General features: G+C 39.7%; 50 protein-coding genes and 1 tRNA gene (1 of these 51 running past the window's edge). 9 read left to right on the top strand and 42 right to left on the bottom strand.

Annotated features, from left to right (window positions below; all coding sequences use genetic code 11):
* From HMPREF1117_RS11855 to HMPREF1117_RS02650, 3 genes are all read right to left on the bottom strand, one after another.
* The coding region annotated (locus HMPREF1117_RS11855) for an accessory Sec-dependent serine-rich glycoprotein adhesin (RefSeq protein ID WP_000466196.1) crosses the window boundary (this coding region is incomplete at its 3' end): on the bottom strand, positions 1-4,217 show 4,217 of its 4,299 nt. 82 nt of the annotated region lie to the left of the window's left edge.
* 824 nt (positions 4,218-5,041) lie between these two features.
* Complete coding sequence (locus tag HMPREF1117_RS02655; protein ID WP_001025434.1) at positions 5,042-6,586, bottom strand: peptide chain release factor 3; 1,545 nt, start codon at positions 6,584-6,586, stop codon at positions 5,042-5,044.
* 147 nt (positions 6,587-6,733) lie between these two features.
* Positions 6,734-7,420 carry a YwaF family protein gene (locus HMPREF1117_RS02650; RefSeq protein WP_000886763.1) on the bottom strand — a complete coding sequence of 229 codons (687 nt, stop codon included), beginning with the start codon at positions 7,418-7,420 and terminating at the stop codon, positions 6,734-6,736.
* Positions 7,421-7,585: 165 nt separating this feature from the next.
* Here HMPREF1117_RS02650 and gatC point away from each other — a divergent pair, with 165 nt between their 5' ends.
* From gatC to gatB, 3 genes are read left to right on the top strand one after another with little or no spacing between them, the layout of a single operon-like run.
* Positions 7,586-7,888 carry an Asp-tRNA(Asn)/Glu-tRNA(Gln) amidotransferase subunit GatC gene (gene gatC, locus HMPREF1117_RS02645; RefSeq protein WP_000705429.1) on the top strand — a complete coding sequence of 101 codons (303 nt, stop codon included), beginning with the start codon at positions 7,586-7,588 and terminating at the stop codon, positions 7,886-7,888.
* Positions 7,888-9,354, top strand: coding sequence for an Asp-tRNA(Asn)/Glu-tRNA(Gln) amidotransferase subunit GatA (gene gatA, locus HMPREF1117_RS02640; RefSeq protein ID WP_000143704.1), 1,467 nt, complete (start codon positions 7,888-7,890; stop codon positions 9,352-9,354). Before gatC ends, gatA begins: the two co-directional genes overlap by 1 nt.
* Complete coding sequence (gene gatB / locus HMPREF1117_RS02635) at positions 9,354-10,796, top strand: Asp-tRNA(Asn)/Glu-tRNA(Gln) amidotransferase subunit GatB (protein ID WP_001008655.1); 1,443 nt, start codon at positions 9,354-9,356, stop codon at positions 10,794-10,796. Before gatA ends, gatB begins: the two co-directional genes overlap by 1 nt.
* A gap of 161 nt (positions 10,797-10,957) precedes the next feature.
* Here the strand turns inward: gatB and HMPREF1117_RS02630 are convergent, their stop codons facing one another.
* The 5 genes from HMPREF1117_RS02630 to HMPREF1117_RS02610 all read right to left on the bottom strand — a co-directional run bounded on the left by HMPREF1117_RS02630 (position 10,958) and on the right by HMPREF1117_RS02610 (position 17,454).
* A complete protein-coding gene (locus tag HMPREF1117_RS02630) occupies positions 10,958-11,884 on the bottom strand; it encodes an ATP-binding cassette domain-containing protein (protein ID WP_001291305.1) in 927 nt (308 codons plus the stop codon).
* A gap of 10 nt (positions 11,885-11,894) precedes the next feature.
* A complete protein-coding gene (locus HMPREF1117_RS02625) occupies positions 11,895-12,962 on the bottom strand; it encodes an ABC transporter ATP-binding protein (protein ID WP_000159545.1) in 1,068 nt (355 codons plus the stop codon).
* A gap of 8 nt (positions 12,963-12,970) precedes the next feature.
* Positions 12,971-13,897: an oligopeptide ABC transporter permease OppC gene (oppC, locus tag HMPREF1117_RS02620; protein WP_000103705.1), complete on the bottom strand. Its 927-nt coding sequence runs from the start codon at positions 13,895-13,897 to the stop codon at positions 12,971-12,973.
* Positions 13,897-15,393, bottom strand: a complete 1,497-nt coding sequence (locus tag HMPREF1117_RS02615) for an ABC transporter permease (RefSeq protein WP_000759911.1) — start codon at positions 15,391-15,393, stop codon at positions 13,897-13,899. The genes oppC and HMPREF1117_RS02615 overlap by 1 nt, the downstream gene beginning before the upstream one ends.
* A 66-nt stretch (positions 15,394-15,459) precedes the next feature.
* Positions 15,460-17,454 (bottom strand): peptide ABC transporter substrate-binding protein, encoded by a 1,995-nt coding sequence (locus HMPREF1117_RS02610; RefSeq protein WP_000749586.1) that lies wholly within the window; start codon positions 17,452-17,454, stop codon positions 15,460-15,462.
* 156 nt (positions 17,455-17,610) lie between these two features.
* On the opposite strand from HMPREF1117_RS02610, the gene HMPREF1117_RS02605 reads away from it, so the two are divergent.
* A tRNA-Cys gene (locus tag HMPREF1117_RS02605) sits at positions 17,611-17,681 on the top strand.
* Positions 17,682-17,896: 215 nt separating this feature from the next.
* Here HMPREF1117_RS02605 and HMPREF1117_RS02600 read toward each other — a convergent pair.
* The 12 genes from HMPREF1117_RS02600 to HMPREF1117_RS02545 all read right to left on the bottom strand — a co-directional run bounded on the left by HMPREF1117_RS02600 (position 17,897) and on the right by HMPREF1117_RS02545 (position 27,786).
* The gene (locus HMPREF1117_RS02600; RefSeq protein ID WP_000390017.1) at positions 17,897-19,228 is read right to left on the bottom strand and encodes a hemolysin family protein; all 1,332 of its coding nucleotides are present in this window, start codon (positions 19,226-19,228) and stop codon (positions 17,897-17,899) included.
* Positions 19,229-19,358: 130 nt separating this feature from the next.
* Positions 19,359-20,183 (bottom strand): DNA/RNA non-specific endonuclease, encoded by an 825-nt coding sequence (locus HMPREF1117_RS02595; RefSeq protein WP_000358997.1) that lies wholly within the window; start codon positions 20,181-20,183, stop codon positions 19,359-19,361.
* A 38-nt stretch (positions 20,184-20,221) separates the two neighbouring features.
* The gene (locus HMPREF1117_RS02590; RefSeq protein WP_001039245.1) at positions 20,222-20,410 is read right to left on the bottom strand and encodes a DNA-directed RNA polymerase subunit beta; all 189 of its coding nucleotides are present in this window, start codon (positions 20,408-20,410) and stop codon (positions 20,222-20,224) included.
* On the bottom strand, positions 20,403-21,686 hold the full coding sequence (gene murA, locus HMPREF1117_RS02585) for a UDP-N-acetylglucosamine 1-carboxyvinyltransferase (RefSeq protein WP_000411898.1): 1,284 nt from the start codon (positions 21,684-21,686) through the stop codon (positions 20,403-20,405). The genes HMPREF1117_RS02590 and murA overlap by 8 nt, the downstream gene beginning before the upstream one ends.
* A 23-nt stretch (positions 21,687-21,709) precedes the next feature.
* Complete coding sequence (locus HMPREF1117_RS02580) at positions 21,710-22,741, bottom strand: acyltransferase family protein (RefSeq protein ID WP_000355826.1); 1,032 nt, start codon at positions 22,739-22,741, stop codon at positions 21,710-21,712.
* Positions 22,742-22,812: 71 nt separating this feature from the next.
* Positions 22,813-23,043, bottom strand: coding sequence for a DUF1146 family protein (locus HMPREF1117_RS02575; RefSeq protein WP_081480237.1), 231 nt, complete (start codon positions 23,041-23,043; stop codon positions 22,813-22,815).
* A gap of 57 nt (positions 23,044-23,100) precedes the next feature.
* Positions 23,101-24,138 (bottom strand): SepM family pheromone-processing serine protease, encoded by a 1,038-nt coding sequence (locus tag HMPREF1117_RS02570; RefSeq protein ID WP_000742532.1) that lies wholly within the window; start codon positions 24,136-24,138, stop codon positions 23,101-23,103.
* Positions 24,122-24,610 carry a pantetheine-phosphate adenylyltransferase gene (gene coaD, locus HMPREF1117_RS02565; RefSeq protein ID WP_001280721.1) on the bottom strand — a complete coding sequence of 163 codons (489 nt, stop codon included), beginning with the start codon at positions 24,608-24,610 and terminating at the stop codon, positions 24,122-24,124. Before coaD ends, HMPREF1117_RS02570 begins: the two co-directional genes overlap by 17 nt.
* Positions 24,600-25,139, bottom strand: coding sequence for a 16S rRNA (guanine(966)-N(2))-methyltransferase RsmD (gene rsmD / locus HMPREF1117_RS02560; protein ID WP_025171559.1), 540 nt, complete (start codon positions 25,137-25,139; stop codon positions 24,600-24,602). Before rsmD ends, coaD begins: the two co-directional genes overlap by 11 nt.
* A 64-nt stretch (positions 25,140-25,203) precedes the next feature.
* Positions 25,204-26,196 (bottom strand): aspartate--ammonia ligase, encoded by a 993-nt coding sequence (gene asnA, locus HMPREF1117_RS02555; protein ID WP_000748006.1) that lies wholly within the window; start codon positions 26,194-26,196, stop codon positions 25,204-25,206.
* 110 nt (positions 26,197-26,306) lie between these two features.
* Positions 26,307-26,990, bottom strand: coding sequence for a Bax inhibitor-1/YccA family protein (locus HMPREF1117_RS02550; RefSeq protein WP_001016902.1), 684 nt, complete (start codon positions 26,988-26,990; stop codon positions 26,307-26,309).
* A 55-nt stretch (positions 26,991-27,045) separates the two neighbouring features.
* Positions 27,046-27,786, bottom strand: coding sequence for a TrmH family RNA methyltransferase (locus HMPREF1117_RS02545; protein ID WP_007556217.1), 741 nt, complete (start codon positions 27,784-27,786; stop codon positions 27,046-27,048).
* Positions 27,787-27,819: 33 nt separating this feature from the next.
* Here HMPREF1117_RS02545 and HMPREF1117_RS02540 point away from each other — a divergent pair, with 33 nt between their 5' ends.
* Both HMPREF1117_RS02540 and yidC read left to right on the top strand, forming a co-directional pair.
* Positions 27,820-28,098 (top strand): acylphosphatase, encoded by a 279-nt coding sequence (locus tag HMPREF1117_RS02540; RefSeq protein WP_001174615.1) that lies wholly within the window; start codon positions 27,820-27,822, stop codon positions 28,096-28,098.
* Between the two features lie 78 nt (positions 28,099-28,176).
* On the top strand, positions 28,177-29,103 hold the full coding sequence (gene yidC, locus HMPREF1117_RS02535; protein WP_000849065.1) for a membrane protein insertase YidC: 927 nt from the start codon (positions 28,177-28,179) through the stop codon (positions 29,101-29,103).
* 174 nt (positions 29,104-29,277) lie between these two features.
* On the opposite strand, the gene HMPREF1117_RS02530 is transcribed toward yidC, so the two are convergent.
* From HMPREF1117_RS02530 to HMPREF1117_RS02445, 18 genes are all read right to left on the bottom strand, one after another.
* On the bottom strand, positions 29,278-30,366 hold the full coding sequence (locus HMPREF1117_RS02530; protein WP_000532634.1) for a sensor histidine kinase: 1,089 nt from the start codon (positions 30,364-30,366) through the stop codon (positions 29,278-29,280).
* Positions 30,336-31,022, bottom strand: coding sequence for a response regulator transcription factor (locus HMPREF1117_RS02525; protein ID WP_000323579.1), 687 nt, complete (start codon positions 31,020-31,022; stop codon positions 30,336-30,338). Before HMPREF1117_RS02525 ends, HMPREF1117_RS02530 begins: the two co-directional genes overlap by 31 nt.
* Before the next feature lie 61 nt (positions 31,023-31,083).
* Entirely contained in the window at positions 31,084-31,803 is a 720-nt protein-coding gene (locus HMPREF1117_RS02520) for a hypothetical protein (protein ID WP_007556194.1), read from the bottom strand.
* A gap of 1 nt (position 31,804) precedes the next feature.
* On the bottom strand, positions 31,805-32,590 hold the full coding sequence (locus HMPREF1117_RS02515; protein WP_001185218.1) for an ABC transporter permease: 786 nt from the start codon (positions 32,588-32,590) through the stop codon (positions 31,805-31,807).
* 1 nt (position 32,591) lies between these two features.
* The gene (locus tag HMPREF1117_RS02510; RefSeq protein ID WP_000438098.1) at positions 32,592-33,302 is read right to left on the bottom strand and encodes an ABC transporter ATP-binding protein; all 711 of its coding nucleotides are present in this window, start codon (positions 33,300-33,302) and stop codon (positions 32,592-32,594) included.
* 167 nt (positions 33,303-33,469) lie between these two features.
* A complete protein-coding gene (gene pflA / locus HMPREF1117_RS02505) occupies positions 33,470-34,264 on the bottom strand; it encodes a pyruvate formate-lyase-activating protein (RefSeq protein ID WP_001288291.1) in 795 nt (264 codons plus the stop codon).
* A 125-nt stretch (positions 34,265-34,389) separates the two neighbouring features.
* The gene (locus HMPREF1117_RS02500; RefSeq protein WP_000856508.1) at positions 34,390-35,640 is read right to left on the bottom strand and encodes a diaminopimelate decarboxylase; all 1,251 of its coding nucleotides are present in this window, start codon (positions 35,638-35,640) and stop codon (positions 34,390-34,392) included.
* A 65-nt stretch (positions 35,641-35,705) separates the two neighbouring features.
* A complete protein-coding gene (gene purR, locus HMPREF1117_RS02495; RefSeq protein WP_025171558.1) occupies positions 35,706-36,533 on the bottom strand; it encodes a pur operon repressor in 828 nt (275 codons plus the stop codon).
* 105 nt (positions 36,534-36,638) lie between these two features.
* Positions 36,639-37,580 carry a 3'-5' exoribonuclease YhaM family protein gene (locus tag HMPREF1117_RS02490; protein ID WP_000703173.1) on the bottom strand — a complete coding sequence of 314 codons (942 nt, stop codon included), beginning with the start codon at positions 37,578-37,580 and terminating at the stop codon, positions 36,639-36,641.
* Positions 37,570-38,826 (bottom strand): DNA recombination protein RmuC, encoded by a 1,257-nt coding sequence (gene rmuC, locus HMPREF1117_RS02485; protein WP_000449147.1) that lies wholly within the window; start codon positions 38,824-38,826, stop codon positions 37,570-37,572. Before rmuC ends, HMPREF1117_RS02490 begins: the two co-directional genes overlap by 11 nt.
* 1 nt (position 38,827) lies before the next feature.
* Positions 38,828-39,490 carry a thiamine diphosphokinase gene (locus tag HMPREF1117_RS02480; protein ID WP_000006140.1) on the bottom strand — a complete coding sequence of 221 codons (663 nt, stop codon included), beginning with the start codon at positions 39,488-39,490 and terminating at the stop codon, positions 38,828-38,830.
* Entirely contained in the window at positions 39,453-40,109 is a 657-nt protein-coding gene (gene rpe / locus HMPREF1117_RS02475) for a ribulose-phosphate 3-epimerase (protein ID WP_000084980.1), read from the bottom strand. The genes HMPREF1117_RS02480 and rpe overlap by 38 nt, the downstream gene beginning before the upstream one ends.
* 10 nt (positions 40,110-40,119) lie before the next feature.
* Complete coding sequence (gene rsgA, locus HMPREF1117_RS02470; protein ID WP_001161997.1) at positions 40,120-40,998, bottom strand: ribosome small subunit-dependent GTPase A; 879 nt, start codon at positions 40,996-40,998, stop codon at positions 40,120-40,122.
* Between the two features lies 1 nt (position 40,999).
* The gene (gene rsmA, locus HMPREF1117_RS02465; protein WP_001216828.1) at positions 41,000-41,872 is read right to left on the bottom strand and encodes a 16S rRNA (adenine(1518)-N(6)/adenine(1519)-N(6))-dimethyltransferase RsmA; all 873 of its coding nucleotides are present in this window, start codon (positions 41,870-41,872) and stop codon (positions 41,000-41,002) included.
* Between the two features lie 12 nt (positions 41,873-41,884).
* Positions 41,885-42,181 carry a hypothetical protein gene (locus HMPREF1117_RS02460; protein WP_000702742.1) on the bottom strand — a complete coding sequence of 99 codons (297 nt, stop codon included), beginning with the start codon at positions 42,179-42,181 and terminating at the stop codon, positions 41,885-41,887.
* Positions 42,182-42,183: 2 nt separating this feature from the next.
* Complete coding sequence (locus HMPREF1117_RS02455) at positions 42,184-43,596, bottom strand: SseB family protein (protein WP_000510795.1); 1,413 nt, start codon at positions 43,594-43,596, stop codon at positions 42,184-42,186.
* A gap of 132 nt (positions 43,597-43,728) precedes the next feature.
* A complete protein-coding gene (gene rnmV / locus HMPREF1117_RS02450; RefSeq protein WP_000660001.1) occupies positions 43,729-44,295 on the bottom strand; it encodes a ribonuclease M5 in 567 nt (188 codons plus the stop codon).
* A 2-nt stretch (positions 44,296-44,297) separates the two neighbouring features.
* A complete protein-coding gene (locus HMPREF1117_RS02445; RefSeq protein WP_025171557.1) occupies positions 44,298-45,068 on the bottom strand; it encodes a TatD family hydrolase in 771 nt (256 codons plus the stop codon).
* Between the two features lie 158 nt (positions 45,069-45,226).
* Here HMPREF1117_RS02445 and HMPREF1117_RS02440 point away from each other — a divergent pair, with 158 nt between their 5' ends.
* Entirely contained in the window at positions 45,227-47,071 is a 1,845-nt protein-coding gene (locus tag HMPREF1117_RS02440) for an APC family permease (protein ID WP_000494447.1), read from the top strand.
* 106 nt (positions 47,072-47,177) lie between these two features.
* Here the strand turns inward: HMPREF1117_RS02440 and HMPREF1117_RS02435 are convergent, their stop codons facing one another.
* Both HMPREF1117_RS02435 and rpmH read right to left on the bottom strand, forming a co-directional pair.
* Positions 47,178-49,142 (bottom strand): peptide ABC transporter substrate-binding protein, encoded by a 1,965-nt coding sequence (locus tag HMPREF1117_RS02435; RefSeq protein WP_000748902.1) that lies wholly within the window; start codon positions 49,140-49,142, stop codon positions 47,178-47,180.
* 136 nt (positions 49,143-49,278) lie between these two features.
* Positions 49,279-49,413 (bottom strand): 50S ribosomal protein L34, encoded by a 135-nt coding sequence (rpmH, locus tag HMPREF1117_RS02430; protein WP_000831905.1) that lies wholly within the window; start codon positions 49,411-49,413, stop codon positions 49,279-49,281.
* Between the two features lie 286 nt (positions 49,414-49,699).
* Between rpmH and HMPREF1117_RS02425 the strand changes: the two genes are divergently transcribed.
* Positions 49,700-51,331 (top strand): Na/Pi cotransporter family protein, encoded by a 1,632-nt coding sequence (locus tag HMPREF1117_RS02425; RefSeq protein ID WP_000026651.1) that lies wholly within the window; start codon positions 49,700-49,702, stop codon positions 51,329-51,331.
* 215 nt (positions 51,332-51,546) lie between these two features.
* On the opposite strand, the gene HMPREF1117_RS02420 is transcribed toward HMPREF1117_RS02425, so the two are convergent.
* A complete protein-coding gene (locus HMPREF1117_RS02420; RefSeq protein ID WP_000414673.1) occupies positions 51,547-51,843 on the bottom strand; it encodes a hypothetical protein in 297 nt (98 codons plus the stop codon).
* A 21-nt stretch (positions 51,844-51,864) separates the two neighbouring features.
* The gene (pepA, locus tag HMPREF1117_RS02415; RefSeq protein WP_000209160.1) at positions 51,865-52,929 is read right to left on the bottom strand and encodes a glutamyl aminopeptidase; all 1,065 of its coding nucleotides are present in this window, start codon (positions 52,927-52,929) and stop codon (positions 51,865-51,867) included.
* 320 nt (positions 52,930-53,249) lie between these two features.
* Between pepA and HMPREF1117_RS11430 the strand changes: the two genes are divergently transcribed.
* On the top strand, positions 53,250-57,671 hold a 4,422-nt coding region (locus tag HMPREF1117_RS11430; protein ID WP_000411099.1), incomplete at its 3' end, for an SIALI-17 repeat-containing surface protein.

The raw sequence follows: 57,671 nt of genomic DNA, 5'->3' as shown, positions 1-57,671 counted from the left end.
GATGCTGAGGCCGACGCGCTTGTTGATGCAGACTGGCTCGCACGTGTGCTTGCTGAAGCTGACGCCGATGTGCTTGCTGATTGACTGGCACTTGTCGATGCCGATGCCGACGCGCTTGTGCTTGCTGACACTGATGCACGGTAATCTGAATCTGATATATTTGGCGTTACCGTATTTACCGTTCCATCTTTATAAGTGATGGTCACTGTTCCATTTTCTGCAATAGAATAACTGCTGATACGGTTGGCAGTCTCTGGATTTGCTGCTTTCACAGCCGCCAAGATTTTATCTTTCTCACGCTGGTTCAGAGCGTTAGGATGTTCAACTTGGAAAACTTCTGACGGCTTAACACCAGGGAATCTTTCATTCAATTTACCTTGAGCAACAACTACTGTCGGAGTGCGTGCTTCGTTATCAGACAAGTCTACAACTTTGGTCCCAAGATTCCATTTATTTGTATCAGCATATTTCTGATTAGGATTATAAGTCGCTGTATACTCTAAAGTAGCTGGAGCATTCGTCGGTGTATTCTTGAATCCTGGCGCACCATCATTCGAAGAATATCCATTTTGGAATATTCTAGTTTTATCAGAAATACCATCATAAAGCTTCAGTTCTTTGATTTTGCCACTATTATCTGAACCTTTTAAGACAACTTTAACTTCATCTCCTGCAAAAATCTCGTATCCACTCGTACCAGGACGGACATTATTTTTCGGAGAAAGTTTTTCCCACTTACCATTATTCTTGACATAGATTTCAAATTCAGGATTTGGATTTACATTTTCTTTAGTAATGGTCTTAGTAGTTGTGGCAGAAGTAAGGGTCTCTGTTCTTCCAGAAGTCGTTACAACTTTCTCTTGTTTAACCGTTACATTTCCTGTAGGTAAGAGTCCATTATTGGCATCCGTAACGCCTTTCAAATCAGACGGTTCAAATGTCAGACTTGTTCCTGTTGCTTGTTTTTTAACTGTTTGACCTGCAATCGTTAAAGTGACGGTTGCTCCTGGAGTTACGTTATTTACCACAATCGAACGATTTGGCAAACCACCTTTTTCAGTAACTGAATCAGATGCAATTTCAGGCGCTTGTGGATTTACTTTCACAGTAACAGGGACATTCTGTTTAACTCTGACACCTGTTGAATCTGCAGGCAGTTCTACTTCTACTTCCTTAGTAAAGACTCCTACCTCAGTGAGTGACGGAGCGCCACCAACCCAATTGAAATTAGTATTTGCCGCGTTAAAAGTTGGACTTCCCGATACTTTTGTAACTGCTTCTTTAGGATTTGCTACAGCTTGTTTATAAGCCGGATCATCTGTCTTATTTTCAGTAAAGACATAAGAACGATTTGATTCAAACTTATAGACATCATGAACAACATCAACTGTATGACTTAGTTTATTAGAGTCATTTTCCCCCATACGACCTACCGGATAGGTAAAGGTCACTTGGTAGGTATTTCTTCCTGCCTCATTTGTATTGATAGGTGAGTCAGAAACTACTTGACCATTTTTACTCCAAGCTTGGTTTGCACCACTTGGATATCCAGCAGTTCCCTCTTTATCAACATAATTATGCCAAACTGTTCCCTTATGAGGTGGTGTTCCTTGAATATCATTTACTGGACCTTTAGGCTTAATTGTCGCCAGAACTTCATAATCTACAGTAACATCTTCGCTGCCACCATTAGGATATTCGATATGGGCAATAGCTTGTTTAGAGCCTGTCTCTGACGTACTAATTCCTGCCCCTTGTTTCCAAGTGATATTTGTTCCAGTAGGGAATTCTTTACCGTTAGCACGCTGGATAAAGTTACTTGCAGTTTCCAAGTCGCTCGCCTGTTCACCAATATAGGTATAAACTTTAGGAACTTTGGCAATTGGATTGTATTTTTCTAAGGTAGCATTGATAGTACTTGTGGTACCATCACGATAGGTCACTGTGATCGTACCATTTGTTGAGACTTCTATTTTAGCTCTAGTGCCTGGGAAGGTTAAAACGGTACCATTTGCGTCCGAAGTTACTTGTGGGGTTATTCCTCTTTTAGCAAGGTCTTGATTAGATAGTAAATTACGGTTATTTGCTGGATTATTAATAAAGTTATTATAAACTTCTGCAATTTCTTGCGGTGTTAAATGCTCCAAATCCTTAACTTGAACAACATCTCCACTTTGAACATCATGACGCTCGTTGAATCCCTTGATAGTATAGGTAAGAGTAGCCTCAGAGGATTTATTTCCCCAATCAACTGCACCAATACTATAGCTATAGGTTTTTCCTACTTCAGCGGATGCCTCACCGTTACCTACAGTACCCGATATACCCGTTCCAATATCTTTAATTTCCTTTGTTTGATTTAACCATGGGCTTCCAGTACTAGGAACGTAAGGATTATATCTCGGATTAGGTCGATTTATTTCTTGACCCATCAATTGTCCGCCATAAGTGACTCCAGGAATAGCATCCTGCTTGATAATTCCATATTGGCGGATACTAGCTCCATTTTTTAAAATAGGAAGATTATGAACGAAATAATCATCATTATAAACATCAAAATGAGTTCCATTATTATTCTGGATAATTGGACCTGATTTACTCACAGAAGGTGGGGGTGTCGGTTTTGATGCAGTATACCCTGTTGCAACACTTCCATGTTGTACAGTTGAAGCATTCCCTGGGGTATTTTTCCCGATTGGGGCTGAGCTGACCTGCACCTGCATATCAGCCTCTGCAGTCGGCACATTGTTATCGTATTTAACTCTGACTTCAATCCTACCACTTAAGTTTCTATTTTGTCCATGTCTGTAATTATAAACAATTTCGGAACCCTGAGTGTAGGTTTTCTCCATAGAGTTGCCATTAAATGTTGCACTTTGGACATGACCTCCTCGGCCGACATTTATCTTAACACCAACATTGTGCAAAGCACTACTCGCCTGAACATTCATGGTGTACGTTGCGATACCAGTAGCCTTATCAAAAGTAGCACCTGGACTACTTACCTCCATACGCCCGTCATTCTGAGAAGGAGCCCAACTTGCACGAAGGGAAGCATCGCGCAACATGGCTTGACCATTACGGGCATCACGCGCACCTGATTGCGCTCTCAAAACAGCATTGACAATAGAATTACGAGCTTGAGTCGCTTTTTGCACCACTGCTGTCAAATCACTAGTTGGATCAGCCAAGGCTTTTTCAATGTCAGTTACCGCAGAGTTGACCTTAGTGATAGCAGAGTCAGTATTTGGTAACCCAACAGCTTTAGCTAGATACTCACCCATCTCAGCTGAAAGTTTTGTCAACTTCTTACGATTTTCATCATTTTGTTTAGCAGAAACTTCGGAAGTCGCAATAGCTCCAGCGGTCACACCGACTAAGCTGGTTACATCAGATCCTGATGTAACCAAATTCGACTCAATGCCAGCAGGTTTTAAAATAGAAAAATCAAGTTTACTTGCTTGTGATTCCTTAAAGTCAGATGATTTCTTCTCAGTTTGAGAGTTGGCAGTTGTTTCTTCATTCGAAACACTAGTAGAGTTTGATGTACTACTTGTTTGACTAGCAGAGTTTTTCTTATCCGATGAATTACTTAGAGAATTCGTAGATGAATGACTAGTTGATGAGCTACCCGATACACTGGTACTTGCTGAAGTTGAAGCGCTAGTACTTGCTGAAGCCGATGCGCTAGTGCTTGCTGAGGCCGATGCGCTAGTGCTTGCTGAAGCCGATGCGCTGGTACTTGCTGAAGTGCTTAGAGAGGTGCTAGTTGAAGAACTAATAGAAATAGAGTCTGAGACTGAAGCACTTTCACTCACAGAACGAGATAAGCTACTAGAGTTTTCAGAATTGCTAGTAGATGTCGTACCCAAAACTACCGTATCATTGGTAACCAACAAATCTGGATTTTCTAGAGTCTTCTCAACAGCTACCGTATCATTGGCAAAAACCTTTGTTTGAGTTGCGGCAGTTCCACCTAAAACAGCCCCCGTGGCAGCAAGTCCCTTTATAATATCTAGACCTGTAATAGAAGGATTGACCTTATCTTCTACTACTTCCGTCATAACTTGGCTAGTATCAACCCCACCTCGTAAGACTCTAAACAAACCAAAAAGAGAGGTTGAAGCACGCAACCAGTGTTTTCCTGATTTAATTAATTTGAACCGAGTCACACGGTCTGTCTCTCTATATTCCCCATTCTGACGTCTAAAAAACATGTTTTACCCTTTCGTTACATACCAAAAGTGGACAATCCACCTTATTTTAATCATACTCTTACAGTATACCCCAAGTGCAAACGCTAGTCAAGACATTTGATATATTTTTCATATAATATTATCGTTCAAATATTTTGAAACATCGACCATTTATAAGCTCTCTATCAATATCTAATAGCTAGGTATAAAAAGTCTCAAAAAACTTTTTAAAATATATATAACTAAATTTATTTTAGTTGTAAAAAGTATATAACATTCGGATTTTCAATATATTATATAAACAAAATATAAAAAATTGACTATTCATGTTTCATTGATTATTCATAATCTAATGCAAAAATACTATCTAGGTAGATCTTATGACAATAGATTTTCATAAAAAATCGTTCGAAATAAATCGATTCTCCTCTGCCACTCCTATCAAAAATGCCCACGATTAGGTGATAATCGTAGACATTCTATTGATCTTTTTCTAGATAGCTAGGCTATTTTTCAATTTATTCAGTTAGTAAGGCAGTTAGCTAGGCTACTTCCTTTCTGTTACGACGGAAAAATCCACGAATCTATAATATTCGTGGACTTTTCCTAGTGAAGCGTTTAGGTAAACCGATTTTTACACCACGACACGGAGTTTGGCAAACCGATTCCATTTGCCAAACGTAGTTAGTAAGGCAGTTAGCTAGACTGCTCACTACCAGTTACGACGTAAAGTTTTACGAATCGATATTATTCGTAAAACTTTACTAGTGGAGCGCCTAGCCAAGTTCCATAGAAACTTGGCGTTAGTTACTTAGATTGTTACACAATCAAGTAACTTTGGCGATCTACATCTTCTCTTCCAACTCTACGTCTGGATACTTGTCCGCAAACCAGCGAAGGGCAAAGTCATTTTCAAAGAGGAAGACTGGTTGGTCAAAGCGGTCTTTGGCCAAGATATTTCGACTCGACGACATGCGTTCATCTAAGTCCTCTGGCTTAATCCAACGAACGGTCTTTTTACCCATTGGGCTCATGACAACTTCTGCATTGTACTCACCTTCCATACGGTGCTTAAAGACTTCAAACTGAAGTTGACCGACTGCTCCTAGCATGTACTCACCTGTTTGGTAATTCTTGTAAAGCTGGATGGCTCCTTCTTGTACCAATTGCTCAATTCCCTTGTGGAAGGATTTCTGCTTCATGACATTCTTAGCAGATACTTTCATGAAAATCTCAGGCGTAAAGGTTGGTAGGGGTTCGAATTCAAACTTGTTTTTTCCAACTGTCAAAGTGTCCCCAACCTGATAAGTACCTGTATCGTAAACCCCGATAATATCTCCAGCTACTGCATTGGTCACATTCTCACGACTCTCTGCCATAAACTGGGTAACATTAGACAGTTTAGCACCCTTACCAGTACGAGGCAGGTTGACACTCATACCGCGCTCAAATTCGCCTGATACGATACGGACAAAGGCGATACGGTCACGGTGACGAGGATCCATGTTGGCTTGGATTTTAAAGACAAATCCTGAGAAATCCTTGTCATAAGGATCCACAATTTCACCGTCTGTTTTCTTGTGACCATGTGGTTCTGGAGCAAACTTAAGGAAGGTTTCAAGGAAGGTCTGCACACCAAAGTTTGTAAGGGCTGACCCAAAGAAGACAGGTGTCAAATCACCTGCAAGGATTGCTTCCTCTGAAAACTCATTTCCAGCTTCATTTAAAAGTTCAATATCATCCTTGACTTGCTCGTAGAAAGGATTGCTTCCAAAAAGCTTATCTCCATCTTCTAAGCTAGCAAAACGCTCATCCCCTTTATAGAGTTCCAAGCGTTGGTTATAAAGGTCATATAAACCCTCAAAAGCTTTCCCCATCCCGATAGGCCAGTTCATAGGATAGCTAGCAATACCCAAGACTTCTTCCAACTCTTGCAAGAGGTCTAGTGGTTCACGACCGTCACGGTCAAGCTTGTTCATAAAGGTAAAGACTGGAATACCACGGTGTTTCACAACCTCAAACAATTTCTTGGTTTGGGCCTCAATACCTTTGGCAGAGTCCACGACCATAACAGCAGCATCTACCGCCATCAAGGTACGATAGGTATCTTCTGAGAAGTCCTCGTGCCCTGGGGTATCTAGGATATTGACTCGTTTGCCGTCGTAGTCAAATTGCATAACAGATGAAGTAACCGAAATCCCACGTTGCTTCTCGATATCCATCCAGTCGGACTTGGCAAAAGTTCCTGTTTTCTTCCCTTTTACCGTACCGGCCTCACGAATTTCTCCCCCAAAGTAGAGCAACTGCTCAGTGATGGTCGTTTTACCCGCGTCCGGGTGGGAGATGATAGCAAAGGTACGACGTTTCTTAATTTCTTCTTGAATATTCATAAGTTCTCTTTCTTTTAAATCTATTTTTATCTGTTTTAATAGCTGAGAATGATTTTTACATTGGATTTTACCATTCCTTTCAACACTCCATTATATCGAAAATCTATAAGTTTTTCAATCCAACATCCAAGGAAACATCAGACAAGATTACAGACTCAGCTCACTCTTCATTCGCCATCTTTTCTTGAACACTATATCAAAGAGAAGCAAGGCTAAAGAAAGTATAACTGAAACAAGAAAATACTTAATCCATAATGGTGCAGTAGGAATAAAAGGAGTCTTATTTAATAAACCGTAATTCCCACCTGTTACCTGATTAACCCCAACAAGGAAGAGGTTTAAAATAAAGGTGTAGACGATTATTTTATACTTTTTCAATAAGGTTTTATCATAGTGATTCATCAGATAAACCAAGGAATTGATCAAAAGAGCATAGTGCCCAATTAAGAAGGAAAAGCTAGTAATATGCGGAAAATCGTAGGGATCAAAAACGGGATAAAGTAAGGCAAATACTGCACCGCTAGCTCCTAAAAGAGCAAAATACTGCTTGCTTTTCCATTTGTCAGGCAAGAAAACAACCGCGAACATAGCCAACCGGCAATGATAGAAAGGAAGACTGTTTGAAAACGGAATTTGAAAACCAATATACCAGCTATAGAGGGCCAATAGTTGAAGAATCTGAATCCCCTTAAAAAGCTTCACAAATCGTGGATTTTTATAATATGTCAGCGAACTGTAAATAGACAACACTAAGCTGAGAACCATAACCCCATACCAAAAAAAGGATATGGGAGGTGGAGTTGTCTGCGTTCTGGTAATCAATTGATCTAACATTTTTCTATTCTAAATCCTATTCTTTCAACTATCTAGTTTAACCATTATAGCGAATTAGCAACGATTTTTCAATTTCTATTTCTTTTCAGTTTGGCTCCCTTATTTATAGGAAAATATGGTAAAATAGAACAGACTAAAAATCATCATTTCACGAAAGGATGCAAGATGAAAATTACGCAAGAAGAGGTAACACACGTTGCCAATCTCTCAAAATTAAGATTCTCTGAAGAAGAAACTGCTGCCTTTGCGACTACCTTGTCTAAGATTGTTGACATGGTTGAATTGCTGGGCGAAGTTGACACAACTGGTGTCTCACCAACGACTACTATGGCTGACCGCAAGACTGTACTCCGCCCTGATGTGGCAGAAGAAGGAACTGACCGTGATCGCTTGTTTAAAAACGTACCTGAAAAAGACAACTACTATATCAAGGTACCAGCTATCCTAGACGATGGAGGAGATGCCTAATGACTTTTAATAACAAAACTATTGAAGACTTGCACAATCTCCTTGTTTCTAAGGAAATTTCTGCGACTGAATTAACCCAAGCAACACTTGAAGATATCAAATCTCGCGAGACAGCTATCAACGCTTTTGTTACCATCGCTGAGGAGAAGGCTCTTGCTCAAGCCAAAGTCATTGATGAGGCAGGGATTGACGCTGATAATATCCTTTCAGGAATCCCACTTGCAGTTAAGGATAACATTTCTACAGATGGTATCCTCACAACTGCAGCCTCAAAAATGCTCTACAACTATGAGCCAATCTTTGATGCAACAGCCGTTGCTAATGCCAAAGCCAAGGGTATGATTGTCGTCGGAAAGACCAACATGGACGAATTTGCCATGGGTGGTTCAGGTGAAACTTCACACTACGGAGCAACTAAAAACGCTTGGGACCACAGCAAGGTTCCTGGTGGCTCGTCTAGTGGTTCTGCCGCAGCTGTAGCGTCAGGCCAAGTCCGCTTGTCACTTGGTTCTGATACTGGTGGCTCTATCCGCCAACCTGCTGCCTTCAATGGGATTGTTGGTCTCAAACCAACCTACGGAACAGTTTCACGTTTCGGTCTCATTGCCTTTGGTAGTTCATTAGACCAGATTGGACCTTTTGCACCAACGGTTAAGGAAAATGCCCTCTTACTCAATGCGATTGCCAGCGAAGATGCCAAAGACTCTACTTCTGCTCCCGTCCGCATTGCCGACTTTACTTCAAAAATCGGACAAGACATCAAGGGCATGAAAATCGCTTTGCCTAAGGAATACCTTGGAGAAGGGATTGATCCAGAGGTTAAAGAAACTATCCTTAATGCCGCTAAACACTTTGAAAAACTGGGTGCTAAAGTTGAAGAAGTCAGCCTTCCTCACTCTAAATACGGTGTTGCCGTTTACTACATCATCGCTTCATCTGAAGCTTCATCAAACTTGCAACGCTTTGATGGTATCCGTTACGGCTACCGCGCAGAGGATGCGACCAACCTTGATGAAATCTATGTAAACAGCCGTAGCCAAGGTTTCGGTGAAGAAGTGAAACGCCGTATCATGCTTGGTACTTTCAGCCTTTCATCAGGTTACTACGATGCCTACTACAAGAAGGCTGGACAAGTCCGTACCCTCATCATCCAAGATTTCGAAAAAGTCTTTGCAGACTATGATTTGATCTTAGGTCCAACTGCTCCAAGTGTAGCCTATGACTTAGATTCACTCAGCCATGATCCAGTTGCAATGTACCTGGCTGACCTTTTGACAATCCCTGTCAACTTAGCTGGACTTCCAGGAATTTCTATCCCTGCTGGATTTGTTCAAGGTCTTCCAGTAGGATTGCAATTAATCGGTCCTAAGTACTCTGAGGAAACCATTTACCAAGCTGCTGCTGCCTTTGAAGCAACAACAGATTACCACAAACAACAACCCGTGATTTTTGGAGGTGACAACTAATGAACTTTGAAACAGTCATCGGACTTGAAGTCCACGTAGAGCTCAACACCAATTCAAAAATCTTCTCACCTACTTCTGCCCACTTTGGAAACGACCAAAATGCCAACACTAACGTGATTGACTGGTCTTTCCCAGGAGTTCTACCAGTTCTCAATAAAGGGGTGGTCGATGCTGGTATCAAAGCTGCTCTTGCCCTAAACATGGACATCCACAAAAAAATGCACTTCGACCGCAAGAACTACTTCTACCCTGATAACCCAAAGGCATACCAAATTTCTCAGTTTGATGAACCAATCGGCTATAATGGTTGGATTGAAGTAGAGCTAGAGGACGGTACGACCAAGAAAATCGGTATCGAACGTGCTCACTTGGAAGAAGATGCAGGTAAGAACACCCATGGTACAGATGGTTACTCTTATGTTGACCTCAACCGTCAAGGTGTGCCATTGATTGAGATTGTATCTGAAGCGGACATGCGTTCACCAGAAGAAGCCTATGCTTATCTAACAGCCCTCAAGGAAGTCATCCAGTACGCTGGTATTTCTGACGTTAAGATGGAAGAAGGTTCTATGCGTGTGGATGCCAATATCTCTCTTCGTCCTTATGGTCAAGAGAAATTCGGTACCAAGACTGAGTTGAAAAACCTCAACTCCTTCTCAAATGTCCGTAAAGGGCTTGAATACGAAGTTCAACGTCAAGCTGAAATCCTACGCTCAGGTGGTCAAATCCGCCAGGAAACACGCCGTTATGATGAAGCCAACAAGGCAACCATCCTCATGCGTGTCAAGGAAGGTGCTGCAGACTACCGCTACTTCCCAGAGCCAGACTTACCCCTCTTTGAAATTTCAGACGAGTGGATTGAGGAAATGCGAACAGAGTTGCCAGAGTTTCCGAAAGAACGCCGTGCTCGCTATGTATCTGACCTTGGCTTGTCAGACTACGATGCCAGCCAGTTAACTGCAAATAAAGTCACTTCTGACTTCTTTGAGAAAGCTGTTGCCCTAGGCGGTGATGCCAAACAAGTTTCTAACTGGCTCCAAGGGGAAGTCGCTCAATTCTTGAATGCTGAAGGTAAGACACTTGAACAAATCGAATTGACACCAGAAAACTTGGTTGAAATGATTGCTATTATCGAAGATGGCACTATCTCTTCTAAAATCGCTAAGAAAGTCTTTGTCCACCTGGCTAAAAATGGTGGCGGCGCGCGTGAATACGTAGAAAAAGCAGGTATGGTTCAAATCTCAGATCCAGCTGTCTTGATTCCAATCATTCACCAGGTCTTTGCGGATAACGAAGCTGCTGTTGCCGACTTCAAGTCAGGCAAACGTAACGCAGACAAGGCTTTCACAGGATTCCTTATGAAAGCAACCAAAGGCCAAGCCAACCCACAAGTGGCCCTTAAACTACTTGCACAGGAATTAGCTAAATTAAAAGAAAACTAAACAGTACTATAAAAACCATCTAAAGTCCTATTCTCAAGGGCTGCATTAGATGGTTTTTTCTACTTTTCAAATTATGAGTTTCCTATCAACTATAGTTGCCAAAGGTCAAAAAAAGGTTTATAATTCCCAGAAAAATTTTCTTGGAAATTATAAAACCATAATTAGCGTATATCTTGTTTATAGCGATTCAATTCTGCTTGGTTAGCCCACACATAGTGACCTGGACGGATTTCTACCATAGATGGTTTATCAGTTTCATAGTCATGTTGACCTGGATCATAAACTTTTAAGACTTTCTTACGTTCCAAAATCGGATCTGGAATTGGTACTGCTGAAAGTAAGGCTTGTGTGTATGGGTGAATTGGATTATTGAACAATTCTTCCGTTTCTGCAACTTCCACAATCACACCCTTGTAGATAACCGCAATACGATCTGAGATGAAGCGAACCACAGACAAATCATGGGCGATGAAGAGATAAGTCAAACCAAGTTCTTTTTGGAATTTCTTAAGCAAGTTTAAAACTTGAGCACGAACAGAAACGTCCAAGGCTGAAATCGGTTCGTCTGCAATAACAAAATCTGGTTGCATAACTAAAGCACGGGCAATACCAATACGTTGACGTTGCCCACCTGAGAACTCATGTGGATAACGTGTCAAATGCTCAGCCAAAAGCCCAACTTCACGAATAATATTTTGTACTTTTTCTTTCCGTTCTTCTTCATCCTTAAAGAGATGGTGATTATAAAGACCTTCAGAAATAATATAATCAACAGTCGCACGTTCATTCAAACTCGCAGCAGGGTCTTGGAAAATCATCTGGATACGACGAATCAACTCAGAAGCTTGTTCACGAGACTTCTTCCCATTGATTTTTTGACCTTCAAAAATGATATCCCCATTACTAGTATCATTTAAACCAATAATAGCCCGGCCAATGGTTGTTTTTCCACTTCCAGACTCTCCAACAAGCGAGAAAGTTTCTCCCTTGTTAATAAAGAAGTTGGCATTTTTTACGGCAACAAACTTTTTACTTCCCTCACCGAAGGAAATTTCTAAATCTTTAATTTCTACTAATTTTTCAGACATTTCCTTCCTCCTAACCTTCCAGATGGGCAAATCCCATTTTATCACGAATTTTTTCATGAAGATTTGCGATGACAGCTGGTTTTTCTACTTTTGGAGCATCCTCGTGAAGAAGCCATGTTTTTGCCCAATGAGTTTCTGAAACTGAGAATTGAGGTGCTTTTTGCTCAAAATCAATCTGCATTGCATAATTAGAACGCAAGGCAAAGGCATCCCCTTTTAACTCAGTATATAGTGATGGAGGTGTTCCTGGGATAGAATACAATTCTCCTGAATCATCAGCAAGTTGAGGTAAACTAGACAAGAGGCTCCAAGTATAAGGGTGGCGAGGGTCATAGAAGACTTCCTCAACCGTTCCATACTCAACAATTTCTCCAGCATACATTACGGCTACCTTATCAGCAATACTTGCAACTACACCAAGGTCATGGGTAATGAAAATAGTTGTAAAATGGTACTCATTTTGCAAAGATTTCAACAAATCAATGATCTGTGCTTGGATAGTCACGTCCAAGGCCGTTGTTGGCTCATCACAGATCAAAACATCAGGACGACAGGCAAGGGCAATAGCAATAACGATACGTTGACGCATACCTCCAGAATATTGGAAGGGATATTCATCAAAACGTCTTTCCGCTTCTGGAATGCCAACCTTATTCATGTAATCTATCGCCAATTCTTTTGCTTCCTTGGCTGTTTTACCTTGGTGTTTTACAATAACTTCTGTAATCTGACTACCAATTGTTTTAATTGGGTCCAAACTAGTCATTGGGTCCTGGAAGATAGTCGCAATCTTAGCACCACGAATTTGTTCCCAATCTTTGTGAGAAGATAAAGCTGTCAAATCTTGACCACGGTAGTCAATACTTCCTTGGGCAATACGACCATTTTCTTCAAGCATACCTGTGAAAGTCTTTGTCAAAACAGATTTACCTGATCCTGACTCCCCAACCAATGCCAAAACTTCACCTTCAAGCAACTCGAGAGAAACTCCGCGAATAGCTGTTAAAATTTTGTCACGAACGTCAAATTCCACGACAATATCGCGAGCAGTCAAAATTACATTTTTTTCTTTTGTCATTTCTACTCCTATCTATGTGTACGTGGATCACTAGCATCCGCTAGGTTTTGACCAACTACGAAAAGGGACAAGGATACCAAAACAAGGGTTGTTAAAGGAATCCAGAATAAGTAAGCATTGGTTGTAACGTTTTGTGAATAATCAGAAATCAAACGACCCAAACTTGGCACTGTAATCGGTAATCCAAGACCGAAGAAAGACAAGAAGGCTTCGTATGAGATAAAGCTTGGAAGCATTTGTGTCATGGTTGTCACAATAACAGATACCAATTGTGGCATGATATTCTTGGCAACAATCTTCAAGGTCGGTGTTCCCAAAGTACGTGACGCCAAGTTGTATTCCAAGTCACGGTAACGAAGGATTTGCACACGAATCATGAAGGCAATCCCAATCCATGTTGTTACACTCATGGCAAAAATCAAATTCCAGAATCCAGCACCGATTGAGTAAGTCAAGACAATGACAATCAAAAGAGAGGGAATGTTTGAGATGACGTTATAAACTTCCATCATCACACGGTCAACTGATTTTGAAATTCCCCAAATACCACCGACAAAAACACCGATAACCAAGTTAATTACTGTCGCAATCACAGAAATAAGGATAGAGTTACGAGCTCCGAACCAAACACCGTCAAAGAGTGATTTACCGTTACTGTCTGTACCGAACCAATGCTCTGCATTTGGTTTGATATAACGAGCACTAAAGTCATTTACCTTGCTGACGTCATTAAAATCAAACTTAGAAAACATTGGGTAAATGAAGCTCATCAAAATGATGGCTACCAAGATTCCCAACATAACTACAGTTGATTTTTTCTTCATAAATTGTCTAAATACTGAACCCCAGTAAGAATAGGCTGGAGCATCAATAGTTTCAGAGGCAAAATCGTCACGTTTTACGAACTGAAATTTACTTTTATCAATTGTAGACATTATTTGCCTCCTTTCTCAGTCAATTTAATACGTGGGTCAATCATGGTCATCCAAATATCTCCTAAAAGAAGAGAGAAGATAGAGATACATGTAAAGATGAAGACCAAACCAACAACCATAGAGTTGTTTGATGCTTTGACAGAGTCAATCAACATTTTACCCATACCTGGGAAGGCGAAGACTGTTTCCGTCAATGTAGCACCACCGATAACCCCGATAACGGCACCAGGGATACCTGATACCAACGGTACCATAGCATTTTTAAAGATGTGTTTGTTTGAAATTTCTTTTTCAGACAAACCTTTTGCACGAGCAAAACGAACAAAGTCCTGTGATTGCAAGTCAATCATATAACGACGAATCCAGATTGCTGTTCCAGGAGCACCTAGTAAACCAAGGATAACTGCTGGCAAGACATATGAACGCCAATCTCCCGCACCCAAGATAGGGAATGAATCTGGTAAACCAATAGAAGAACCTGCCAAGCGAACAATGTAAACCAAGGCAATGGTTGGAAGAGCCATCAAGAAGGTCAAAGCCCCTGTTGAGAAACTATCAATCCAAGTGTTCTTGAAACGAGCCATAGCTGAACCAAGTGGTACTGCAATTGCGTAGGAAATAATCAAACCAATCAAGCCGACAACTGCAGAGCTAGCAATCATAGATGGATATTGGTAGTTACTCTCAGTTGCAGTATATGGGTCATCTTTTCCATAGTTGGCAACTTCACGTGAATCAGCCTGACTAGGTGATTTATAGGTTCTAGAATAAATGTTTACAGAAGATGTTTTCTTACCTGTTGGAAATTGAACTTGTGATGTCTTAGTCTGACCTTGGCCTTGTGTAATAACCTGTAATACAGGGCTATTTGCATAAGTTGGATAAGAATCACCCAAGTTCACATTCACAAAGTTTTGGTGGACAAATGGGAATTGACTGTTAAAATACAAAAGGTATTTATGTTTGGTTCCTGAACCAACAAGCGACCATCCTACAGCAGGATCATTCTCAAAACGAAGGTAACGTTTCAAATCTGGATTTTCAGGGTCTTGAATTTTATTTGTATGATCAATCTCAATCAAATTAGCATAGAACTTGAAAACACGCTCAAAAATTGGGATTTCACGAGTAGCATAGAATTGACCACTTTCCGAGAATACTCCCAAGGTCCATCCATGACCAATTTGTTTGATGTATTTTTCGTAGATAGCCTTGTTGCTTTCGTTAGCTTCAACTGTTACAGAAGAATCCATACTACTAGCTTTTTCCTGCAATTCTTTGGTGTCGTAATACTCAATATATCCCATACGCTCATAAACCGTATTTTCATAATTATCACGTTTATCAGCAGTTGTTGCAATCTTGTTATAGTTGGTATCCTGCTTGAAAATTAACTTTCTAGGAACCAATGTATAGATAATCGTGTAAGTCAAGGTTGTTACTAAGAAGATAGAAACCAATGACCGCAGAACACGCATAAAAATATATTTTTTCATATCATTTCCTTTAAAAATCCCAAAAGAACCTTCTCCTCATGGAGAGAAAGTTCTATTGAAAATTATTTACTTCACATGTGTCGCCAATTCTTTTTGAGCTTTCTCGTTTGACTCAGTCTTTTCTTTCAACCATTTTTCACGAGCTTTTTCATACTCTTCTTTGGTAATTGCTTTTTCACCAACTTCAGTGTACTTCAAGTATCCTGAATTTTCACCTTTAAGACCGGCTACTGAATATGAAGAGCTAAATGGTAGAACTTTTGAAACATATGAAACGGCTGTTTCTTTTGGAGAAGCCATTACTGGAATTGTCAAAGCATTATCAGTCAACCAAGCTTGTGCCACCGCGTATTTTTCATAACGTTTTTGAACATCTTGGTTTTCGCTGTTTGCGTCATCGAGTAATTTTCCATAGTCAGCTAAACCAAGTTTGCTTACTACTGATGCATCTGTGTTTTGGTCAATACCAAGGTAAAGGCGAGTGCTTCCTCCCTTAAGGACGAATTGATCCAAGAAAGTAGAAGGATCTTGATAGTCAGGGTTCCATCCTAGCAAGGTATGGATATCCCAGTCTTGTTCTTTAGCTGTTGGAGCGCTAAATGAAATTGGTAAAACTTCTGCTTGAGTCATTTGTTGTAAGTCTACAACAACATTATCTGAACCCAATACTTTTTCAATTGATTGTTTCAATGATTGAACACGGTTTACAACCGCTGTTGATTCTTGGATAACCAAGGCATCCAAGTGAATTGGGAATTCAACACCTTCAGCTTGTAGGCTTGATTTTGCTTTAGCAAAGACTTCTTTCGCTTTTTCTTCATTGTAAAGTCCATTTTGAGAATCTGCTAGAGACACGTTTGACCAAGTAGAAGAATTTGTCTTAGCCAAGCTATCTTGTACCAATTCACCAAATGTTTTCTTACCAACTTGAAGATTATATGGTGCAAATGTATTACGGATGGCTACTGCAGCTCCATCAGTACCATTTGTTTGAGCTGAGTAAGAATTGCGATCGACCGCAAAGTTCAAGGCTTGACGAAATTCCTTGTTTAGCAATGCTTTCTGAGTAGATGTCTTTTGGGCATCACTTGTTTTGGCAGTGTGGTTATAGGTTGTACGGCCATAATTCAAGCTGACAGTTGCAACACCCGCTCCTGGTTCATTAAAGTAAATGTTATCTTTGAAGTCAGCTGCATATTTTTCATATGTAGAACTTGTAGGGAAGATACGAGCCTTGCTATATTGACCATCAGCAAAACCTTTAGCAATCACATCTTGGTCCTTACCATCCCAGAAAGTGAACTTAACGTTCTCAATTTTTACATTTTCTTTGTCCCAGTAAGCATCATTTTTAGCCATCTCGATAGATGATTTTGGAGTTACAGATTTTAAGACAAATGGACCGTTATAAAGAATAGAGTTAGCATCGGTTGGGGCACCAAAACCTTCCCCTTTTGAAGTTAAGAATTCTTCATTAACCGGCATCAAAACACCACTAGTGGTCTTGTCATTCCAGAAAGTTTCTGGCTGGTTCAAGGTATATTCTAGTGTTTGATCATCAAGTGCTTTTACTCCAACGGTTGAAAAATCGCTTGTTTCACCCTTGATATAGGCTTCTAATCCCTTAATAGAAGAGCTAACGATTGAAAGTCCTTTTGATTTTCCATCTACGGCGTGTTTCAAACCAGTAACGAAGTCTTTAGCAGTTACAGGAGCGTATTCTTCTCCCTCTGCTGTCACCCATTTGGCATCCTTACGGATTTTATAGGTATAAGTCAAACCATCTTTTGAAACTGTCCATGATTCAGCAATAGAAGGAACCAGGTTACCATATTTATCATTAGCCAACAATCCATCAACTGCATTTGTTGTAATAAAAGATGTTGAGTCAACATTACTAACAACATAGTCTAATGTTTCTGGATCTGTTTGATAAACATATTGATAATCTTTTGCGAGTTTAGCATTATTTGAAGATGTATTTGAACTTGAGCACGCAACGAGTACTCCTGATGCTAACAAAACGGCTCCTGATACAGCAAGCACTTGACTTTTTTTCATTTCTTAACTCCTCTTATAAAGTATAGATCATCATTAATTATATCATAGATTTCAAAAAAAGTAAACGAATTTTCAGAATATTTAGGCTTATTCCCACAAAAATTAAAAAAAGCTATTGACTGAATTTCATTTTCAAGGTATAATAGTAAAAGTTATGGCGGTATAGCCAAGTGGTAAGGCACGGCTCTGCAAAAGCTTGATCGTCGGTTCAAATCCGTCTACCGCCTTTTTAAAAGCAATTTATAGGAATTTATCCGAAAAGAAAGCCCAATTTTACGGGTTTTTTTGTTTTTATCTGTGGTTTAATAACTACAAATAAGAAAAAGTTATGGGGCGAGTTAGAGATCTGTATAGTCCATAACAAGGAGTTGTCAATCAATCATTTTAAAACTGATTATAAAACTAAAAAAGCCTTGTCGTACATTGCGACAAAAGCCTCCATTTAGTCTATTTCTTCTTCTAATTCAAGTTCAGTGATTTGTACTTTTACCTTGGTAACACGTCCATTCTTCACCTTATCATTTGTTAGATTCAACTGCTTATTTTTACTAAGCAACTCATAACTCAATTTTTCGTTACTTGGTATTGTTCCAACGCCTGTTAAGTAAAAACCTGCAATTGTATCAACGTCGTCACTATCTAGTTCGACATCAAAATAATCATTAAAGTCATTTAAGGTCATTGTCCCTTGGACGATGTAAGTATTCTCACCTATCGTATGAACATAGACTTCAGCTCGGTCCGTTTCGTCATCTATTTCACCAACGATTTCCTCTAGAAGATCTTCTAGTGTCACCAATCCAGCCATTCCTCCGTACTCATCAAGAAGGATTGCCATTTGTCTCTGACTATTACGAAGCTCTTTTAACAAATCATCTACAAAGATCGTTTCAGGAACAAAGAGGGGGTCTTGTAAAATTCTTTTCCAGACAATGTTGTCAAACCCATCATCATAGGCCGCCTTAAGAAGACTCTTAGTATGAATTAATCCAATGACATTGTCCTTATCACCATCATAAACTGGAATACGAGAAAAATTTTGTTTCAAAATACTTTGAATAATGGTTTGAGTATCATCTTGAATATCCACCATAAAAGCATCTGTACGTGGGACCATCACTTCTCTAGCCATGAGTTCATCAAGTGAAAAAATCCCCTGCAACATCTCAATTTCATCTGCATCTAGTGTTTCTTCACTGTTTGTCAGCATGTACTCAATTTCATCCCGAGTCATCTTTTCATCAGCATCGTCAAATGTCATCGGTGTTAATCGACTCAAGAGATTCGTTGATGCAGATAGAAGCCAGACAAAAGGACTAACAATTTTACCTAGAGCAATGATGACCGGTGCTGTACGAATAGCCAAAGCATCTTTTAAATTTAAAGCAATTCTCTTTGGATACAATTCTCCAAAAACGATGGAAATATAGGTCAAAAATGCTAGTGATAGAAAACTTGCGATAGCATAGGCTGTTTCGCTATTGCCGATCCAAAATGCAATTTCCCGTCCAAGTGTTTCTGCTAAACTAGCCCCTGACAAGATGGTAATCAACGTAATCCCTACTTGAATAGTGGATAAAAAATGATTTGGATTTTCCAGCACTTTAAGTAAGCGGATATAGCGTTTATCCCCTTCTTCTGCTTTTTGTTCAACACGTGATCGGTTTAGAGAAACCATCGCCATTTCTGTAGCTGAGAAAAAAGCATTGAGTAGGGTCAAGATAAACAATAATACAAATTGTAGCAACAAATTCTGACTGCTTGGGTCTTCCATGGTTCTTCTCCTAAAATAGTAACTTATTTTCCATTATATCACAAAAAATCTGAGGATACTCATTATTTATTTTATTGAACAAAAAAGCCCTCTATCATTAGCTGACAGGGGGCTTTAATTGATTTCTTGTCTATTGGGTAAGTGTCACTTCCCCAGTTCGATAATTCAATTGCAGTCCTTTTTGGACATTTGGGACTAGAACATTGAACTCTAATTCACCATCAGAAGATTTGGCTTCAATTTGAGAAGCTGACGGTACCAAATCCTCATTTGAAGCGTAGTAAAGAGTGACACGATAGCGAACTCGTTTATTTTGGTCTAAGGCTTTTCGTACCATACTTTCATAATAGTTTTGACCTGTCGAATCTTCAGCTTGAGCCTGATTGGCCCAGGCCGTTTGAACGGCTATATTTTTAGGATTGCTGGTTGAGGCATCAAAACCATCTAAACCACCAATTAAGGCATAACCCAATAAGTGTCCTCTATCAACTGCGTGCGTATAGGAACCTTTTAAATTTTTGACCTGATGCCAACCTGGAGGTGTCCAAGATGTTGATCCATTTCCTGTTTCTTCACGATTTTTATACTGACGAGTGGCCTTTGATAAAAGGGCATTGGCTACAGTTGGCACTGTTTCCTTACCGACCAGTTTCGTTTTATTATCCGCATAAGGTTTACTAGAAACTTTAGCATCTAGATTTGTTTTATTACCATTGACGATAAAAGCACCTGATCCATTCCACTCAAGACTCCCTTTTATTTGACTCTTGACTGCGTCTGTTAAGATACTCTCTGCTAATTCTTGACTAGGAGCCTCAGAAGCTTGTTTTTTCTGACTAAGCTTGGTTTTAGGAGTTTGATTTCCTGTCTGTATCTGCTTAATGTAGTAACTTCCTGCAGATAAAAGTAAGAACAACAAGAATCCAATCAGAGCCTGTCTTGTTTTTTTATCCATATTTCTCCCTTCCTTTAGAAAAAGACTGGTCAGCCAGCCTAATTTCCTGTAAATTTACTCATCAATTCATGCCATTTAGCAGGAGACAAAATAGCCCAAGGATCCTGTCCCTTACCTAAAATTCCATATCCAACCATTAAACCAATTCCGAGAGCTAAAAGCCCCAAAACTAGAACAAGAATTAGTAAAAATAAACGTCGGACTACATAAGAAGTGTTTTTATTCATCGTCATCAGTTGCCTCAATTCGCTGAATGTTTGCTCCTAGCTTAGCTAATTTCTCATGAAAATGATAGTAGCCTCTGTCAAGGTGGACTAATTTACCAACTACAGTTTCTCCCTGAGCAACCAAACCTGTTAAAATCAAAGCTGCACTAGCACGAAGATCTGTTGATAGAACTTCTGCACCCTGGAGAGGCTGACCACCTACAATGCGTGCTGTGTCACGAATAATCTCAGAATGCAAGCCCATACGTCGCATTTCTTCTAAATGTTGGAATCGATTTTCAAAGACTGTCTCTACCATAGTAGACTCACCCTTTGCTACTGTCATCAAAGCAGTAAATTGGGCCTGCATATCCGTTGGAAAACCTGGGTGTGGCAAGGTTTTTACATGAACAGCTTTCAGATTTTCTAGTTGAGAACGAACACGAATCCCTTCGTCTTCTTCAATTACTTCAACACCCATTTCAAGCATTTTTGCAATCAAGGGGCGGTTGTGTTCCCAAACGGCATCTCGAATTAACACATCACCACCAGTCATCGCTGCAGCCACCATAAAAGTACCAGCTTCAATTCGGTCTTGTACCACATGGTGAGTTGCTCCGTGAAGCTTGTCTACACCTGTAATGGTAATAGACTCAGTACCTGCACCTTTTACCTTAGCTCCCATTTCATTTAATAGAATCGCTAAATCTACAATTTCTGGCTCACGCGCAGCATTTTCAATAACTGTAGTACCATCAGCCAAGGTTGCTGCCATCATCAAGTTTTGTGTGGCACCAACACTTGGGAAATCCATATAAATATGAGCTCCATGTAAACACTCGGCCTTAGCTTCAATATAGCCAGCTGTTTGAGTAATTTGGGCACCCATTGCTTCCAATCCTTTTAGGTGAAGATCAATCGGACGACTACCAATTGTACAACCGCCTGGCATGGATACCTTAGCATGGCCTACACGAGCAAGGATGGGGCCTAGAACAACAATAGAGGCACGCATCTTGCTAACATATTTATAAGGTGCTTCTTCCGTAATTTCACCAGTCGCATCCACTTCGACTATGTGTCCTTCTTGATCGAACTTAACCTTGGTATTCAAACCAGAGACTACCTGATTCATTGTGAACACGTCTGACAAAATTGGAACATTATGCAAAATTGTCTTACCTTCACTTGCTAAAATAGTTGCAGCTAGCAAGGGTAACACTGCATTTTTTGCTCCTTCTATGGTAACACTACCGACTAGACGATTATCACCGCCTTGAACCACAATTTTTTCCATACTTATTTCCTTTGCTGTTGATTTTATACTGAACTTAGCTTCAAACTAATCTTACTAATTGCTTTATGAATAAGCCAAGCAAAAGCTAAACTAATCATTAAAACAAGAATCGTAAATAACACATCATTAAGACTCGATGACACAAATATTTTTCCTAATATAGACATTACAAGACCATGTATCATATATAATTCGAATGATATCTTACCTACAAAAACTAAATATTTATTTGAAAAATTTAGTTTCTTCATAAAAAGAACAATGAAATAAACTGTAAAAATGAGATTGTCCACATTAGCAGCAATCGCATAACTATAGCTATCCTTCAAATTTAAATAATTCAATAAATTATTATACTGGTGTGAAACAAAAAGTAACACAGTGATTAAAATAAGTACGACAAAATAATGTTTTTCTAATATTTTATCAATCTTCTCTTGATTTTTAGCCCATATTAAACCAATAATAAAGGCAAGAGTGCTGTTATACCACCAAAAACCATAGCCTAACTTTATAGCTAAGCAGATAAAACAGAATATAAATATTGTATTGAGAACAATAGATAATACCTTATTATTAAAAAATTTAAAAGATAGATAGAAGCATAAATACAAAAAGATAATTACATTTACAAACCATCCATTGTATATAATAGTTCTTCCTTTTACAAACAAGTTAACAAAAAAAGTCAAATCCAACAATTGTCCATCCAAAACTCTGTAAATCAGATAAATTGAAGAAATAGCAAAAAATGGAAACAAGATTTTTGAAAGTCTCCTGATTAAAAAACTATCCAGGTAATTATTTTTATTCTCATTTTGAATATATAATCCGTAGGCAGATAAAAAGAAAAAGATAGATACAATATAAGTTCCCATATATGAGAAATTAGAAAATTCTGTACCTGTTGTAACCCATTGAGACAAGTGGTGAAAAATGATTCCTAGAGCCAGGAAACCTCTTAGACCCGATGTGGTTTTAACATTTAGATATTCCTTATTTTGAGGTAACAAATAAATCAATAACGATATCAGTAATAAGATTACAATATCCATAAACACTCTTACTTTCTATAAAGTTCTTTGTAGCAAAAATAGCTTATTGAGGGGAACTCATTGATAAACATTCATAGTAGCCCTCTAAACGCTTCTTGCCACAACTGATATAAACTGATAAAGAAAGAACTCAAGATATAGCCCATTACAATGCTGAAAAAGGCTACTAGTAAACGAACTTTTCCTGTATTCTCAGTTGTCACTTTTAAAACCTTTTCCCATCTAACAAGATCCTTTAAAAGGTAAAAACTCACATAAATAAAGAGCATGTGACTGCTTAGAGTGAATAATAATTGAACCATTTGACTATTATACCATCTTCTCCACTTCTTCGCTAGTTTGGAAACTCTCACCTTAAACTAGGGATTGTTTTTCAAGTAATCAATGGCATCTTGCAAGGTTTTAACAGGGACAATTTTCATTTCTGTCTTGATTTCTTTAGCAGCTTCTAGGGCCGTTTGGTAATTGTTTTTTGCATCAGAATGAGCTTTTTTCTCCTCTTCAGAAACTGGATTATCCGGAGCAAAGAAAACTGAAGCCCCTTGTCTAGCTGAAGCTACAACTTTCTTGTCAACTCCTCCAATGTCACCCACATTGCCATCACGGTCAATAGTTCCTGTCCCTGCTACAATACGTCCATGACGAAGAGCTGGATCAGCTATCTGGGTGTAAATGGCAAGACTAAACATAAGACCAGCACTTGGCCCCCCAATTCCAGCTGTTGAAAATCGAATCGGAACATTGCTAGTCACTTCTGTACGGTCAATCAAGCCAATACCAATCCCGTTCTTACCATTCTCTAAGGTGATAATTTTTCCTTCAGCAGACTTGGTTTGCCCATCTTCTTCATAGGTCACCTTAACCGTATCACCTAGCTTTTGTGAATTAACGTAATCAATTAAATCTTTGGAACTATCAAATGTTTTATCATTGACTGCTGTGACCGTATCAGAGATATTTAAAATACCTTTAAAGGTTGAATTATCCGTCACAGTAAGAACATAGACACCAAGATACTTGAGTTCAATTTCTTTCCCAGCTGTCTTAAGACCTTGATACTTGGCCATGTTTTGTGATGTTTGCATGTAGAATTGATTGATCCGCATAAATTCAACATCAGAAGACCCACCAGTGGTTTCTTGAGCACTACGAATATCTGTAAAAGGTGTTAACCAAGCATAGATAATATGAGCTAAAGTAGCATGCTGGACACCAACAGTAACATAATGATAGGCTCCTGCTTCCTTATCTTCTGTGTCATTGACTTTTAATACTTGACGAATATCTTCAGAGCCACCTGGAACTTCTATATAGTAGGGTAATGGCACTACAAAGGCCAAGAATGTAACTATTAGGGTAAGAATGACATATAAGGGCCATCTAGTATTTTTTTTCATTTCTTATTTCCTCCAAAATACTATTAGGAACATACGGAGCAAGATCCTGACCAAATTTCAAAAGTTCTCGAACAGCTGAAGAGCTGATATAGAGATGTTCTTGTCTACTACGTAAATAAATAGTCTCTATTTCAGGAGACAACTGATGATTGTAATAATCAAAGCTCGCTTCATATTCAAGGTCCGTCGCATTTCTCAAACCTCTGACTAAAACAGTAGCACCTAATTGCTTTGCGACATCAACTACTAATTCATCATGAGAAAGCACAACATCTACATTTTCCAAATGATTTAGAGCATTCACTAATCCTCTTTTACGGCTTTCAAGTGTTAGAAATCCTTCTTTGTGAGGATTATAAAAAATACCAACATAAAGCTTCTCAAAAAGCTTGCTAGCTCGCTCAATGATATCCAAGTGTCCATTTGTCATTGGATCAAATGAACCTGTAAATAAACCGATTTTATCTGACATAAACTGTCACCTTACTAATTCCATAAATTTTTTCCTTCCAGATTCCAAGGCAAGCAATTTCTTCTGGAAGTTCTACAGATTTATCTGTCTCACATACCACCATGACATTTTCCGCAAAAAGCTCTCTTTCAGCCATTTTTTCAATATCTGCTACGATTTGTTCCTTGGCATAAGGAGGGTCTAAGAAAATGAGGTCAAATTCCCCAGATACCTGTTCCAATGCCCTTTCTGCATCTATCTTGAGGAGTTGAAATTTTCCAACTTCCTTGGTCATCTGAATATTTTCAGCTACAACTGCTTGGGCTTTTCTGTCTCTCTCCACTAAAACTGCACTGGACATGCCACGCGATACTGCTTCTATAGATAGTCCTCCGCTACCTGCATAGAGATCCAAAACACGTCCCCCTTCAAAATAGGGACCAATCATGTTAAAAATAGCTCCTCTAACCTTATCTGATGTCGGTCTAGTTGTCTTTCCTTCTAACGTTTTGAGAGGTCGCCCTCCATAGATTCCTGATACAATTTTCATACCGTTTATTATACCAAATAATAGGCAAAAAGAGAAAGAAAACCGAACCTTACGGTTCGATTTTCTACAAGATATTTTCGTAAGTATCACGGACTTCTTGAGGCCAAACACTAGTTTGAACTTCTCCGATGTGTTTCTTACGAAGAAGAAACATAGCCATACGAGATTGTCCGATCCCTCCACCGATCGTTAGTGGGAATAGACCGTTCAATAAGGATTTGTGCCATTCCAATTCCAAGCGGTCTTCATCACCTGTGATTGCAACCTGACGACGCAAAGTATCCTCGTCTACACGAATCCCCATAGAAGACAATTCAAATGCTCCACCTAATGATTCGTTCCAAACAAGAATATCTCCATTTAGACCCTTGTAGCCATTCTCAGACTCACTAGTCCAGTCATCATAGTCCGGAGCACGGCCATCATGCGGTTTACCGTCTGACAATTCCCCACCGATACCAATCAAGAAGACTGCTCCAAATTCTTTACAGATAGCATTTTCACGTTCTTTCGGTGTCAAATCTGGGTAGCGTTCTACCAACTCTTCTGTATGGATAAAAGTGATTTGTTTTGGCAAGATAGACTCGATGTCATAGCGAGCTTCAACAGCTAGTTCTGTCAAACGAATGGCCTTATAAATCTTCTCAACTGTTTCTTTTAGATAAGCGATATTACGTTTACCATTTGGGATAACCTTCTCCCAGTCCCACTGGTCAACATAAACAGAGTGGGTTGCATCTAAGGAATCTTCATCTGGACGAAGGGCCTTCATGTGGACAAAAAGACCTTCTCCCTCACCGAAACCAAAACGGGCCAAAGTATGACGTTTCCATTTAGCAAGTGAGTGCACCACTTCATAAGTAGCATCAGGGATTTGAAGAACCTTGACCGATACGGCATTCTCAACACCTGATAAATTATCCTGCATCCCGTCGCCGACCCTGCTCAAGATAGGACCTTGAACTTCGACAACTTCTAACTTATCTTTCAAATACTGGGTAAAAGTGTTTTTGACAAAAGAAATTTCTTCTTGTTGATGGATAAAACTTTTCTTCATAAACTACTCCTCAAAAATTAATTAAAAGCATTATACACCTATTTTCGAGAAAAGAAAAGAGAAATTTTAAAAAAATCAGTGTCGCTCAAAACACTGATTTCATAGACCTTCTAATCATTTCGACCGAAGATCCGTAAAATACTTAGGAAAAGATTAATAAAATCAAGATAGATACTGAGAGCTGCTGAAACTACCCAACCTGTTGATACACGACCCTGTGATTGTTCATAGGCATAGCGAATTCTTTGGTTGTCCCAAGCAATCAAGCCAGAGAAAACTAAAACCATAGCTACGCTAATCATATAATCAAAGAAACCGCTAGCCAAGAAAACATTGACCACCATTGCAATAATCAAACCGATAAGAGCTGCCATCATAGCACGACCAACCCCACTCAAATCTTTCTTAGTGAACATACCAACTGCCGCCATGACAACAAAGAGAAGGGCGCTCGATACAAAGGCGGATAAAACTGTTCCTGGAGTATAGAAGGCCACCACAAAACTGAGGGTAAATCCGTTTAATACTGAGTAAAGTAAAAATACTGGAAGAGCCGCTGGACTATTCTTTGAAGCCATACTGCTGGCAACAAAGACCAGAGCTAGCTCTGCAAAAGTAGCAATGGTCAACCAGAGACGCCCCTGCATCAAAAAGTAAACCAACTGAGATTGAAAGATCGTCAACATAAGGCCTGATACTAAAGCGGATAGTCCGATCCCCAGACCAACAAAGGCATAAACCTTAGCGTAAAATTGATTGAGACCTGCGCGGTCATGAATAATAGTATGATTCATATTTTTCTCCTTTGTCTTTGAAGCTTTCCATTGATTATAACAAATAAGGTTAAAATTAACTTAAATGGAAGATGAGAATACCCGCTGCGACTGCAACATTTAGACTCTCTGCCTGTCCCTTCATGCTGATATGAACTAGTTTATCTGCACTTTCAGTCATAAGGCGACTAATTCCTTGACCTTCATTCCCCATGACTAGTACAAAATTTTCTATAGGAGGCATTTCTCTGTAGTCAACAGAATCTTTAGATAGGGTTGTTGCTAGTACTTGAAGCTCCACTTCTTTAGCTTTATTAAGCAAAGTTTGAGAGTTCATCCGATAAATCGGCAAATGAAAATGGCTGCCCTGCATAGATCGGAGAGTTTTAAGACTATAGATATCAGCTGACTTGTCTGAGACAATCACTCCTGTAAAACCGGCCGCATCCGCAGTCCGAATCATGGTTCCCACATTACCAGGATCTTGGACATCCTCTAAAAATAGAAACTTGCCTCCCTTAAAATCGAACTGTCCGCCTTCTTCTTTTTCAACAACGGCGACAATTCCCTGTGGAGTCTGAGAATCTGCCAAATCTAGCAAAATATCCTCTGACACCCAGACAGTTTGCGGAAACGAGGCTAACTGATCTCGATAACTTTCTAGGGCAAAGATCCTCTCAATCGTCACTCCAGCTTGGACAGCTTCTTCAAACAAGTGCCAGCCTTCAATCAAATAGGCTGTCTTGCGGTATTTTTTTTGATGTAATTTTTTGGCGTTTTTTACCACAGAATTTGCTTTTGAAGTTATAATAGTCATAGAAATATTATAACACAATCAAAGGAGATTGGTATGCAAAAGGTTAGAATGATTGCGCAAGGTAGGGTGCAGGGAGTTGGTTTTCGTTGGGGTGTTTACAGCTTGGCACTTGAAATTGGTGGCATCACAGGTCGAGTATGGAATAACGACGACGGTACAGTAGAAATCTTAGCACAGGCAGATTCATCTGCTATTATGGCTAAATTTATCCAAGAAATCCGAAAAGGACCTACACCTTTTTCAAAAGTCAGCTACTTAGATGTTAAATTAAGCAACTTTTCTCCCTATCCTGACTTCAAAGTCTCAAATTAGGTCTATAGAACTATTGTATATTTTGTAAAAAAACAGTAGAATAGAAAGGTATTATTTTTAAAAGAAGGAATGAACACATTGAAAACTATTAAACGTTTTGCCCTCTCAGCTATGGGAGTGGCTATGTTACTTGTCTTGACTGGTTGCGTTCAGATTGATAAAGCAACAGGTAAGCCAATTGGTCCCGTTTGGGATTTCTTGGGTGCCCCGATGGGAGAAGCTATCAAGTACTTCGCTACTGATAAAGGGCTAGGCTTCGGTGTCGCTATCATTATCGTAACCATTATCGTGCGCTTGATCATCTTGCCACTTGGTATTTACCAATCATGGAAGGCAACGCTTCACTCTGAAAAGATGAACGCCCTCAAGCACGTACTTGAACCACACCAAACACGTCTCAAAGAAGCGACAACTCAAGAAGAAAAACTCGAAGCCCAACAAGCTCTCTTTGCCGCTCAAAAAGAGCACGGTATTAGCATGTTTGGTGGTGTAGGATGCTTCCCTATCCTCCTTCAAATGCCTTTCTTCTCTGCAATCTTCTTCGCTGCGCAACACACTGAAGGTGTTGCTCAAGCAAGTTACCTCGGTATCCCGCTTGGTTCACCAAGTATGATCCTGATCGCCTTTGCTGGTATCCTCTACTATCTTCAATCACTCCTTTCTCTTCATGGCGTTGAAGATGAAATGCAACGTGAACAACTTAAGAAAATGATTTACATGAGTCCTCTCATGATCGTCGTCTTCTCCCTCTTCTCACCAGCCAGTGTCACACTTTACTGGGTTGTTGGTGGTTTCATGATGATTCTTCAACAGTTTATCGTCAACTATATCGTTCGTCCTAAACTACGCAAAAAAGTACGTGAAGAATTAGCCAAGAACCCACCAAAAGCAAGTGCTTTCTCTACACCAAGTGGACGAAAAGACGTTACTCCTGAACAACCAACTGCTATCACAAGCAAGAAAAAACACAAAAATCGCAACGCTGGAAAACAACGTTCGAGATAAATCTACGTATATTACAATAATTAAAAAAACGAATGAATGATAAATAGTTTTCATCAACTAGATATCATCATTCGTTTTATTATCTACCGTTACATCTTATACTAATCGAAAAAGTTAAATAGTTTAAAAGCTCACATATAAAAACGATTCAATCAGAAACTAACAAGTAACTCACTATGATTTAATACAATTCACAATCATTAAAACTTCTGCTCCCTCGTCTCTATTTCTAAGCTCAACTCGGCCTTTGTGTAGTTTTGCAACTCTACATACAAAACTAAGTCCAATACCATAATGTTGCTCTTTAACCGATCTAGCTTTATCCATACGATAAAAGAGCTTCCCAAAATTAGTTAAAACTTCCTCTGGAAATTCAGAGCCATTATTCCATATACCTATTTTCAATTCTTTCGCTTCTTGCTCTACCCTAATGTTAATTTTAGGATTCTGTTTATCTGCATACTCCAAAGCATTTGTTAAAATATTTTGTATGGCACGAATCAGAAGAGATGGATTTATATAATAGTTTTCAGTTCCTTTCACATTTTGTTCAAAAGAAAACTTCATCTGATTTTTTATCAAAAAAGAGACTTCTTTCTCTAATTCATTGATAAAATCTGAAGAGGAATATTCCGTCCAACCTGTCTCATCATCATAATAGGTTTTAGAATAGTGAATCAATTGATTGAAATAATCTAGTAACTGTTGACTAGCTCTTTCTATATCTGCTAAGCATTCTTGAGATTGGTCGTTTTCAGTTATCGCCTGCAAAAATTCCACATTTCCCCTAATAATGGTTAAGGGAGTTTTTAAATCATGAGAAGCTGCTGAAACCTGAAACATCAAATCTTCTTTCTGCTGTTTCTCATCAACTATTAATTGTCGAATTCTATCTTGCATCACAATAATCCGATTTCCTGTCTCACGAAATTCTTTAACCGTTAAACTTTCTGTACGTTCCCTCTCCAACCACATACTATTTTCATAAATCAAAGTCATTTCATAACTCAGTTTTTTCAACAATTTTCCAATGTGATAACTTATTAGAACAATCAATAAAACACAAATATATATCCATGATGACACATTAAAAAAGATTGATAGAACACCACTATTTTTTAGAGGTTCCCCGTCTTCATTTATTTGTATAGATACTGAAGCTAAGGGAATAAGATAGGCCATTAGTAAGCCAAGACTAAACTGCCAAATAATTCTCCAACAGGTTTCTCGAATTAATTGTCTAAAACTTTTGATTCTACCCATTGATATCCTCCACCGTACAAGGTTTTAATTGGATTTAATTGATAAGGTTTCAGCTTTTGACGAATTTGATAAATGTACTCTGAAACCGAACGTAAAAGCGCTTCTGAACTTTGTGGATATAGATAATTATAAATTTCCTCTATAGAGTATATTCTACTTGGGTTGCTTGCCAAAAGATTCACTATGTCAAATTCCCTCCTTGTCAAGGCAATCTTATCATCGTTTACAAATAGTTCCTTACTATCCGTATATAGTATAAGTTTCCCAATCTTTATTTGATGAACATTTCCTTTAGTCCGTTCTTCACGACGCAAGTGCATTTTAACACGTGCTAAAAGTTCTTGCATACTAAAGGGCTTCATAATATAATCATCAGCACCTGCATTGATTCCAGCTACTAAATCTTCATCCATATCCTTGGCAGTTATAAAACAGATAGGAACAGTTATCTGCTCGCGAATCATCTGACAGATTTCTAAACCACTAATAGGCATCATAATATCTAATAGAATCAAGTCAAAGCCTGTAAAATCACAAAGATCAATCTCTTCTATCTTATTTCGTATGACTACTTCATATTTTTCATATTCTAGTACTTTTTTTATTAGGCGAAGAATAGCAAGATCATCATCTACAACCAAAATTTTATAAGCCATAACTCACCCTCCTGAATATATTATAGCACTAACTGAGAAAAAGACAGGATATCCCCTGTCTTTAGCGTAAATTTTTTCCTATAAGTATCAATGTAGCAAATAGAAAAACAATTAATAACCAAACTATTTGTATCCCTAAGCCTTGCCACACTGGATAATAAAGAGACAATGGATAGGTATAAAAACAATTCATACTAGCCAGTAATGGTAAATTTCTAAAAAAAGAACTGAATTGTAATAACATTTGCCCCAACCCCAATAAAAGGGATAAACTTATTCCCAAAATTAAGATAAAAGACTGGGAAATAAATACAAAAATACCACTTAAAAGAGAGAAGGTTAGAATAGAAATACAAGCTGGAAATAGAATTGTTAGAACATGTTTAATATTACTCAAAAGATTGATATTGTAGTATCCTTGCGCGATTAGTATGCATAATGATATTACAGCAACCAATAATACAATTTCCATACATAATACAATAGCTAGTTTACAGATTATAAATTTCAAACGATTTGGACATGTAAGAAAACTGGTACGAAGGCTAAAACCTGTAAATTCTTGACCTATAAATAGAACCGCTAGACTAACGAAACCTGCCTGTCCTAAATAGAGACTTTGCAGTAGCTGTTCCAAAACAAACTGTAGAGTCAACTGGTCTGGCTTATTATTTAAAAAAATAACTAACGCTGGAACACACAGTAATAGAGCACCTATAATCAACCAGTGCCAAGGATTCATCATAAACTTGAGATACTCACTTTTAAGTTGTTCTTTCAACTTATTCACCTCCTCCGATATCTGACTTAAGTAATCGGTAGATTGCTAAAGCCAAGAATGAGAAGTTCCAACAAAGTAAAAGTAAAATATATTGTAAACTATTATGTTCTAAAATTTGAGGAGATGTAGCAATCAATCCTTGCCCCAATGCAACTGGAAGAAATTTTGCAACCGATATATTGTTTGCTAAGAATGTTCCTAAATTGTAGACTTGAGGAAGCAAAAATAATAGAGGAACAATGGCTGTTTTAAATGTCAAAGCCATAATATAGGCCATCAATCCCAACAAAGTCCAAGCTATACTGGCTAAAAATATATAGAACCAAACTGTTCCATTTAGTGAAAAAAGCAATAAGCCATCTTGTCCTAAAACATAATGTGTCATGTTAATCGTAAGGAATATTGATAGAAAGGAAATGAAAAAAGAAAATACAAGCCAAACTAATGTTTTTGAAACTAGGAAAGTACTTCGATTTGTAATAGAGAGGAGACTTGTACGAATAGCAGAGCATTTATACTCCTCGGCTCCGTAAATTGAGCCTAGGATAATCATAATAAAAACACCAAATAAAGTGACATCAAAACCTAAAAATTCAATAGGAGGTATAGCTTCTGCTAATTCTGGATTTGTCTCTGGTGTAGCATGGATACCAACTGAAACAATTTGAGAAGCACCAATATTTGCTAAAAACGTTTGAAATACCAGTATCAAGAATAGTACAATGTGAGTAGCTCTCTTATAAAATAATTTCAATATTTCAGAATGAAAAGAGTAAATAAGTGCCATGTCACTTTCCTCCTTCTGTCAAACTAAAGAAGACTTCTTCTAGTGAAGAAAGATTTTTCATCACTTCTTGTAAAGTCCCTTTTATAAGAACTTTTCCTTTATTTATGATAACTACATCATCTGTTACTGCTTCCACTTCCGATAATATATGAGATGATAGCAAGACTGTTTTCCCTTCTTGAGCTTGTTTTTTTATAAACTCTCTAAACCACCGAATTCCTCTTGGATCCAACCCATTAGTCGGTTCATCCAATATCAGATATTGAGGATTTCCTAATAGAGCTGTTGCAATTCCCAAGCGTTGTCCTTCTCCTAATGATAATTTCCCAATTTTAGATTTTTTCTTATGACTAATATCCACCATATCCAAGACTTGTTCAATTCGCTGACTGGATATCCCATTACTAGCAGCAACAATTTTCAAATGTTGATAAACAGTCCGATCATCAGGAGCACCTGCACTGTCAAATGAAGCTCCTACAGTCTTTAAAGGAAATTTTAATTCCTTATAAGTCTGATCTCCAATTTTGGTAAGACCAGATGTTGCTTTGTCTAATCCTAATAAAATACGTAAGGTTGAACTTTTTCCAGCTCCATTTGGACCTAGGAAAGCAGTCACTCTACCTGCTTTTGCTTCAAAAGAAATATCTTTTAAAATTTGAGTTTGGCCATATGACTTACATAAATTTTTAATGGTAATACTTTGTTCCATGATATTCTCCTATTCTATTTAATATTTCTAAAAGTAACTATATGTTACACATTCTTTTTCGGATTTTTTTCAGAATTTAGAGAGTAAAAAAGATTTAAAATTTTATTTCATTTAATTATCTAGATTTGTGTAAAATTAAAAGCCCGATGTTCCCATCAGGCTCTTTTTTATCCATGTACACGTTTCATGTAGTCTTGGTAACTTTCTGTATCCATAAGTTTTTTAGCATTTTTCACGCGTTCTGCTGTTGGTGGTTTGACCCCTTCGAGTGAATACGGAATTCCTAGTTCACGCCACTTGAATTCACCCATAGTATGGTAAGGCAAAATTTCAAACTTATCAACATTTTTGAGGGTCTTGACGAACTTACCAAGTTCAATCAAGTCATCATCTCTATCTGTCAAACCTGGAACTAGCACGTGGCGAATCCAGACAGGTTTTCCAATATCTGATAGATACTGGGCACATGCCAAGATATTTTTATTGGTTTGGCTAGTAACAATCTTGTGCTGTTCTTCGTTGATTTCTTTGATATCCAAGAGAACCAAGTCGGTGACAGCCATGAGTTTGTCAAACTTTTCAAGGTAACGTGGTTTATTACGGAATGGAAGGGCACAGGTATCCAAGGTACAGTGGATTCCCTTTTCCTTAGCCTTAGTAAAGAGGGCTATCAAGAAGTCAATCTGCAAGAGGGCTTCTCCTCCACTGACTGTAATACCACCCTTATTCCCCCAGAAACCGCGGTAGCGCAAGGCCTCTTCCAAGACATCATCTACCGTCCGTTCACTCGATTTATTGGACTCCATAGCCCAAGTGTCCGGGTTATGGCAGTACTGGCAACGCATGTGGCAGCCCTGCAAAAAGACAATAAAGCGAATCCCAGGCCCATCTACCGAACCAAAGCTTTCTGTCGAATGCACCATTCCTGTCACTTGTCCATAATCAATTGTTTCTTCAGACATATCGTTACCTTCCTTGAAAACGTTTTATAGTTTTATTATATCACGACTTGAAAGAAAAACAAGATTTTTGCCTATTTTTTAGAAAGCAATCTGTTTTTCAATTTCATTTTCAATTAATTCTCAGATTATTCTTCAAAATCAAAACCATACAAGGTTGCAAAATAGTCCTCAGGGCGCTCTGCACGGCGGATTTGACGAGCTTTGCCTTCTTCAGTATAGAGGATTTCCGCAGAACGTAATTTGGCATTATACTGGTAGCCCATTGAAAATCCGTGGGCACCTGTATCATGAATTACCAGCAAATCACCGATTTCTGTATGAGGCAGTTCGCGATTCACTGCAAATTTATCATTGTTTTCACAGAGTGAACCAACCACATCTACCACTTCAGCTGGTCCATCTGGATGTGTCAGATTAGTGATATGGTGGTAGGCTCCATACATGGCTGGACGCATAAGGTTAACTGCTGATGCATCCACACCCAGATAAGTACGATAGGTTTCCTTCTTATGAGTAACTCTTGTGACTAAAGCACCGTGAGGAGCTAACATAAAGCGACCTAATTCAGTGAAAATCTTAACCTGACCAAGACCTGCTGGAGTAAGGACCTCTTCATAAACCTTACGAACTCCTTCACCAATCAAGAAAATATCATTTGGCTCCTGATCTGGACGATAGTTGACACCGATCCCACCAGAGAGATTGATAAAGTCTAGTGAGATTCCCAACTTTTCCTTTATTTCAACAGCCAATTTAAAGAGCTGACGGGCCAACTCTGGATAATAGAGATGGGTCACCGTATTTGATGCTAGGAAGGAGTGAATCCCAAAGGTCTTGGCTCCTTTTTCCTTCAAGATGGCAAAAGCTTCAAAGAGCTGGTTCTTGGTCATCCCAAACTTGGCCTCACCAGGATTGTCCATAATATCTGTACCCAGTTCAAAAACACCACCAGGATTATAACGACAAGAGATGATTTCTGGAATTCCTGCTGCACTCTCCAGATGCTCAATATCTTCAAAAGCATCCAGGTTAATGGTCGCTCCCAATTCACGTGCATAAGCATATTCCTTATCTGGTGTGTTGTTTGAAGAGAACATGATTTCAGAACCCGGAAAATCCAGTTTATGACTCATTAAGAGCTCTACATAACTAGAGCAGTCCACGCCACAACCTTCCTCTCGAAGGATTTTCAAGATAGCTGGGGTTGGAGTAGCTTTAACAGCAAAATATTCCTTAAAGCCCTTGTTCCACGAAAAGGCTTGGTTAACAGCTCTTGCCTTCTCACGAATTCCCTTCTCATCATACAAGTGAAAGGGTGTCGGGAACTCGGCAACAATCGCTTCTAAATCTTCTCTATTGATAAATGGTGTTTTCATAAGCTTTCCTTCTATTCTATTTGCAAAGAAAGGCTGGGACAATCGTTCCAACCTTTAGTTCTCTCTTATTTATCTTCGTCAAAGATATTGCCAACCTCAACATCGATGGCTTGGTTCTTGACATCAATATTGGTCACTTTCAGAAGTGACTTGTAATCAAACTGCTTTTCACGTTCTTCCTGAGCATTGTCAGCAAAGACTGCAACACCAGCCAAGTCTGAATCAAATTCACGAAGGAGACTAATCATACCATTAATGGTCCCTCCACCTTTCAAGAAGTCATCCACAATCAAGACTCGACTACCTGCTTTGAGGCTGCGTTTTGAAAGGAACATTTTCTCGATACGATCACCACTTGATCCTGATACATAGTTAACACTGACTGTTGAACCTTCAGTGATCTTTAAATCTCGACGTACAATGACAAATGGAACATTAAGAACGTTAGCTACTGCATTAGCAAGCGGAACACCTTTTGTCGCAACAGTCATCACCGCATCGATTCTTTGATCCATAAAACTTTTGGCAATGATACGACCAATGTTTTTCAAAATAGCTGGTGTACTTAAGAGATCCGACAAGTAAATATAGCCACCTGGCAGGATACGATCACTCTCTGATAACTTATCACGCAAGTCCTTTACCATTTCTTTGGCTTCCTGACTTGAAATTGATGGTGTAAAGATAACACCACCACCTGCACCTGTAACAGTCTGAATATGACCGATTTCAATTTCCTCAAAAGCTCGTTTGATAATCACGATATCCTCTGAGATGGATGATTTAGCAGATTCGTACTTTTCAGCAAAAGTATTGAGGCTAGTTAATTTATAAGGATTATTAATCAAATAGTTGGAAATGACAACCATCCGATCACTTCTTCTTAATTTCATTTTGATTTCCCATTTCATTTAATTTTGATATTTTTTCCATTATACCATATCCATATAAAAAAACGAACATTCTTGTCTTAAAAAATGTTCATTTTTCTTAAATTATTAATCTAAATCTGGTTTATAGAAGGAACGATTGTCCATAGCGAAGATTTTATTGGTCATCTCACCTTTATCAACCAAAGCAAGAGCAGTTGACATCATCATCATACGGGCATCCAGATTATCAATCATATGAATAATCTCGGCTTCCATAATCCTTGGACGAACGGGACTTCCATATTCTAGCAAACCATGGTGACTGAGGATAACGTGACGAAGCAGAACGACTTCTTCCTTGGTATCGTCGATACCGAGCTCCATAACTGTCTTGGTAATTTCGCTATCAATTAGAGCGATATGCCCAAGAAGATTGCCTCGTACTGTGTACTCTGTTTGATCTGGGCCACTCAGCTCTAATACTTTGGCCAAGTCATGCAACATAATGCCAGCATATAGTAAGCTCTTATTGAGCTGAGGATAGACATCACTAATAGCATCTGCCAAGCGTACCATAGTAGCTGTATGGTAGGAAAGACCCGTCTCAAAGGCATGGTGGTTGGTCTTAGCAGCTGGATAAGAGTAAAATTCCTTGTCATACTTGGCGTAAAGACTTCGGACAACTCGTTGCCATATAGGATTCTCAATTTTGAAAATCATCTGCGACATATAGTCACGAATTTCCTTGACATCTACTGGTGATTTGATCTTAAAGTCTGCTGGATCATGGGGTTCTCCAGCCTGAGGTAGACGCAGGGTAATTTGATTAACCTGTGGAGTATTGTTATATACTTCTCGGCGCCCTTTCATGTGGACAACCTTACCTGCGGTAAAAGCCTCAACATTATGAGGTTGAGCATCCCATAATTTTCCTTCAATCTCACCGCTATCGTCTTGGAATGTAAAGGCCAAATAATTTTTTCCAGCACGGGTCTGTCTTAGTTCTGCTGACTTGATTAGATAAAAGCCATCGAAATGCTCATCTTTCTTCATGTGACTAATCTTCATATTCTTCCTCATCTTCTTGAAAATGGAGTAAATCAAGCGCAAGCTCACCTTCTGATAACTCAATGTGACGGAGCGTCCGCTCGATAGCTGTAGTGCGACGGTTTAATAATTCATCAATATTGCCAGAGGCATGTTGAAGATGTTTCTGTGCCTTGACCAAGATCCCCCCAAACTTGCCGAACTCAGTCTTGACGCTGGCTAGGGTCTTACTAATATGGTCAGCACTCTTTTGGATATTAAGAGTTTTAAAGCCAACTGATAGAGAGTTAAGAAGGGCAGACAGAGTACTTGGGCCAGCTACGATAATCTGTTCCTCCCGTCTCAAAGCGTCAAAAAAGATTGGATTACGGACGATTTCTGAGTAAAGCCCCTCTGTAGGTACAAACAAAACTCCAAAATTAGTCGTTCGTGGCGGGGCCAGATACTTACTCTTGATATCCTTGGCAAAACGCTTGACGCTTGCTAGGAGAGATTTGCGGCAACGTTCGATTTCTTCCTTGTCACCTGCTTCATAAGCTTCTTCTAAGCGGTAATAATCCGCCAGTGGAAACTTAGAGTCAATTGGTAGATAGACGTATTCTTGGTCGCCTTGTCCGGGTAACTTGATGGCATACTCCACTCGTTCACTGGAATTTTCCACTGTTGCAAATTCTCGTTCATACTGGGCAGGGGTCATGATATCTTCAATAATTTGTCCCAGTTGTAATTCTCCTAGAATTCCCCGTGTCTTAGTTCCAGATAACACCTTATTAAGAGCACCGACATCACGCGCAACTGTCTGCATTTCACCGAGCCCTCGATTGACAGATTCCAATTGCTTGGAAACCGTTTCAAAGGAAGCCTGCAAACGTGTCTGCAAGGTTTTTTCTAACTTTTCCTCAACCGTTTGGCGCATTTGTTCCAATCGTTGCTCATTGGATTCCTGTAAGGCTTGAAGACGTTGATCGGTCTTATCTCTGGTTTGGAGGAGATTCTCAGTCATTTCTTGACGAATCTGGGTCAGACCTTGGTGCAGTTCGATACGAACCTCCTGCAAGCGGTCGCTAACAGCTACTTCTAGGTCTTTTTGGTCAAGTTGACTAGCTTGTCTGGATTGCTCAAAACGGTAATCTAGTTGATCTGAAAGATGATCTGCTTGGTCTTCTAGACTATTTGCTAGATTTTTCTCCTGTTTATCTTGCCTCTGCCAGATGAGAAAGAGGCCTATCAGATTGGCAACTAATAATACAAGAAGTAAAGTCTCCATGCTACCTCCTATCCTTGCTATGTAGAACAACCACATAGCCATCTAGGCAAGTCACGGAAACTTCCCTATCTATATATTCGTTAGAAGCATAAACTTTTTTAAAGAAATAATTTTCCTCTGTCAACTCATACTTGGCTCCAAGAATTGTCAGCTGGCTATCCCGAACCGACATAAAAGCTAGATAGTCGTAGTCTGAACGGGGATGTAACTGACTGGTCCCTTCTGGACAATAGGTAATCAAGTTTTGCCCATCCTCAATTTCTATCTGACGCATATAAGGTACCAACTTAGGATTGCTAGGCAGAAAGACATTGGCCAACATATGGTCAATACGGCCACCCAAAGCACCAAAGATAGTTACCCGAGCCTGAGAATTCTTTTCAAAAATGGTTAAGAGAGCCAATTCTAAATCTGTATCGTCTTTCTCCGGATGAGCCTGTATAAAGTCAATACTGTGTTCTTTAATCAACTGGCGTTCTTTTTCCGTCACAGAATCAAAATCTCCAACTGCTAAAGCAAGAGGCAAGTCTTCTTCCAAGACCCAGAGCGAGCCTCGATCCACACCGACAAAGCAATCAAAATCTGTCCGATAATGACTTCGGTCTCCGCCTGCAAAAACGGCAACTCTAGTCCAGTTGTTTTCTGAGAGTTTGTACTCGCTCATTGACTTCTCCCTTAAAGACATAGGAACCTGCTACAAAAACGGTCGCACCAGCTTCTTTAGCTTGAGCAATAGTTTTATCATCAATCCCACCATCCACTTCGATTTCAAAGTTCAAACCTTTTTCCTTACGAAGTGCAACCAACTCACGAACCTTATCCATGGTTTCAGGTAGAAAAGCTTGCCCACCGAAGCCAGGGTTCACTGTCATGACTAAGACTTGGTCAACTAGGTGAAGCACGTGCTTAATCGCCTCAACAGGCGTACCAGGATTGATAACAACAGATGGCTTAACACCGAGTGAACGAATTTTTTGGAGGGCACCATGAATATGAGACGTTGCTTCCACATGGATGCTGATGATATCTGCTCCTGCACGTGCAAAGTCTTCTAAATGATGCTCTGGATTAGCTACCATCAAGTGGCAGTCAAAGACCATCTTACTATGGGGACGAAGACTCTCGACCACACCCGCACCAAAACTGATTTGCGGTACAAAATGACCATCCATGATATCGATATGGGCATACTCTGCCCCAGTTGCTTCTAAGCGCTTAATTTCATGTTCAAAGTTGGCATAATCTGCTGCCAGAATTGACGGAGCAATCTTATATTGAGACATAGTTTTCTCCTTATTTGGGAATTTTTTTGCTAACTTTTTTGTAGGTTTCTCTACGATTTTCAATTTCACTGAGGAATTGCAGGTAGTTGTCAAAACGGAAAGTGGCAACGGATCCTTCTTCTACAGCTGGCTTGACAGCACACAATGGTTCATGGGTATGGGTACAAGTTCGGAACTTGCAATCTCGGCTCACAAATGCAAGATCTGGGAAAGCTTGATTGAGGTCTTCAGCCGTTGCCACTTCATAATCCAGGGATGAAAAACCTGGTGTATCGGCTATCTTGCCACCATTAAGGTTGTAAAAACTAACAGCTCGAGTAGTGTGGCGCCCGCGACCCAGACTGTCTGAAATTTCTCCTGTTTCAAGATTGAGGTCTGGTGCGATTTTATTGAGAAGAGTTGATTTCCCAACACCTGTCTGCCCCATAAAGACCGTTACTTTGTCTGTTAATAGAGGCAAGAGATCTTCCTTACTGGTCACAAAGTCATAGCCGATGGCACTATAGGTCTGCTGGTAATAATCCAGTTCTCCTCTATCTTCCAGTAAGTCCATTTTAGAAATATAGATAATGGGATGAATGCCCTTGTGTTCCAAAAGAACCAAGAACCGATCCAGCAAATTGCTGTTAAATTCAGGTTCCTTGACGGACATGATTACTACAGCTTGGTCAATATTGACAATAGGCGGACGGACTAGACTGTTTTTTCGTTCGTGAATCTTGAGAATGTAGCCTTCTGAATTTTCCTCGGCAGAGAAATCTACCCAGTCCCCAACGTAAGGGGTATGACCTTTTTTACGGAAATTTCCACGCGCGCGTGTTTGATAAACCTGGCCGTCACTCTCTACATAGTAGAACCCAGCCAAGGCTTTAATGATTTGTCCCTGCATCTTAGAGTCCTTGCCCTTTAAGTGAATCTGCTAGGCTGGCAAATTCTTCCAAGCTGAGAGCTTCCCCACGCACACTTGGTGACAAGCCTGCCTGGTCTAGAGCCTTGGTCAGTTTGTCCTTGACTTCTTCAGTCTTACCAAAGTAACCTGTCAAGTTATTCCACAAGGTCTTACGGCGATGGGTGAAACTTGCCTTAGAGACCCTAAAGAAGAAGTTCTCATCTTCTACTGCTACAGCTGGCTCTGGACGACGCACCATTTTCAAAATAGCAGAGTCCACATTTGGCGCTGGCACAAATACCGTACGAGGCACGATGAAGGCAACCTTGGCAGTCATGTAGTACTGAACCGCAATCGACAAGCTACCATATGCCTTGGTATTTGGTTGAGCCGAGATACGGTCTGCCACTTCTTTTTGCATCATGACGACAAACTCACTAAAAGGAATTCCACTCTCGATCAAGTGCATGAGAATAGGCGTCGTGATGTAGTAAGGCAAGTTAGCTACTACCTTAATTGGAAGGTCAGGATTTTTGAAATTCTTGATATGTTGCGCCAAGTCAACCTTGAGAATATCCTCGTTGACAACGGTCACATTATCAAAATCACGCAAGGTATCCGCCAAAATCGGTACCAAACGGTGGTCAATCTCAAAAGCCATCACTTCTGCTGCACACTCTGCCAAAAACTCGGTCAAGGCACCAATCCCTGGCCCAATTTCAATAACATTGACCTGGTCATCAATCTCAGCTGTATCTACAATCTTTTGAAGGATATTGGTATCCGTCAAGAAATTTTGCCCGAAGGACTTTTTAAAGGTAAAACCGTGACGCTCCAGCACTGCCTTGGTCACGCTATAATCTGCAATTCTCATCTATTCTCTTTTCTAATATGAACGACGATATATCCAAACAAAATCATTTCCTCTAGAACCCTGATGAATCAGGTCTTTTAAATAAACATTTGGATTCGTCAGTTCTTTTGTTTCCGTATTATAACTTGTTATTGTCTTTCCACCATGTCGAAGAAGCCATTCCGTGTCCAATCCAGGCAGATATCTGTCCTTTTGAAGAAAACTACAAAGCTCCTCAGCTGTCATATCTTCCGGAACTTCAAATTCTACCTCATGGGGTAATACATCATCTCCCATACAGACAGAATCTCTATCAACTCGTATTTTCATTTTTAATCTCTACCTTCGAGCTTCTCACTCAGCCCTTTCATCTCTTCAAAAGATTCTTTGCTGACATAGACACCAGCTTCCAAGTATTCAGTTGGATTAATGGCGTAGTCAAAAACCTCAATCATACCACCTGCTTTTTCAACCATGCCATTCCAGTTTTCATCAAAGACCATTCTAAATCGTTTCCAATCTGTAAAGACTGGAACCGAATATCTCCCGTTTTTCCCTTCTCTAGTTGGGATATTAAAACTAGTATCTTTTTTCAAGGTGTAGGAATTATCTTCTGAATGATCCTTCGATAAATCTGATGTGGAGTCTAACGGAAGTAGAAATTTTGCTTTCGGTAATGCAGCTGAAAAGAACTTGTAATAGAGACTATAAATCAATTCTTCATCTTCCTTACTTGGTTTACCCATTTGCCCCATTAATAGCATCCATCGTACAAGATCTGGATTCATAAGAGGCACTTGTATCTCTGGCAAGCCTGAAAAATCTGGTTTTTGAACCAAGGCAGAACAACTGATACTAACTTCCTTAGTATTAAAGATAGCTCCTAAAGCACCATTTAAATAAAAGGCTGTACCAAGAAAGTTTTCAATCCCTGTTTTATCTTCAGTATTTTCAATCAACTGCACAGTAGAGTTTGGTCGACCATCAATCGTTTCCTTAAACTGATGGTACCAACGTGGAGTGAAAAGCATGATCATTGGATCTGTACAGAGATAACCATCTTCTCCTCTATCATAAGTAGTTGAGAAGAGGTAAGGTTCGCCCGTTTTTTCAGAAAAAACTGCATAAATGGAATCTGCTTCTAACAACTTGTCCCTTACAATTTCTGCCAAACGCTCCAATTTTCGAGTGTTTGCCTGATAACTTTCTTCGCTTTCAGTTTCCTGTTCCTGACGACATTTCCATAAAAAGAGACGCATAATCTCAACACTATCATCAAGGCTAGCCGCCAAGTAATCTTCATTGGTCAACTGCCCTTCTTGAATTGCGACAAAAGCGCGGTAAATAGTATCTGTATAAGTAGACAAGCGAGTCTCTTCATCAACACCTGGGCTATAAAGCACACTACCCTTTTTAAGTTTTGACAAGGAAGAATCCATATCCACCACTAGATGGGCTAAAGGTTCATCCGTCAGAGAATCTCTATCCTTTTGTTGACTGCTGAGTTTCTTGACTACTAGCGTTCCAAGAGAGTCCATCCCTTGATCCGGATTGCAAAACTGCAAACAATCACCCCTTTTTAAACTTCCTTCCAAGCTACCAACAATCAATAGTTGATTGCTTTCCTTAATCGGAAATAAGTCTAAAACACCTAAACAAATCTCACCTTTAGTTTCTTCAATTTCTTTGGTTACTTCTGTTTCTTCAGTCTCTTTTGTTTTTTTAAAAAAATCAAAGATTCCCATAACTTCTCCTCATCATCCTCAGTTAATTGCTAATCTAATCAACTATCTTTTTATAATTCATACCATCATATATAGTTGGATTCCATGACATTACTTCTATTGTAACACATTCCCCTTACATTTTGGGAATGCTTAACCATTCTTATAAGATTGCATAGCTTCTTCCACTTCTGCCAAGGTTACTCCAAATAGCTCTAGGCGTTTCAAGAGTTGCTTGCCGTTGGAATAGCCGATACGAATGGCATCTCCAAGATACTCTCGACGCTTACGGCTATCTGCTCCTGCTAGAAAACCAAGACGAATCAAGTCACTACGACTGATATCAAACTCACTCTGGACCTCAAACTGTTCTGTCACTTGGGAAAGTGCTGTCTTCAAATCCTCATAACTGGCGTGTTCAATCCCCAAAGACCGGCCCTTGGACTTAGACTTAGGAACTGCTTCTTCTCGCTTGAGAAAGGCATGCTGAACTGTAGGAATAGCTGTCATAATCATTCGGCGAATGCGCTCGCCATTAAAGTCTGGATCTGTGAAGACAATGACTCCATGTAGTTCATGTAGACGCTGAATACGCGCAATATCTTGCTCATTGATCGCAGAACCTCGTGTCTCATAAGTCTCCACGTCAAAGAAACGTCTGAGATTAGTAGTATCGTCCCGCCCTTCAACTACGATGACTTGGGAAATTTTCTCTTTCATGATTAACTTTCCAATCCAAAAATGCGCTTGGCATTAGCAGTCGTTACTGTCGCCAGTTCTTCAGTCGTCATACCACGCAAGTCAGCGATAAAATCCACAACATATCGCGTGTAGGCTGTTTTATTTTCACGACCACGCTTGGGTACAGGTGCTAAGTAAGGCGCATCCGTTTCCACCAACATTTTGTCCAAAGGTAACTCTTTAGCTGCTTCTTGGATGTCAGTTGCCTTCTTGAAAGTCACCACGCCAGAAAACGAAATGGTCATCCCCAGCTCAACAAACTTCTCTGCCCAGTCAAGAGAACCTGAAAAGGAATGCATAATACCGCCACGAGGACCAACTCCCTCACTTTTGATAATGTCATAGGTATCTTCTAGGGCATCACGGGTATGAACTACAAAAGGTAAATCCATTTCCTTAGAAAGCTGAATCTGACGACGGAAAACCTGTTCCTGGACTTCTTTTGGTGCTGTCATCCAATGATAATCCAGACCAATCTCACCCAGTGCTATTACCTTGGGATGTTTTAACTTATCCAACAAGTAAGTCTCGACTTCCTCTGTATAAGTCCCAGCTTCTGTCGGATGCCAACCAATGGTTGCATAGAGTTGCTCATACTGATCAACTAACTTAAGAGCACACTCAATCGTCGGCTTGTCAAAACCCACAATATTCATCTGTGTCACACCCATGTCAGCAGCTAAGGCCAGTTCTTCCTCCTCACGCCCAGCAAATTCTTCTACATTCAAATGTGTATGTGTATCAAAAATCATCTCATCAAACCTCATTTTCTATCTCCTATTATACCAAAAAACTTACTTCTATTCTCGTATGCAAAAAATAATCTAAAATCCTCTATTCTCTCTTGACGCTACTTTTTGAAAGCAGTATAATATCGTGTATTTGAATTTTTTCAGAAAAGGAAAAGATGATGTTTACTAAATTAAAACATACCTTTATCGGACGTCCTCTCAAGTCCTTAACCGAAAGCGAAGGCGGTCTACTCGGAAAATTACAGGCCTTAGCTATGCTATCAAGCGATGCCTTGTCCTCTATTGCCTATGGACCCGAGCAGGTAGTCCTAGTATTGACGAGCCTCTCGCCTCTTGCTATTTGGTGGAGTCTACCTATCGGATTATTTGTTCTCTTGCTTTTAGCGAGTTTGACTATTTCCTATCGCCAAATTATTCACGCCTATCCTCAAGGAGGAGGGGCCTATATGGTAACCCGAGAAAACCTAACTCCCCATCTAGGCTTAATTGCTGGAGGTAGTCTGCTTGTGGACTATATGCTGACCGTAGCCGTTTCTGTAGCATCTGGCGCGGATGCCATTACAGCTGCCCTCCCTGCCCTTCATCCATACAATCTTCACATCTCGATTTTTCTGGTTTGCTTGCTAATGTTCATGAACCTGCGAGGACTCAAAGAATCTGCGAGCTCCCTCATGATTCCTGTTTTTCTTTTCATCATCAGTACGGTATTTCTATTGCTTTACGGAATCTTTCAATTATTGACAGGGTCTCTGAGCTATCATGCTAGCTCAACTATTGGGCAAGCTGTCCCGAGTCTTTCCATCGTTCTCATTTTAAGAGCCTTCACTAGTGGGTCTGCTTCTTTAACCGGTGTGGAAGCCATCTCGAATGCCGTTCCTTTCTTTAAGACTCCAAAAGAAAAAAATGCCGCCCAAACCTTGACCATCATGTCCCTCATTTTAGGTTTTCTATTTGCCGGTATTACCTTCCTAAATTACTGGATGGGCATCACACCCCAGCACGGACAAACTATTCTTTCACAAATGGCTAGAGGTATCTTAGGTGATTCCTTCTTTGGACATACCAGTTACTATCTCTTCCAATTTTCTACAGCCTTGATTCTGGCTGTAGCTGCAAATACTGGCTTTTCAGCCTTCCCTATGCTAGCCTACAATATGGCTAAAAACAAATACATGCCCCATCTCTTTATGGAAAAAGGAGATAGATTAGGCTACTCTAACGGTATTTTAACTCTGGCCTTTGGCGCCATCATTCTTTTGTTCATTTTTAACGGCAATACCGAACGCTTGATTCCTCTCTATACTATTGGGGTATTTGTTCCCTTTGCCTTATCTCAGACTGGGATGATTCGTCATTGGAAAAAGGAAAAAGGGGCAAACTTCTTAAAACCTGCTCTTGCCAATATCATTGGAGCTATCATTTGCTATGCTATTGTCCTTATCTTACTCTTTTTCCGTATCCGTGATATTTGGCCTTTCTTCCCGATTATACTCGTTTTAATCCTACTTTTCTTAGCTATCCATCGCCATTACCAGAAAGTCGCCCAACAACTCCGACTATACGATGGGATCGAAAAGCAAAACTATGATGGCAACCTTGTTCTCGTCCTTGTTGGAAATGTTACTCGAGTCAGCGTTGGTGCTATTAACTACGCCCAAAGTATCGGAGATGAAGTTTTGGCCATGCACATTTCGACCAAGGAAACAGCAGAAAAAGACCAAGAAACCCTCCAAGAATTTGCCAATTACTTTCCAACGATTGGACTAAAAAATATCAACACTAGCTACCGCGATATCATCACACCTACCGTCAAATATGTCAAAAGTATTTCTGAGGAAGCCAAGAAGAAAAACTACACGGTTACCATACTAATTCCCCAGTTTATCCCTAACAAACCTTGGCAAAATATCCTACACAATCAAATGAGCCTCAAACTCAAATATGCCCTGCGTTGGCACCAAGATGTGGTCATCGCTAGCTACTCATACCACTTAAAAGAATAAAAGAAAAGCATCACCAGAATCAGAACACGTCTGGTGATGCTTTTTAGGAATAGTTTTCCCTGCTGATTTGTAAACAAATCTTTAAAGAACCTGCTTATAAATACCTTTACTGAATATGATTTGCCAAATCTTCTTGTGCTTTTTTATTTGACTCAGCTTTTTCTTTTAACCATTTTTCATAGAGTTCTTGGTACTGTTTAGCTGTCACAGCCTCTTTTTGCAATTCAACATACTTGTAGTTATCCGAATTACCCTTATGTCCTACAAATGAAAATGGTCCAGTGAATGGTACTGTCTTACGGAAAATTGGATTGGCTCCACCACTCTGAACTGGCAGGAAGAGAGCACTGTCAGTCAACCAAGCCTGCGCTTCTGCATATTTCTCGTAGCGAGCTTGAGTATCTGTGATTTCTGCGTCTGCTTGATCCAACAGTTTCTTATAGTCAGAAAGTCCGATCTTATCCTTAATTTCCTGATCTTTTCCTTCAGATAATCCCATATTTTTCAGCTGAGAACCAGTTTCTGGATCTAAAATAGCTAGATAAGTCTTAGGATCTGAGTAGTCTCCACCCCAACCTGAGACATCTATATCATAGTCTTTTTGTTCAGCCGTATCAGCAAAATAAGTTGCTTGGTCCTTTTCATCTGGAGAAAGTTGGATGACATCAATCACAACATTATCCTTACCAAGTGTTTCTTCTACTGTTTGCTTGAAAGAACCTGCCTGTTGAACATCCAATTTAGCAGTCTGGTCAACTGGCATATCCAAATGAATTGGGAAATTTACTCCCTGAGCTTTCAAGGTTTCTTTGGCCTTAGCAAATCTTTCTTTAGCCTTGTCAGGGTTCAAAAAGGCTTGCTTACCATCATTTAGATTGATATTAGACCAGTCTTTTCCATAATTGACAATTTTTTCATTAACAATATCACCGAAATTCTTATCGCCAACTTGGACAAAGTTACTTGGTGTAATCGTGTTACGCAAGATACGGTCTGCTCCATCTTCACCATTCGTTTGTGCTGCATAAGCATGGCGGTCAAAAGCAAAATTGATAGCCTGACGGAAATCCTTATTCTGCATCGCTGCACGTGAATCTGCCTTTTCCTTATCAGATTGTTTCATCGTTTGCTTGTAACTTTGACGGTTTAAATTGAAAAGATAGTAGAATGTAACCGAATTTTGAGGAGTATAAGTAATTTTGTCCTCATTACCTTTCTTGAGTTCAGCAAAGACTGAGCTAGTTGGGAAGATACGACCATCTGTGTAGTTACCTTCCAAAAATCCTCTTGTGATACTATCTTGGTCAGAACCGTCAAAGAAGGAAAGTTTCACTTTCTCAATTTTGACATTGTCCTTATCCCAGTAGTTAGGGTTCTTATCAAATTCAATCAGAGATTTTGAAGTAAATGATTTAAATAAATAAGGACCATTTGACAAGATACTTGATGGTGTCACACTTCCAAAGTCATCTCCTTTTGATTTCAAGAAGGCTTCGTTAACAGGACTGAGAATACTTGCAGTTGTTTTTGAGTTCCAGTAGCTCTCAGGCTTATTAAGTGTGTATTGTAAGGTATAATCATCCACAGCCTTAACACCTACAGTGTCAAAATCTGAAGATTTCCCTTCCACATAGTCTGCTAATCCCTTGATAGAATCTTGTACCAAGTACAAGTTTTCTGCTTTTTTATCAGCAGCATATCTTAGACCGGTTACAAAATCGTGAGCCGTTACATCTGCATACTCTTCTCCTTCAGAAGTGTACCATTTAGCTCCTTGACGGATTTTATAGGTATAAGTCAACCCATCTTTTGATACTGTCCATGACTCAGCCATAGAGGGAATGAGATTGCCATACTGGTCGTTTTCCAACAAACCATCAATCAAGTTGGTTGTGATACTAGATGTAGAGTCTCGGGTAGAAGTAATATAATCCAAGGTATCTGGGTTATTGACAAAGATATAAGAGTAAGTCTTGTCTGCATTACTTGATTGAGATGATCCACACGCTGCTAAAGCTAGACCTGCTGTCAAAGCCATAGCTCCAAAAAGCATAACTTTTGATTTCTTCATGATTATTCTCCATTTTTACAGTATGTGAAATATTATACACTATTCAAGCAAAAATATAAAGCTTTTTGTACTTTTTTACAAAAATAAAAATCAGTAGACTCGAGTTCCTACTGATTTTTGATAGAATTCGTTTGGATTACGCAGCCAAAACTTTGCGTCCTTTACGACGACGAGCTGCCAATACGCGACGACCGTTTTTAGTTGACATACGGTTACGGAATCCGTGTTTGCGCGCACGACGAAGTTTACTTGGTTGATAAGTACGTTTCACGATGAATACCTCCTCATAGATTTTGTATTCGTTTAGCCGGCTATAAAGTGATCAGTTACTAAACATACTTTACTATTCTATCTGATTCTTTCACTTTTGTCAATAGCTCTTGTTAAATGTTTCAAGCTTTTTCAAATGTAAGCCTTCTCTAATGAAAATTATAGTAAATTTACTCTCTACTCAAGATTTTTCTTCTCAAATCTGACCTTAACACTTGTTAGATTTACTTTTATCCTTTAAAATAGAATAGGAGAAATTCCGTTATTATTTTTCGGAGGAAAAAGAAATGTCCATTAATTGGCAGGAAATTTTATTTCACTTTTTAGGAGGTCTAGGGCTATTCTTATATAGTATAAAGACCATGGGAGACGGTTTGCAACAAGCTGCTGGAGATCGCCTTCGCTTTTATATTGATAAATATACTAGTAATCCTTTTTTAGGTGTGTTAGTTGGTATCGGTATGACGGCTCTGATTCAATCCAGTTCAGGTGTAACGGTTATTACAGTCGGTCTCGTTAGTGCAGGACTTTTAACCTTGCGTCAAGCTATCGGTATTGTTATGGGAGCCAACATCGGAACTACCGTAACATCCTTTATCATCGGTTTTAAGCTTGGAGATTACGCCTTACCGATGCTCTTTATCGGAGCTGTCTGTCTCTTCTTTACCAAGAATCGCTCTATTAATAATATCGGACGCATTCTCTTTGGTGTCGGCGGTATCTTTTTTGCCCTCAATCTTATGAGTGGTGCAATGGAACCTTTGAAAGACCTTCAAGTCTTTAGAGACTATATGGTAGAACTAAGCAAGAGCCCTATTTTAGGTGTCTTTGTTGGTACAGTACTAACCTTACTTATTCAGGCCTCATCAGCCACTATCGGTATCCTGCAAAATCTTTATGCTAGTGGTCTCATTGACCTACAAGGTGCCCTGCCAGTCCTATTTGGTGACAATATTGGAACAACTATCACAGCAATCATCGCTTCCCTTGGTGCTAATATCGCTGCCAAACGTGTTGCCGGTGCTCACGTAGCCTTTAATGTTATCGGAACTGTCATATGTACTATTTTCCTTGTTCCCTTTACTTCTTTGATTCACTGGTTTGAAACTGTTCTTGGGCTAGCACCAGAAATGACCATTGCCTTTGCCCACGGAACCTTTAATATCACAAATACCATTATCCAGTTCCCGTTCATCGGTGCCTTGGCATACTTTGTAACCAAACTCATTCCTGGTGAAGATGAAGTTGTCAAATATGAGCCTCTTTATTTAGATGAGCATATGATCAAACAAGCTCCATCTATCGCTCTCGGAAATGCTAAAAAAGAACTCCTACACTTAGGAAATTATGCAGCCAAAGCCTTTGACCTCTCATACAACTACATCATCAGTCTAGATGAAAAACTTGCAGAAAAAGGCCATAAAACAGAAGAAGCAATCAATACAATCGATGAACAATTAACCCGCTATCTTATTTCCCTATCAGGTGAGGCCTTAAGCCAGAAAGAAAGCGAAATTTTAACAAATATTCTTGATTCATCCCGTGATTTGGAACGGATTGGAGACCATGCTGAAGCACTTATCAACCTAACAGATTATCTTCAACGAAAGAATGTGACCTTCTCTGAATCTGCACTTGTAGAACTGGAAGAAATCTATCGTCAAACAACAGAATTTACAAAGGATGCGCTAGACTGTGTTGAGAACAACGATATCCAAAAAGCTCAAAGCTTAATTGAACGCCATGAAGCAATCAACAATATGGAACGCGTTCTTAGAAAAACACATATCAAACGCCTTAACAAGGGCGAGTGCTCAACCCAAGCTGGTGTCAACTTTATAGATATCATCTCTCACTACACACGTGTATCTGACCACGCTATGAACCTTGCTGAAAAGGTCATTGCTGAACAAATTTGATTACAAAAAAACCACTCTTTTTAAAGAGTGGTTTACTTTTTTCATCCACTACTTTTCAAACATCAGTAGCTTTCCTTAGGATTGACAACCGCATTTGTTTTGGCGACATTCACCCAAGAATCATATCAGATGCCGGCAACTAGTTTCCCAGTTGCCCCTTTGATACTTATAGAAACTACATATTCTAGCCTAGCATGCTTTGATTCACGATGGAATTAAAGCATTTTAAAGAGTTCACCATACATAAGCGCAGAAGCTGCGGTTCCTCTGTACTTGGTTTCTTCTCTTTTGATAAAGCGAGCCAAGTTGAGCAACTCAGGTGCCGGATGTTTGGGATTTATGAGCAATTCATGATTGACCAGGCCTGAAAGACGAACTGCTAGTAATTGCTCATTTGTACTAGGCAGTTTTTTAGCAGTCTCAAGGAGAGCAGCAACTAAATCTTCACTCAAATCATGGCGGGCATGATTGTAAAGATCTTTTATTAGGCTTTCTAGATTTGGTTTTTCCATCTCTACCAACCTCCTTTAATCTTAATAATGTTTAATCAAATCAATCGTTGAACGATCCAATTTTTTCACTAGGGCTTGTAAGAAAGCTTGAGCTTCTAAGAAGTCATCCATAGAATAGAGAGTTTGATGTGAGTGGATATAACGGGCACAAACACCGATGGTTGTGGATGGAACACCACCATTTTTCAGATGAGCCGCACCTGCATCCGTTCCGCCTTTGCCACAGTAGTATTGGTACTTGATACCAGCTTCTTCAGCCGTTGTCAAAAGGAAATCCTTCATTCCTGGGAGAAGCAAATGACCTGGATCAAAGAAACGAATCAAGGTTCCATCTCCAATCTTACCTTGACCACCGTAGACATCACCTGCTGGTGAGCAGTCAACTGCTAGGAAAACTTCTGGGTCAAACTTGGTTGTGGAAGTATGAGCTCCACGGAGACCAACTTCTTCTTGGACGTTAGAACCAAGATAGAGTTCATTTCCCAGTTTTTGACCTGAAAGAGCTTCCGCCAATTCGCTCACCATAAGAACACCGTAGCGGTTGTCCCAAGCTTTCGAGATGATATTTTTTTCATTGGCTGTCAAGATTGCAGAACTATCAGGTACGATGGTGTCGCCAGGACGAATGCCAAAACTTTCTGCCTCAGCCTTGTCCGCAAAACCACCATCAAAGACGATATCTGCAATAGCAGGCATGGTTGGTCCTCCTGTCCCACGTGTTAAATGTGGAGGGACAGAACCTGAAATCACAGGAATTTCACGACCATCACGAGTCAAAAGTTTAAATCGTTGGCTACTAACCACCATAGGATTCCAACCACCGATTTCAACGACTCGGAAGGTTCCATCTGGTTTTATTTCACTAACCATAAAACCAACTTCATCCATATGAGAAGCGACCAAGACACGTGGTGCATCACTTACATCTGAATGTTTAATCCCAAAGATTCCCCCTAGACCATCCGTTACAACTTCATCGACATGGGGTGTTAATTTATCACGAAGATAAGCACGAACAGGTGCTTCATGACCTGAAATCGCAGCAAGTTCTGTTACTTCTTTGATTTTTGAAAATAATGTTGTCATTTCAGTTCCTTCTTTCTGTCATCCATTTTACCACTTTTTATAGGAGAATGACAATGGAAAATATAATTCCCATTCATTCTCATTACTCTCAGTAAATAAACAACAACATTAACTAGAAGTGTTATGTAATGTAAAAATAGTTTTAGTTGAGAAAATCTGTAGTAAAGTATCAACTACATATAAAAAATCTATTGCAATATCTTTGTTTATTTGTTATATTAAAATTGTAGCAATATGATCAGTTGATACTCTACTGAAAATCTGCATTAATTTTTTTTGATCTAAAATGAAAGCGCTTTTAATAAATGAAGGAGGTTTCTATGGAAAAAATTGGGAGGGAGAAATCCTGTCGCTATAGCATCCGAAAGCTAACGGTTGGCACTGCTTCTGTTTTGCTTGGAGCGGTTTTTCTAGCTAGTCATACCGTCTCTGCTGATGCTATTGAAGTAAAAACAAACGAGCCTACGCTAGAGAAAATTACCACTAAGTTAGACACTGTAACGAAAACAAGTGAGTCAACTGAGCTCACACAGCCAAGCGAACCAATTGATCATACAAAACCAGTTCTAGCTGATAATAGTTCTATTGAAAGCAAACCCGCCGAGGCTAATGTTGCCTCTGCTACAACTAATCAAGCAAGTACTGAGGTTATTATAGAAGCTAATGAAAATAAGGATACAGAAAAACAAGAACTGCCTGTGACAAAACAAAATAACTACCAACTAAACTATGATCAACCAACAGCTCCTTCCTATGATGGATGGGAAAAACAAGCCCTTCCAGTTGGGAATGGTGAGATGGGTGCTAAGGTTTTTGGTCTCATCGGTGAGGAGAGAATCCAATACAACGAAAAAACTCTTTGGTCGGGTGGGCCACGTCCCGACAGTACCGACTATAATGGAGGAAACTATCAAGAACGTTACAAAGTTTTAGCTGAAATTCGTAAGGCTCTTGAAGAAGGTGATCGCCAAAAAGCCAAACGATTAGCCGAGCGAAATCTAGTTGGACCAAACAACGCCCAGTATGGACGTTATTTAGCCTTTGGTGATATCTTCATGGTTTTCAATAACCAGAAAAAAGGGCTTGAAAATGTGACAGACTATCACCGTGGTTTGGATATCACAGAAGCCACTACTACAACTTCTTACACCCAAGATGGAACGACCTTTAAAAGAGAAACCTTCTCCAGCTATCCTGATGATGTTACTGTTACTCACTTGACCCAAAAAGGGGACAAAAAACTTGATTTTACAGTTTGGAATAGCTTAACAGAAGATTTACTTGCTAACGGAAACTACTCAGCGGAATATTCTCACTACAAGAGTGGCCATGTTACGACAGACCCAAATGGTATCTTACTAAAAGGTACAGTCAAAGATAATGGCCTCCGGTTCGCATCCTATCTAGGAATTAAAACGGACGGAAAAGTTACTGTTCATGAGGATAGTTTAACGGTCACAGGGGCTAGTTATGCTACGCTTTTACTCAGTTCTAAGACTAACTTTGCTCAAAATCCTAAAACCAACTATCGAAAAGACATTGACCTCGAAAAAACGGTTAAAGGGATTGTAGAAGCTGCTAGGGGAAAAGACTACGAGACACTTAAAAAGAACCATATCAAAGATTATCAAAGTCTCTTTAACCGTGTCAAATTAAATCTAGGTGGAAGCAATACTGCTCAAACAACAAAAGAGGCCCTTCAAACCTATAATCCAACAAAAGGGCAAAAACTGGAAGAACTTTTCTTCCAATACGGACGTTATTTATTGATTAGTTCGTCTCGTGATCGGACAGATGCTCTTCCTGCCAACCTACAAGGAGTCTGGAATGCCGTAGACAATCCACCTTGGAACGCTGACTACCACCTCAATGTCAATTTACAAATGAACTATTGGCCAGCCTACATGAGCAATCTAGCTGAAACAGCCAAGCCAATGATCAATTACATTGACGACATGCGCTATTATGGTCGTATCGCTGCTAAAGAATACGCTGGTATCAAATCCAAAGATGGACAAGAAAATGGCTGGCTGGTTCATACCCAAGCTACACCGTTTGGCTGGACTACTCCTGGTTGGAATTACTATTGGGGTTGGTCTCCTGCTGCTAATGCCTGGATGATGCAGAACGTCTATGACTACTATAAATTCACCAAGGACGAAACTTATCTCAAAGAAAAGATTTATCCAATGCTCAAGGAAACAGCTAAGTTCTGGAATTCCTTCTTGCACTATGATAAAGATAGCGATCGTTGGGTGTCTTCTCCATCCTACTCACCAGAACATGGTACCATCACCATTGGAAATACCTTTGACCAATCACTAGTCTGGCAACTCTTCCACGACTACATGGAAGTTGCCAACCATCTGAAAGTCGACCAAGACTTAGTTACAGAGGTCAAAGCTAAATTTGACAAACTCAAACCACTCCACATCAACAAAGAGGGACGCATCAAGGAATGGTACGAAGAGGATAGTCCACAATTCACCAATGAAGGCATTGAAAATAACCACCGCCACGTTTCCCATCTGGTAGGTCTCTTCCCTGGAACTCTCTTTAGCAAGGATCAGGCTGAATACCTAGAGGCTGCACGCGCAACTTTGAACCATCGCGGAGATGGTGGTACTGGTTGGTCTAAGGCCAATAAAATCAACCTCTGGGCTCGTCTCTTAGATGGTAACCGTGCCCATCGCCTACTTGCTGAACAGCTCAAATATTCAACCCTGGAAAACCTTTGGGATACGCACGCACCTTTCCAAATCGATGGAAACTTTGGAGCAACCAGTGGGATTGCAGAAATGCTTCTTCAATCACACACTGGCTACATTGCACCATTGCCAGCCCTTCCAGATGCTTGGAAAGACGGTCAGGTTTCTGGCTTGGTTGCTCGTGGTAACTTTGAAGTCAGCATGAAGTGGAAAGATAAAAACCTGCAAAGCTTGTCCTTCCTTTCAAATATCGGTGGAGACCTAGTTGTAGATTATCCAAATATCGAAGCCAGCCAAATCAAGGTCAATGGCAAGTCTGTCCAAGCAACTGTTCTTAAAGATAATCGAATCCAACTAGCAACGCAAAAAGGTGACGTGATTACCTTTGAACACTTCCCTGGTCGTGTAACCAGTCTGACAGCAGTTCGCCAAAATGGCGTCACTGCACAACTCACCTTCAACCAAGTAGAAGGCGCTACCCACTATGTTATCCAAAGACAAGTGAAAGACGAATCTGGTCAAACCTCTGCAAGCAGAGAATTTGTAACCAATCAAACCCATTTTATAGACCGTTCACTCGATCCTCAACTTGCCTACACCTATACTGTTAAGGCTATGTTGGGCGAAGTTTCTACACAGGTATCCGAAAAGGCCAATGTCGAAACCTATAACCAATTGATGGATGACCGAGATAGCCGAATCCAATACGGAGTCGCCTTTGGTAACTGGGCAGACTCAGAATTATTTGGAGGAACGGAGAAGTTTGCTGACCTTTCACTAGGTAACTATACAGATAAAGATGCGAGAGCAACCATTCCTTTCAATGGTGTTGGTATTGAAATCTATGGTCTCAAATCATCTCAATTGGGAATCGCCGAAGTCAAAATCGATGGTAAACCAGTCGGTGAACTGGACTTCTATACTGCAGGTGCAACTGAAAAAGGTAGCCTTATCGGTCGCTTCACAGGATTGTCAGATGGTACTCATGTGATGACCATCACTGTAAAACAAGAGCATAAACACCGTGGCAGTGAGCGCTCCAAAATTTCCTTAGACTACTTTAAAGTTTTACCGGGACAAGGAACAACTATTGAAAAAATGGATGACCGTGACTCTCGCATTCAATACGGGTCTCAATTCAAAGATTGGAGCGATACTGAATTATATAAGAGCACAGAAAAATATGCGGACATCAATAACAGTGACCCAAGTACTGCTTCAGAAGCTCAGGCAACCATTCCATTTACTGGAACAGGTATTCGAATTTACGGACTCAAAACCTCCGCTCTCGGAAAAGCTCTCGTGACACTAGATGGCAAAGAAATGCCAAGTCTAGACTTCTACACTGCTGGCGCTACCGAAAAGGCAACCTTAATTGGAGAATTTACTAATCTGACCGATGGTAATCATATTTTGACATTGAAAGTTGATCCAAATTCACCAGAAGGTCGCAAGAAAATTTCTCTAGATTCATTTGATGTTATTAAATCTCCAGCTGTAAGCTTGGATAGTCCAAGTATTGCACCACTTAAGGAAGGGGAAAAAACAATCTCCTTAACCCTACCTTCTGGAGATTGGGAAGCAATCGCTGTTAATTTTCCAGGAATCAAAGACCCTCTAGTTTTGCGCAAGATAGACGATAATCATCTGGTTACGACTGGGGATCAGACGGTACTATCAATCCAGGATAAAAAAGTAAACATCACTATTCCTGAGACAACTGATCGTAAATCTGGAAATGCGATAGAAGCTTATTCTATCCAAGGAGAGACAACTAGTAGTCCTGTCGTAGCTGTCTTTACTAAAAAGGTTGAGAAGAAGCAGCCAACTACAAGTAAGGGAGATGATTCCGCTCCTATTATAGAAAATCCTGAATACACTAAATCTGTAGGGACAGCAGGACAAGAACAACCACCTACTGTTTCTGTTCCTGAATACAATAAACCTGTAGGGACAGCGGGACAAGAACATACGCCTACCGTATCTGTGCCTGAGTACACTAAACCTGTCGGCACAGTGGGACAAGAACAACCA

It is taken from the genome of Streptococcus sp. SK643 (assembly GCF_000259505.1).
In the GTDB taxonomy this organism is placed as follows: Bacteria; Bacillota; Bacilli; order Lactobacillales; family Streptococcaceae; genus Streptococcus.
This window is presented reverse-complemented; position numbering and strand designations above follow the sequence as displayed.

Coding starts and splice junctions, on each gene's coding strand:
- HMPREF1117_RS02625 (WP_000159545.1), bottom strand. CDS start 12,962: ATGACAAAAGAAAAAAATGTAATTTTGACTGCTCGCGATATTGTCGTG.
- HMPREF1117_RS02455 (WP_000510795.1), bottom strand. CDS start 43,596: ATGGGAATCTTTGATTTTTTTAAAAAAACAAAAGAGACTGAAGAAACA.
- rsmA (WP_001216828.1), bottom strand. CDS start 41,872: ATGAGAATTGCAGATTATAGCGTGACCAAGGCAGTGCTGGAGCGTCAC.
- gatB (WP_001008655.1), top strand. CDS start 9,354: ATGAACTTTGAAACAGTCATCGGACTTGAAGTCCACGTAGAGCTCAAC.
- HMPREF1117_RS02510 (WP_000438098.1), bottom strand. CDS start 33,302: ATGGAACAAAGTATTACCATTAAAAATTTATGTAAGTCATATGGCCAA.
- HMPREF1117_RS02525 (WP_000323579.1), bottom strand. CDS start 31,022: ATGGCTTATAAAATTTTGGTTGTAGATGATGATCTTGCTATTCTTCGC.
- HMPREF1117_RS02515 (WP_001185218.1), bottom strand. CDS start 32,590: ATGGCACTTATTTACTCTTTTCATTCTGAAATATTGAAATTATTTTAT.
- HMPREF1117_RS02590 (WP_001039245.1), bottom strand. CDS start 20,410: ATGAATAAAAACACTTCTTATGTAGTCCGACGTTTATTTTTACTAATT.
- HMPREF1117_RS02550 (WP_001016902.1), bottom strand. CDS start 26,990: ATGAATCATACTATTATTCATGACCGCGCAGGTCTCAATCAATTTTAC.
- HMPREF1117_RS02600 (WP_000390017.1), bottom strand. CDS start 19,228: ATGGAAGACCCAAGCAGTCAGAATTTGTTGCTACAATTTGTATTATTG.
- coaD (WP_001280721.1), bottom strand. CDS start 24,610: ATGTCAGATAAAATCGGTTTATTTACAGGTTCATTTGATCCAATGACA.
- HMPREF1117_RS02420 (WP_000414673.1), bottom strand. CDS start 51,843: ATGGAAAAACCAAATCTAGAAAGCCTAATAAAAGATCTTTACAATCAT.
- murA (WP_000411898.1), bottom strand. CDS start 21,686: ATGGAAAAAATTGTGGTTCAAGGCGGTGATAATCGTCTAGTCGGTAGT.
- HMPREF1117_RS02435 (WP_000748902.1), bottom strand. CDS start 49,142: ATGAAGAAATCAAAAGTTATGCTTTTTGGAGCTATGGCTTTGACAGCA.
- HMPREF1117_RS02580 (WP_000355826.1), bottom strand. CDS start 22,741: ATGGATATTGTAATCTTATTACTGATATCGTTATTGATTTATTTGTTA.
- HMPREF1117_RS02460 (WP_000702742.1), bottom strand. CDS start 42,181: ATGAAAATACGAGTTGATAGAGATTCTGTCTGTATGGGAGATGATGTA.
- HMPREF1117_RS02570 (WP_000742532.1), bottom strand. CDS start 24,138: ATGAAAAAAAATACTAGATGGCCCTTATATGTCATTCTTACCCTAATA.
- HMPREF1117_RS02530 (WP_000532634.1), bottom strand. CDS start 30,366: ATGGGTAGAATCAAAAGTTTTAGACAATTAATTCGAGAAACCTGTTGG.
- rmuC (WP_000449147.1), bottom strand. CDS start 38,826: ATGGAGACTTTACTTCTTGTATTATTAGTTGCCAATCTGATAGGCCTC.
- HMPREF1117_RS02615 (WP_000759911.1), bottom strand. CDS start 15,393: ATGAAAAAATATATTTTTATGCGTGTTCTGCGGTCATTGGTTTCTATC.
- HMPREF1117_RS02630 (WP_001291305.1), bottom strand. CDS start 11,884: ATGTCTGAAAAATTAGTAGAAATTAAAGATTTAGAAATTTCCTTCGGT.
- HMPREF1117_RS02540 (WP_001174615.1), top strand. CDS start 27,820: ATGCAAAAGGTTAGAATGATTGCGCAAGGTAGGGTGCAGGGAGTTGGT.
- pepA (WP_000209160.1), bottom strand. CDS start 52,929: ATGACAACATTATTTTCAAAAATCAAAGAAGTAACAGAACTTGCTGCG.
- asnA (WP_000748006.1), bottom strand. CDS start 26,196: ATGAAGAAAAGTTTTATCCATCAACAAGAAGAAATTTCTTTTGTCAAA.
- HMPREF1117_RS02595 (WP_000358997.1), bottom strand. CDS start 20,183: ATGGATAAAAAAACAAGACAGGCTCTGATTGGATTCTTGTTGTTCTTA.
- gatA (WP_000143704.1), top strand. CDS start 7,888: ATGACTTTTAATAACAAAACTATTGAAGACTTGCACAATCTCCTTGTT.
- HMPREF1117_RS02545 (WP_007556217.1), bottom strand. CDS start 27,786: ATGACTATTATAACTTCAAAAGCAAATTCTGTGGTAAAAAACGCCAAA.
- HMPREF1117_RS02500 (WP_000856508.1), bottom strand. CDS start 35,640: ATGAAAACACCATTTATCAATAGAGAAGATTTAGAAGCGATTGTTGCC.
- rsgA (WP_001161997.1), bottom strand. CDS start 40,998: ATGCAGGGACAAATCATTAAAGCCTTGGCTGGGTTCTACTATGTAGAG.
- rsmD (WP_025171559.1), bottom strand. CDS start 25,139: ATGAAAATTGTATCAGGAATCTATGGAGGGCGACCTCTCAAAACGTTA.
- HMPREF1117_RS02480 (WP_000006140.1), bottom strand. CDS start 39,490: ATGAGCGAGTACAAACTCTCAGAAAACAACTGGACTAGAGTTGCCGTT.
- HMPREF1117_RS02655 (WP_001025434.1), bottom strand. CDS start 6,586: ATGAATATTCAAGAAGAAATTAAGAAACGTCGTACCTTTGCTATCATC.
- HMPREF1117_RS02440 (WP_000494447.1), top strand. CDS start 45,227: ATGTTTACTAAATTAAAACATACCTTTATCGGACGTCCTCTCAAGTCC.
- rpe (WP_000084980.1), bottom strand. CDS start 40,109: ATGTCTCAATATAAGATTGCTCCGTCAATTCTGGCAGCAGATTATGCC.
- gatC (WP_000705429.1), top strand. CDS start 7,586: ATGAAAATTACGCAAGAAGAGGTAACACACGTTGCCAATCTCTCAAAA.
- purR (WP_025171558.1), bottom strand. CDS start 36,533: ATGAAATTAAGAAGAAGTGATCGGATGGTTGTCATTTCCAACTATTTG.
- HMPREF1117_RS02650 (WP_000886763.1), bottom strand. CDS start 7,420: ATGTTAGATCAATTGATTACCAGAACGCAGACAACTCCACCTCCCATA.
- HMPREF1117_RS02490 (WP_000703173.1), bottom strand. CDS start 37,580: ATGAAGATTAGTCACATGAAGAAAGATGAGCATTTCGATGGCTTTTAT.
- rnmV (WP_000660001.1), bottom strand. CDS start 44,295: ATGAAAGAGAAAATTTCCCAAGTCATCGTAGTTGAAGGGCGGGACGAT.
- HMPREF1117_RS02575 (WP_081480237.1), bottom strand. CDS start 23,043: ATGGTTCAATTATTATTCACTCTAAGCAGTCACATGCTCTTTATTTAT.
- oppC (WP_000103705.1), bottom strand. CDS start 13,897: ATGTCTACAATTGATAAAAGTAAATTTCAGTTCGTAAAACGTGACGAT.
- pflA (WP_001288291.1), bottom strand. CDS start 34,264: ATGTCTGAAGAAACAATTGATTATGGACAAGTGACAGGAATGGTGCAT.
- HMPREF1117_RS02425 (WP_000026651.1), top strand. CDS start 49,700: ATGTCCATTAATTGGCAGGAAATTTTATTTCACTTTTTAGGAGGTCTA.
- HMPREF1117_RS02610 (WP_000749586.1), bottom strand. CDS start 17,454: ATGAAAAAAAGTCAAGTGCTTGCTGTATCAGGAGCCGTTTTGTTAGCA.
- HMPREF1117_RS02445 (WP_025171557.1), bottom strand. CDS start 45,068: ATGATTTTTGATACACATACACATTTGAATGTAGAAGAATTTGCTGGG.